The sequence below is a fragment of the Acinetobacter sp. ANC 7912 genome (genome assembly GCF_039862785.1).
Classification (GTDB): domain Bacteria; phylum Pseudomonadota; class Gammaproteobacteria; order Pseudomonadales; family Moraxellaceae; genus Acinetobacter; species Acinetobacter thermotolerans.
In genome coordinates this window covers 2,302,090-2,359,760 of record NZ_CP156795.1, presented here as the reverse complement: position 1 = coordinate 2,359,760, position 57,671 = coordinate 2,302,090, and the positions used below count along the sequence as shown (strand labels likewise).

The 57,671-nt window shown below is 44.8% G+C and carries 54 protein-coding genes and 8 tRNA genes (2 of these 62 only partly in view); 38 read left to right on the top strand and 24 right to left on the bottom strand.

Features of this window, described 5'->3' with window-relative positions; translation table 11 throughout:
- The 11 genes from ABEF84_RS11720 to ABEF84_RS11670 all read left to right on the top strand — a co-directional run.
- Positions 1 to 99 carry the final stretch of a YbaN family protein gene (locus tag ABEF84_RS11720; RefSeq protein ID WP_034583304.1) on the top strand. Its footprint begins 300 nt before the window's first position, so 99 of the gene's 399 nt are visible here — the last part of the coding sequence; its start codon lies beyond the left edge, outside the window; the stop codon is at positions 97 to 99.
- A gap of 3 nt (positions 100 to 102) precedes the next feature.
- Positions 103 to 609, top strand: coding sequence for a cell wall-recycling L,D-carboxypeptidase ElsL (elsL, locus tag ABEF84_RS11715; RefSeq protein WP_034583302.1), 507 nt, complete (start codon positions 103 to 105; stop codon positions 607 to 609).
- Positions 610 to 1,109: 500 nt separating this feature from the next.
- Positions 1,110 to 1,185, top strand: a tRNA-Val gene (locus ABEF84_RS11710).
- A gap of 30 nt (positions 1,186 to 1,215) precedes the next feature.
- A tRNA-Asp gene (locus tag ABEF84_RS11705) sits at positions 1,216 to 1,292 on the top strand.
- A gap of 49 nt (positions 1,293 to 1,341) precedes the next feature.
- Positions 1,342 to 1,418, top strand: a tRNA-Asp gene (locus tag ABEF84_RS11700).
- 21 nt (positions 1,419 to 1,439) lie between these two features.
- Positions 1,440 to 1,515: transfer RNA gene (locus ABEF84_RS11695), tRNA-Val, on the top strand.
- Between the two features lie 13 nt (positions 1,516 to 1,528).
- Positions 1,529 to 1,605 (top strand) — tRNA-Asp (locus ABEF84_RS11690).
- Positions 1,606 to 1,636: 31 nt separating this feature from the next.
- Positions 1,637 to 1,712 (top strand) — tRNA-Val (locus ABEF84_RS11685).
- A gap of 23 nt (positions 1,713 to 1,735) precedes the next feature.
- Positions 1,736 to 1,812: transfer RNA gene (locus tag ABEF84_RS11680), tRNA-Asp, on the top strand.
- A gap of 86 nt (positions 1,813 to 1,898) precedes the next feature.
- A tRNA-Val gene (locus ABEF84_RS11675) sits at positions 1,899 to 1,974 on the top strand.
- A 73-nt stretch (positions 1,975 to 2,047) separates the two neighbouring features.
- Positions 2,048 to 2,509, top strand: coding sequence for a DUF2750 domain-containing protein (locus tag ABEF84_RS11670; protein WP_034583299.1), 462 nt, complete (start codon positions 2,048 to 2,050; stop codon positions 2,507 to 2,509).
- A 17-nt stretch (positions 2,510 to 2,526) separates the two neighbouring features.
- Here ABEF84_RS11670 and ABEF84_RS11665 read toward each other — a convergent pair whose 3' ends face one another.
- The 4 genes from ABEF84_RS11665 to yccS form a co-directional block, all read right to left on the bottom strand.
- Entirely contained in the window at positions 2,527 to 3,309 is a 783-nt protein-coding gene (locus tag ABEF84_RS11665) for a YdcF family protein (RefSeq protein ID WP_347454768.1), read from the bottom strand.
- 104 nt (positions 3,310 to 3,413) lie between these two features.
- Positions 3,414 to 6,134: a sulfite reductase flavoprotein subunit alpha gene (locus ABEF84_RS11660; protein ID WP_347453010.1), complete on the bottom strand. Its 2,721-nt coding sequence runs from the start codon at positions 6,132 to 6,134 to the stop codon at positions 3,414 to 3,416.
- 179 nt (positions 6,135 to 6,313) lie between these two features.
- Entirely contained in the window at positions 6,314 to 6,874 is a 561-nt protein-coding gene (locus ABEF84_RS11655) for an SdpI family protein (RefSeq protein ID WP_034583292.1), read from the bottom strand.
- A gap of 85 nt (positions 6,875 to 6,959) precedes the next feature.
- Positions 6,960 to 9,134: a YccS family putative transporter gene (gene yccS, locus ABEF84_RS11650; protein ID WP_034583290.1), complete on the bottom strand. Its 2,175-nt coding sequence runs from the start codon at positions 9,132 to 9,134 to the stop codon at positions 6,960 to 6,962.
- A 151-nt stretch (positions 9,135 to 9,285) separates the two neighbouring features.
- On the opposite strand from yccS, the gene ABEF84_RS11645 reads away from it, so the two are divergent.
- A complete protein-coding gene (locus tag ABEF84_RS11645; protein WP_034583287.1) occupies positions 9,286 to 10,494 on the top strand; it encodes a multidrug effflux MFS transporter in 1,209 nt (402 codons plus the stop codon).
- A 38-nt stretch (positions 10,495 to 10,532) separates the two neighbouring features.
- Here the strand turns inward: ABEF84_RS11645 and ABEF84_RS11640 are convergent, their stop codons facing one another.
- Positions 10,533 to 11,243, bottom strand: a complete 711-nt coding sequence (locus ABEF84_RS11640; protein WP_034583284.1) for a nitroreductase — start codon at positions 11,241 to 11,243, stop codon at positions 10,533 to 10,535.
- An 876-nt stretch (positions 11,244 to 12,119) separates the two neighbouring features.
- Between ABEF84_RS11640 and gltS the strand changes: the two genes are divergently transcribed.
- Together gltS and ABEF84_RS11630 are read left to right on the top strand one after the other, a co-directional pair.
- Entirely contained in the window at positions 12,120 to 13,358 is a 1,239-nt protein-coding gene (gltS, locus tag ABEF84_RS11635) for a sodium/glutamate symporter (RefSeq protein ID WP_034583280.1), read from the top strand.
- 54 nt (positions 13,359 to 13,412) lie between these two features.
- Entirely contained in the window at positions 13,413 to 14,894 is a 1,482-nt protein-coding gene (locus tag ABEF84_RS11630; protein WP_034583277.1) for a sodium:alanine symporter family protein, read from the top strand.
- A gap of 62 nt (positions 14,895 to 14,956) precedes the next feature.
- Here ABEF84_RS11630 and chrA read toward each other — a convergent pair whose 3' ends face one another.
- Complete coding sequence (gene chrA, locus ABEF84_RS11625; RefSeq protein ID WP_347454173.1) at positions 14,957 to 16,165, bottom strand: chromate efflux transporter; 1,209 nt, start codon at positions 16,163 to 16,165, stop codon at positions 14,957 to 14,959.
- Positions 16,166 to 16,285: 120 nt separating this feature from the next.
- On the opposite strand from chrA, the gene ABEF84_RS11620 reads away from it, so the two are divergent.
- The 7 genes from ABEF84_RS11620 (at position 16,286) to ABEF84_RS11590 (ending at position 22,183) form a co-directional block, all read left to right on the top strand.
- Positions 16,286 to 17,287 (top strand): patatin-like phospholipase family protein, encoded by a 1,002-nt coding sequence (locus ABEF84_RS11620; protein ID WP_347453009.1) that lies wholly within the window; start codon positions 16,286 to 16,288, stop codon positions 17,285 to 17,287.
- 348 nt (positions 17,288 to 17,635) lie between these two features.
- The gene (locus tag ABEF84_RS11615) at positions 17,636 to 17,812 is read left to right on the top strand and encodes a hypothetical protein (RefSeq protein WP_171077654.1); all 177 of its coding nucleotides are present in this window, start codon (positions 17,636 to 17,638) and stop codon (positions 17,810 to 17,812) included.
- Positions 17,813 to 18,100: 288 nt separating this feature from the next.
- On the top strand, positions 18,101 to 18,622 hold the full coding sequence (locus ABEF84_RS11610) for an acyl-CoA thioesterase (RefSeq protein ID WP_347453008.1): 522 nt from the start codon (positions 18,101 to 18,103) through the stop codon (positions 18,620 to 18,622).
- Positions 18,623 to 18,747: 125 nt separating this feature from the next.
- Positions 18,748 to 19,317 (top strand): TetR/AcrR family transcriptional regulator, encoded by a 570-nt coding sequence (locus tag ABEF84_RS11605; RefSeq protein WP_034583270.1) that lies wholly within the window; start codon positions 18,748 to 18,750, stop codon positions 19,315 to 19,317.
- A 26-nt stretch (positions 19,318 to 19,343) separates the two neighbouring features.
- A complete protein-coding gene (locus ABEF84_RS11600) occupies positions 19,344 to 20,531 on the top strand; it encodes an MFS transporter (protein WP_347454769.1) in 1,188 nt (395 codons plus the stop codon).
- Between the two features lie 11 nt (positions 20,532 to 20,542).
- Positions 20,543 to 21,436, top strand: coding sequence for a LysR substrate-binding domain-containing protein (locus ABEF84_RS11595; RefSeq protein ID WP_034583265.1), 894 nt, complete (start codon positions 20,543 to 20,545; stop codon positions 21,434 to 21,436).
- A 132-nt stretch (positions 21,437 to 21,568) separates the two neighbouring features.
- Positions 21,569 to 22,183, top strand: a complete 615-nt coding sequence (locus ABEF84_RS11590) for a glutathione S-transferase family protein (protein ID WP_034583366.1) — start codon at positions 21,569 to 21,571, stop codon at positions 22,181 to 22,183.
- A 52-nt stretch (positions 22,184 to 22,235) separates the two neighbouring features.
- Here ABEF84_RS11590 and ABEF84_RS11585 read toward each other — a convergent pair whose 3' ends face one another.
- From ABEF84_RS11585 to ABEF84_RS11575, 3 genes are all read right to left on the bottom strand, one after another.
- The gene (locus ABEF84_RS11585) at positions 22,236 to 23,840 is read right to left on the bottom strand and encodes a bifunctional 3-(3-hydroxy-phenyl)propionate/3-hydroxycinnamic acid hydroxylase (RefSeq protein WP_034583262.1); all 1,605 of its coding nucleotides are present in this window, start codon (positions 23,838 to 23,840) and stop codon (positions 22,236 to 22,238) included.
- Positions 23,841 to 24,206: 366 nt separating this feature from the next.
- Positions 24,207 to 24,446 (bottom strand): hypothetical protein, encoded by a 240-nt coding sequence (locus tag ABEF84_RS11580; protein WP_034583259.1) that lies wholly within the window; start codon positions 24,444 to 24,446, stop codon positions 24,207 to 24,209.
- 231 nt (positions 24,447 to 24,677) lie between these two features.
- Positions 24,678 to 25,553: an IS982-like element ISAba825 family transposase gene (locus ABEF84_RS11575; RefSeq protein WP_000102417.1), complete on the bottom strand. Its 876-nt coding sequence runs from the start codon at positions 25,551 to 25,553 to the stop codon at positions 24,678 to 24,680.
- A gap of 271 nt (positions 25,554 to 25,824) precedes the next feature.
- Between ABEF84_RS11575 and ABEF84_RS11570 the strand changes: the two genes are divergently transcribed.
- The 4 genes from ABEF84_RS11570 to ABEF84_RS11555 all read left to right on the top strand — a co-directional run bounded on the left by ABEF84_RS11570 (position 25,825) and on the right by ABEF84_RS11555 (position 28,597).
- Positions 25,825 to 26,847 carry a GTP-binding protein gene (locus ABEF84_RS11570; protein WP_347454770.1) on the top strand — a complete coding sequence of 341 codons (1,023 nt, stop codon included), beginning with the start codon at positions 25,825 to 25,827 and terminating at the stop codon, positions 26,845 to 26,847.
- An 80-nt stretch (positions 26,848 to 26,927) separates the two neighbouring features.
- Positions 26,928 to 27,458 carry a YaeQ family protein gene (locus ABEF84_RS11565; RefSeq protein WP_034583254.1) on the top strand — a complete coding sequence of 177 codons (531 nt, stop codon included), beginning with the start codon at positions 26,928 to 26,930 and terminating at the stop codon, positions 27,456 to 27,458.
- A gap of 88 nt (positions 27,459 to 27,546) precedes the next feature.
- Positions 27,547 to 28,170, top strand: coding sequence for an MgtC/SapB family protein (locus tag ABEF84_RS11560; protein WP_034583253.1), 624 nt, complete (start codon positions 27,547 to 27,549; stop codon positions 28,168 to 28,170).
- Positions 28,171 to 28,258: 88 nt separating this feature from the next.
- Positions 28,259 to 28,597: an FKBP-type peptidyl-prolyl cis-trans isomerase gene (locus ABEF84_RS11555; protein ID WP_034583251.1), complete on the top strand. Its 339-nt coding sequence runs from the start codon at positions 28,259 to 28,261 to the stop codon at positions 28,595 to 28,597.
- A gap of 197 nt (positions 28,598 to 28,794) precedes the next feature.
- Here the strand turns inward: ABEF84_RS11555 and ABEF84_RS11550 are convergent, their stop codons facing one another.
- Complete coding sequence (locus ABEF84_RS11550; RefSeq protein WP_034583364.1) at positions 28,795 to 29,247, bottom strand: GNAT family N-acetyltransferase; 453 nt, start codon at positions 29,245 to 29,247, stop codon at positions 28,795 to 28,797.
- A 416-nt stretch (positions 29,248 to 29,663) separates the two neighbouring features.
- On the opposite strand from ABEF84_RS11550, the gene ABEF84_RS11545 reads away from it, so the two are divergent.
- The 3 genes from ABEF84_RS11545 (at position 29,664) to ABEF84_RS11535 (ending at position 31,196) form a co-directional block, all read left to right on the top strand.
- Positions 29,664 to 30,149: a hypothetical protein gene (locus tag ABEF84_RS11545; RefSeq protein ID WP_034583249.1), complete on the top strand. Its 486-nt coding sequence runs from the start codon at positions 29,664 to 29,666 to the stop codon at positions 30,147 to 30,149.
- Positions 30,150 to 30,280: 131 nt separating this feature from the next.
- Positions 30,281 to 30,553 (top strand): hypothetical protein, encoded by a 273-nt coding sequence (locus tag ABEF84_RS11540; protein WP_347454771.1) that lies wholly within the window; start codon positions 30,281 to 30,283, stop codon positions 30,551 to 30,553.
- A 145-nt stretch (positions 30,554 to 30,698) separates the two neighbouring features.
- Positions 30,699 to 31,196, top strand: coding sequence for a DUF2505 family protein (locus ABEF84_RS11535; RefSeq protein WP_034583243.1), 498 nt, complete (start codon positions 30,699 to 30,701; stop codon positions 31,194 to 31,196).
- A 59-nt stretch (positions 31,197 to 31,255) separates the two neighbouring features.
- Here ABEF84_RS11535 and ABEF84_RS11530 read toward each other — a convergent pair whose 3' ends face one another.
- Positions 31,256 to 32,557, bottom strand: coding sequence for an MFS transporter (locus ABEF84_RS11530; protein ID WP_347454772.1), 1,302 nt, complete (start codon positions 32,555 to 32,557; stop codon positions 31,256 to 31,258).
- Positions 32,558 to 32,884: 327 nt separating this feature from the next.
- Between ABEF84_RS11530 and def the strand changes: the two genes are divergently transcribed.
- Positions 32,885 to 33,382: a peptide deformylase gene (gene def / locus ABEF84_RS11525; protein ID WP_347454773.1), complete on the top strand. Its 498-nt coding sequence runs from the start codon at positions 32,885 to 32,887 to the stop codon at positions 33,380 to 33,382.
- On the opposite strand, the gene ABEF84_RS11520 is transcribed toward def, so the two are convergent.
- The 7 genes from ABEF84_RS11520 to sdsA all read right to left on the bottom strand — a co-directional run bounded on the left by ABEF84_RS11520 (position 33,379) and on the right by sdsA (position 44,026).
- Positions 33,379 to 33,825 (bottom strand): heavy metal-binding domain-containing protein, encoded by a 447-nt coding sequence (locus ABEF84_RS11520; protein WP_347454774.1) that lies wholly within the window; start codon positions 33,823 to 33,825, stop codon positions 33,379 to 33,381. The two genes, def and ABEF84_RS11520, sit on opposite strands and share 4 nt — an antisense overlap.
- A gap of 3 nt (positions 33,826 to 33,828) precedes the next feature.
- A complete protein-coding gene (locus tag ABEF84_RS11515) occupies positions 33,829 to 34,185 on the bottom strand; it encodes a YbjQ family protein (RefSeq protein WP_034583590.1) in 357 nt (118 codons plus the stop codon).
- Between the two features lie 110 nt (positions 34,186 to 34,295).
- A complete protein-coding gene (gene adeK, locus ABEF84_RS11510; RefSeq protein WP_347454966.1) occupies positions 34,296 to 35,756 on the bottom strand; it encodes a multidrug efflux RND transporter AdeIJK outer membrane channel subunit AdeK in 1,461 nt (486 codons plus the stop codon).
- Positions 35,756 to 38,935, bottom strand: coding sequence for an efflux RND transporter permease subunit (locus ABEF84_RS11505; protein ID WP_347454776.1), 3,180 nt, complete (start codon positions 38,933 to 38,935; stop codon positions 35,756 to 35,758). The genes adeK and ABEF84_RS11505 overlap by 1 nt, the downstream gene beginning before the upstream one ends.
- Before the next feature lie 12 nt (positions 38,936 to 38,947).
- Positions 38,948 to 40,213 carry an efflux RND transporter periplasmic adaptor subunit gene (locus ABEF84_RS11500; RefSeq protein WP_034583583.1) on the bottom strand — a complete coding sequence of 422 codons (1,266 nt, stop codon included), beginning with the start codon at positions 40,211 to 40,213 and terminating at the stop codon, positions 38,948 to 38,950.
- Positions 40,214 to 40,990: 777 nt separating this feature from the next.
- Positions 40,991 to 43,033 carry a site-specific recombinase gene (locus ABEF84_RS11495; RefSeq protein ID WP_034583579.1) on the bottom strand — a complete coding sequence of 681 codons (2,043 nt, stop codon included), beginning with the start codon at positions 43,031 to 43,033 and terminating at the stop codon, positions 40,991 to 40,993.
- Positions 43,034 to 43,048: 15 nt separating this feature from the next.
- Positions 43,049 to 44,026 (bottom strand): All-trans-nonaprenyl-diphosphate synthase, encoded by a 978-nt coding sequence (gene sdsA / locus ABEF84_RS11490; RefSeq protein WP_034583576.1) that lies wholly within the window; start codon positions 44,024 to 44,026, stop codon positions 43,049 to 43,051.
- A gap of 456 nt (positions 44,027 to 44,482) precedes the next feature.
- On the opposite strand from sdsA, the gene rplU reads away from it, so the two are divergent.
- The 9 genes from rplU (at position 44,483) to ABEF84_RS11445 (ending at position 52,265) form a co-directional block, all read left to right on the top strand.
- Positions 44,483 to 44,794, top strand: coding sequence for a 50S ribosomal protein L21 (gene rplU, locus ABEF84_RS11485; RefSeq protein WP_034583574.1), 312 nt, complete (start codon positions 44,483 to 44,485; stop codon positions 44,792 to 44,794).
- 19 nt (positions 44,795 to 44,813) lie between these two features.
- Positions 44,814 to 45,068, top strand: coding sequence for a 50S ribosomal protein L27 (rpmA, locus tag ABEF84_RS11480; RefSeq protein ID WP_004760935.1), 255 nt, complete (start codon positions 44,814 to 44,816; stop codon positions 45,066 to 45,068).
- A gap of 241 nt (positions 45,069 to 45,309) precedes the next feature.
- Positions 45,310 to 46,002 carry an outer membrane lipoprotein chaperone LolA gene (gene lolA, locus ABEF84_RS11475; RefSeq protein WP_347454777.1) on the top strand — a complete coding sequence of 231 codons (693 nt, stop codon included), beginning with the start codon at positions 45,310 to 45,312 and terminating at the stop codon, positions 46,000 to 46,002.
- Between the two features lie 186 nt (positions 46,003 to 46,188).
- The gene (locus tag ABEF84_RS11470) at positions 46,189 to 46,956 is read left to right on the top strand and encodes an RsiV family protein (protein ID WP_347454778.1); all 768 of its coding nucleotides are present in this window, start codon (positions 46,189 to 46,191) and stop codon (positions 46,954 to 46,956) included.
- 100 nt (positions 46,957 to 47,056) lie between these two features.
- On the top strand, positions 47,057 to 48,328 hold the full coding sequence (gene serS, locus ABEF84_RS11465; protein WP_034584601.1) for a serine--tRNA ligase: 1,272 nt from the start codon (positions 47,057 to 47,059) through the stop codon (positions 48,326 to 48,328).
- 72 nt (positions 48,329 to 48,400) lie between these two features.
- A complete protein-coding gene (cysG, locus tag ABEF84_RS11460) occupies positions 48,401 to 49,774 on the top strand; it encodes a siroheme synthase CysG (protein WP_347454779.1) in 1,374 nt (457 codons plus the stop codon).
- Positions 49,775 to 49,808: 34 nt separating this feature from the next.
- On the top strand, positions 49,809 to 50,285 hold the full coding sequence (locus ABEF84_RS11455) for a tRNA (cytidine(34)-2'-O)-methyltransferase (protein ID WP_347454780.1): 477 nt from the start codon (positions 49,809 to 49,811) through the stop codon (positions 50,283 to 50,285).
- Positions 50,286 to 50,400: 115 nt separating this feature from the next.
- Positions 50,401 to 51,705 carry an IS4 family transposase gene (locus ABEF84_RS11450; RefSeq protein ID WP_347454781.1) on the top strand — a complete coding sequence of 435 codons (1,305 nt, stop codon included), beginning with the start codon at positions 50,401 to 50,403 and terminating at the stop codon, positions 51,703 to 51,705.
- Positions 51,706 to 51,827: 122 nt separating this feature from the next.
- Positions 51,828 to 52,265 (top strand): hypothetical protein, encoded by a 438-nt coding sequence (locus ABEF84_RS11445; RefSeq protein WP_347454782.1) that lies wholly within the window; start codon positions 51,828 to 51,830, stop codon positions 52,263 to 52,265.
- Positions 52,266 to 52,342: 77 nt separating this feature from the next.
- Here the strand turns inward: ABEF84_RS11445 and ABEF84_RS11440 are convergent, their stop codons facing one another.
- The 6 genes from ABEF84_RS11440 to rpoD all read right to left on the bottom strand — a co-directional run.
- The gene (locus ABEF84_RS11440; protein ID WP_034585832.1) at positions 52,343 to 53,731 is read right to left on the bottom strand and encodes an APC family permease; all 1,389 of its coding nucleotides are present in this window, start codon (positions 53,729 to 53,731) and stop codon (positions 52,343 to 52,345) included.
- Positions 53,732 to 54,000: 269 nt separating this feature from the next.
- Entirely contained in the window at positions 54,001 to 55,185 is a 1,185-nt protein-coding gene (locus ABEF84_RS11435) for an iron-containing alcohol dehydrogenase (protein ID WP_034585829.1), read from the bottom strand.
- A 1-nt stretch (position 55,186) separates the two neighbouring features.
- A complete protein-coding gene (locus ABEF84_RS11430; RefSeq protein ID WP_034585826.1) occupies positions 55,187 to 55,720 on the bottom strand; it encodes a hypothetical protein in 534 nt (177 codons plus the stop codon).
- Between the two features lie 72 nt (positions 55,721 to 55,792).
- A complete protein-coding gene (lipB, locus tag ABEF84_RS11425) occupies positions 55,793 to 56,452 on the bottom strand; it encodes a lipoyl(octanoyl) transferase LipB (RefSeq protein ID WP_034585824.1) in 660 nt (219 codons plus the stop codon).
- A gap of 164 nt (positions 56,453 to 56,616) precedes the next feature.
- Positions 56,617 to 56,904 carry a YbeD family protein gene (locus ABEF84_RS11420; protein ID WP_034585821.1) on the bottom strand — a complete coding sequence of 96 codons (288 nt, stop codon included), beginning with the start codon at positions 56,902 to 56,904 and terminating at the stop codon, positions 56,617 to 56,619.
- A 107-nt stretch (positions 56,905 to 57,011) separates the two neighbouring features.
- Positions 57,012 to 57,671 carry the final stretch of an RNA polymerase sigma factor RpoD gene (gene rpoD, locus ABEF84_RS11415; protein ID WP_034585819.1) on the bottom strand. The gene runs 1,227 nt beyond the window's last position, so only the last 660 of its 1,887 coding nucleotides appear in the window; its start codon lies off the right edge, out of view — the gene reads right to left on this strand; its stop codon occupies positions 57,012 to 57,014.

Below are 57,671 nucleotides of genomic sequence, written 5' to 3'. Positions count from 1 at the left end.
ACCGATGTCACCATGCTAATCGTGGCGATCTGGTTGTGGTGTCGTCCGGAACCTGTCATAGGCACTGAGCAGCAACACGTACCATCTGAAAGGGAATAATTGATGTCACAATGGAATCTGGAACAAGCGGATATTCTGGTTGATCTGGCTGCGCAACAACTTTATTTACCTCGCTTCGGTAAATCTTATCCGGTTTCGACTGGTAAAAATGGTATAGGCGAGCAGGAAAATAGCGGCAAGACCCCGCGTGGTTGGCATAAGGTTGCAGAAAAGATTGGTGCAGATACGCCATTAAATAGTGTTTTTATCGCACGTCAGGCGACAGGCGAAGTCTATTCGGAAGAACTGGCTCAACAGTTTCCTAACCGGGATTGGATTCTGACCCGGATTTTATGGCTGAGTGGTCTGGAGGAAGGTTTTAACTGTGGTGAAGGCTGCGACACCTACAAACGTTACATCTATATCCATGGTACGCCAGATACTGAGCCGATGGGGATTCCGGAGTCACACGGCTGTATTCGCATGCGGAATATAGACCTGGTTGAGCTGTTTGAACTGGTGGATGAAAATGCACTGGTCTATATTTCGGAACAGCCTTTAGCAAAATAATCATTCCTATATTCTATGCTTCAAAGCCACTTTATCATGAACAGGTGAGGGGGCTTTTTATTGCATTATTCACGTTTCAATCGGGGAAGGAACAATTACACCTTCTGCAATTGATCTTCAAAAAATGCGAAGTGTTCGATAAGTATTGAAGAAAATACAGCAATTCCCTCCATACATATCTTTCGTAAATGATTTTTTACATGATCACAACGTGCCCGTTGGCAAAGCTTTGTATACTATTTCGGCGAAATGGTCGCTCGAAGATCAGCTGGATTAATCCCTGTGCGATCTAAACGATCTGAAATACTGCAGCTATATGTCGAGATTTTAAAATTTTCGGTATGAACCTAAAAAATAAACAAAAAGTGTTGTTTTTTTGGGTGATCCACCTATTTTTTAATCACTCGCACTTAAAAAGTGGAAAACATTTGGAAAAGCGTTTGACACGCTGAGAAGATTCTCTATAATGCACCTCATCAAGCGATGAAGTCGATTTGAAAGGGCGCTTAGCTCAGTTGGTAGAGCGTCTGCCTTACAAGCAGAATGTCGGCGGTTCGATCCCGTCAGCGCCCACCAAACTTCTTTCAAAGTTGAGACACTTTCAGTGCAGCGGTAGTTCAGTTGGTTAGAATACCGGCCTGTCACGCCGGGGGTCGCGGGTTCGAGTCCCGTCCGCTGCGCCACTTAAAGTTCTCGATCCATCGTTTGCCACAATAGCGACATTGTGTAAGTGCAGCGGTAGTTCAGTTGGTTAGAATACCGGCCTGTCACGCCGGGGGTCGCGGGTTCGAGTCCCGTCCGCTGCGCCATTTACATGATAGACCTTTTGAGGGCGCTTAGCTCAGTTGGTAGAGCGTCTGCCTTACAAGCAGAATGTCGGCGGTTCGATCCCGTCAGCGCCCACCAGATTTTTTGTGATGCAGCGGTAGTTCAGTTGGTTAGAATACCGGCCTGTCACGCCGGGGGTCGCGGGTTCGAGTCCCGTCCGCTGCGCCATCCTAAGAATCAAAACAGTTTGACCCTTTAAGGGCGCTTAGCTCAGTTGGTAGAGCGTCTGCCTTACAAGCAGAATGTCGGCGGTTCGATCCCGTCAGCGCCCACCATATCTTCTCAAGATATACGCGATGCAGCGGTAGTTCAGTTGGTTAGAATACCGGCCTGTCACGCCGGGGGTCGCGGGTTCGAGTCCCGTCCGCTGCGCCATTTTTCATTCCCTGATGTGGAAAATGTGTCTTCAAAGCAAGTTTCTTTCTTGCGTCATAAAAACAACAGTGTTGTTTTATTCCTCAGGGCGCTTAGCTCAGTTGGTAGAGCGTCTGCCTTACAAGCAGAATGTCGGCGGTTCGATCCCGTCAGCGCCCACCATATTCCTTCTTGCCTTTAAACGCCTTTTTTCATAGAATTCATAGATTATAATAATTTATAAGATTTCATGGCTATGAGAAATCCATATCAGCGCAAGGCAGCCACTAAAACTCAAAATACCCCTTACGATCCTTCACAAGCCTATAAACAATTTATTGAAGCCATTGTGGCACAGGGCGGCATTTATGCCTTGTATCAGGATGGCTGGGCACTGTGTGCAACGCCGACTGGTCAAAAAGCATTTGCTACTTGGCAAAGTAAGGGGCTAGCCAAACTGGTCATTAAAGATAACTGGGCCAATTATGAAGTTCAGGAAATCAGCTTTAAGGACTTTATTGAAAAAGTCATTCCTTTCTTACGTGAAGAAAGTACCATTTTATCCTTAGATCTGACCCCAGAAGGGCAGAATATTCTGGTAGCGCCAGAGAAAATGCTGCTGGATATCAAAAATTATCTGTATCAGATTTATGTGCAGAAGCCGGAATTATTTAGAACTGGCGAGATTCCATTACCGCGCCATATCCGTATTCATTAATTAATTGATTTGGAAAATTAATATTCATTCAATAGCCAACCGCTGAGAAAGGCAAAATATTCACGTAGCCAGGCGTTATAGCGGATATACAGTGGAGTTTCTGCACTGATATTAATGACATTGCTATAGCCTTGATGCTGGGCAATGGCCCGAGCCCGGATGCTATGGAAATCACTGGTCACAATCGCAATTGGATCACTGAGCTGGATTTGATGCTGATCTAGAATCATTTTGGATTTTCGTAGATTCAGTTCGGTACTAGTACTTTGAGCTTCCAATGCAATTGGATTGTAAATTGTAGGATACGTTTTCTTGAAATAAGCCTGCATCACTTCAGCTTCAGTATATTTTTCCTGAAAACCTAAACCACCAGTCATAATGATCAATGGTTTTGGATGGTGTTGTGCATAATGAGCTGCAGCATCCAGACGTTTTTGTAAGATCGGTGAGGGCTTGCCATTTTCGATACCACTACCTAGGACCAGAATGGCTTTAGTGGGCTGTTGGATATTGTCGCTATTGATATTGCTGGCAATAAAACCAAAGAAAATTACAACACTAGCGACCCATGTTAAAAATCCAGCCCACATGAGTTTCCATAAATTACTGCGAAATCTGGTTTTTTGTTGCCATTGTTGAAAATGATAAAAGAATAGGGCATACAAGATCAGCATAATCCCGATCACAAGTGGCAGTAAAATGCCCAGATGAATCTTGTCATGTGCCAGCAGCCACATGCTATCGGCAATCAGTAATAGTCCAGTAAGGGTGCTAATCAGACGCTTATAAAAACCTGGCATGGAGCATTCTGTCATTTTTATTTAGGTTGATTGTAGATATTTCGGAAGAATAGACAAGAAAAAAAACCGGGCAACTTGGCCCGGTTTTTAATGCATTGAATAAATTAATATACGTCGCGACGATAACGACCCTCATGACGTAACTGATCGACAGTTGTTTCACCAAGAATTTCAATCAGGGCCTGATCGACATCGCTAGCCATGCCATTCAGACTACCACAGACATAAATCACGGCACCTTTGTCAAGCCAGGCTTTTAGTTCATCTGCAGCTTCACGCAGCTTATGATGTACATAGACTTTTTCAGCCTGATCACGTGAGAACGCCAAATCAAGACGTTTCAAAGTACCCATATTCAGCCAAGCTTCTAGGGGCTCATGGAAGAAGAAGTCATGTTCACGCTGGCGTTCACCAAAGATCAGCCAGTTGTCATTATAGTTCTGACGGTTACGGGCATGCAGCAGGCTCATCAGGCCAGCAATACCGGTGCCATTACCAATACAGATGATTGGGCGATTGTCAGCAATCAGATGGAAGGCATCATTGCTACGGATACGCAGCGCAACTGGAGCATTCAATGCTGCATACTCAGTCAGCCAGCCTGACCCTAAACCTAACTCACCTGCAGCATTACGTTGCTGACGCACGACCAGACGCAGGAACTGCTGGCTTGGAATGCTGGCAATCGAATATTCACGTGTTGGCAGGGCAGGTAACTGTTCCAGTAAATCATCCAGTCCATTAAATGGTTTTACTGTAACCGTCAGGTCGCGATTCCACAGCGCCTGTTCAATGGTTTGCTGAGTTCCTGGCACCAATTGACCAGCTTCAAGCTTCTGCTGTGCCAGGAAATTCTGGATTTGTTCTGCACTATTACCCGGCTGGATTTCAGCAATATCACCCGCTTGCCAATTGGCTTCATGCTGCGGCTTCAGTTCCAGATTAAAGGCAGGCGCCCCTTGGCTGCCCGGATTGAGCAGTCCTCGTTTCACTAAGGTCCATTGGTCAAAGGTTTTCTCAATGCCCATGCCTTGCAGATCAAGATGGGTCACATCGGCTAATGCCATATTCCATTGCTGGATATCCGCATTATTGGCATTGTCTACTTCAATGATCTTAAACAGACGTTTGGCACCATTATTTTTTAGCCATTCATCGATACGATGCCCAAAGTGACAGAAGGTTTCCGGATATTCCTTGGAACCCAAAGCCAATACCGCATAGCTCAGATGTTTCAGGTCAGCCTTTTTAGACAGAATTTTCTTCTCAAACGAAGAAGCCAGATCCGGTGCTTCACCGGTACCATAGGTGCTCGCGACAAACAGCACCTGTTCCGCCTGTTGCAGGTCTGTCAGCGTCAGTTGCTGTACTGGTTTTACTGTAGCAGGTTGGCGTGCCTGTTGCAGGGCAGTGGCTGTACGCCAAGCCAGCTGTTCAGAAACACCAGTTTGAGTGGCATAAGCAATCAGCCACGGTTTGGCATTTGGATCCAGATCAACGGCTGCAGTGCCTTGACGGGCTGCAAGCGTCAGTTTTTTCTGTTTACGACGTTTCAGATACAGTAACCAGCCTGTGACAAAGAACAGCGGCATGGTCAGGGACGCGAGCATGACCAGGAACTGGTAAACCGGACCAAAGAAGCTGCCACGGTGTACCGGTAACATGCTGCTCATGATTTTTTCATTCAGTTTCTTGTCTTCATACAGTTCCACTGAAGTGAAGGCTGCATTTTGATAGTTATAGGTTGCATTATTACGCGCACGTTCATGCTGAACTTTAACATCGGTAAAGCTTAGCTTCAGTTCACCATCGGCCTTTTTCGGCAGGTTAAAGGTGACCGATGAATATTTGTCATTAAATTCATTCTGGAAACCGCTCCAGCTTTTATTCAATGCTGTAAGTAATACGGCTTCATCTACACTTGGTTCACGACCTTCACCACGGTTTCCGCGTTGACCTTCTTCGCCACGCGGCCCACGTTCACCTTCACCTCGACTTTCACGGCGCTCACCACGCATATCGCCACGTGCCTGCTCGGCTTCAGCGCGTGGACCACGTTGGCCTTCACCACGATGCTGTTCACCGCGTGCTTCGCCACGGCCTTGACCTTCACCGCCACGACCACCCGGGCCTTGCTGCATTTCTGGTTTTGGTCGTTCTACGCCCATGACTTTATACATGCCACTGCGCCACCAGTCATAAGACCAGGTCAGACCGGTACATGCCAGAATCAGGTAGAAAATTGCCACCCAGGTGCCGGCAACGGCATGCAGATCCCAGATAAAGTTACGGCCTTTAAGTTGGGGCTTAAACGCCAACCATTGCTTGATGGAATGGCGTTTTGGCCAGCGCAGGTACAAACCGGACAGCACAAAGAAAATCAGCATCAGCGCACAGGCACCGGTCAGCTGCTTGCCGACTGGCCCCAGGGTCAGGTTGCGGTGTAACTGCTCCACAAATTTGAAGAATTTACGTCCCTTGATTTCTGGGAGGACTTCCGCAGTGTATGGGTTGACCAGCATGTTGTAGCCACGACGTTCACCTTCCTTGGCGATATTGACGGTACTGGAGCCTGTCGGACTGGCATCAATACTGATACTGTTGATCTGCAGTGCAGGATCCTGTTGCTTAAAGTGCTGATACAGTTCGGCCGGCGTCAGTTTCGGTCCCGGTTGTGCCTGTACGGTATAGCTGTCGCTATTGATCCATTTCAGGATAGGTTGTTCGTAGGAATAGATCGCACCTGTTACTCCCATCAGGGACAGGATCAGACCGGCAGTAATCCCAAGAAACCAGTGGATCTGGAAAAAGGTTTTTTTAAACATGGTCGTTATGTGGTCGAGGGGTTAATTAAAAAATGCGTTGATTATAGGGGGAGATTGTACAGGAAAAATGAATTTTGTAGATAATATTTATTCTCATTATCATTTGTGGCTCATACCATATTTAGAATATAAAAAAACCTCCATGCCGAAGCAGGAGGTTTTTGAGTAGAAGGTTTGGCTTAAAGCTCTTTAGGCGCGCCTACTTCTTCACGTAGATGCTTGCGAATGGTTTCGAAGGAGAAGTTCTTGCTGTCCATCCGTTTAGGCAGGATATAGGCACCTTGCTGGCCTTTGACCTTAAAGTTCAGCAACAGGAATTCTGGAGCATTGTACCATTCGTAAATGTCTTTCCAGCCAATCGCACCGACACCTTCTTGCAGGCCCATTTTCTGGCGCATTACGATACCGTGAGGTTGTACACCCAGGCGAATGCCTTTGATTTCCTGAACCGGAAATTCATTCATCTTGCGTTTGACATACCATTCCAGTCCAAACTTGCGGATCAGGAAGTATAGAACCACACAGACAATCGCAATCCAGCAGAATACGGTGGAGTAGTTTTTTAGCAGGATAATACCCAGGATAGAAAGGGCTAAAACGACTCCCATAATAGCCCAAGCTTTGGTGCCGATTTTATTGGTGCTACGCCAGATCAGCAGCTGCGCATGGCGCTGCTCTTCTTCTGAAATTTCATAGTTCACAGGCTGTAGGGTATAGGCGTATAAATTTTTCGCGGTCATAGTGAAATTTACAAATTTAAAACTGCAAAAAGTTTAGCATTATTTGTACCAAATCAGTGAGTATATTGTTCCAAAATCAGTCAAATTATAAGGAAGCCAATTCGGTGGCATCTTCATCGCGTTCATGACTCAAACTTTGCTTTAACTGACTGAGTTGATTCAAGATACTGAACATCAGAGACAGCTGCTGCAAAATGATCAGCGATTTGTGATCTTCCTCTTGCTGGTGCGACAAACGCTGGCGGATATTCTGGATCATGTTTTGTGCACTGAGATCAGGCACTTCATCCGCCAATAATGCACCACGAATGTCCTCCAGAGCTTGGTCGAACAGATTCAGGATTTCCTGATCTTCAATCTTGTCGCGATGGGCCCCAAGCGCAGCAATATAACTGAGCAGGGTATGGTTGAGGCATAAAAATTCAAAAGCTTGACTTTTTAGTACCGGATCGACATCGGGTTCGGTTGCCAGAGTTGAAATCAGGGAGGCGACTTCGGCATCGGTATTATGCGCTGCACGGCGCACCACGCGATAACGCAGGCCATTATTACGACCAGATTTATACTGTTCAATGACTTCGGTGAGGTAATCGATTTGTGCACCTAGCGAACGTTGAATGTTGCGTGGCAGCCGACGGAATTTCCAGTCCGGGAAGATGAAGCTCACCCCAAACCAGGCCACGGCACAGCCAATCAGCGTATCAATCATCCGTGGCATGGCAGCGGCAAAGCCCATACCATCCAGGTTAAAGTTGATTAGCGCCAGAATGGTAATAAAGGCGGTGGCCTGTGCATACTGTTTACTGCGCAGATCGAAGAATAGCACACCACTGAGAATCAGCAGCAATAACTGGCCTTCTACGGATGGGATGAAATACAGAATCGCATAACCGAGCAAGATTCCGACTAAAGTCCCGACAATCCGCAGACGCAAACGACGCTTGGTGGCATTAAAGTTTGGCTGGCTGACGAACAGGGCAGTCAGCAGAATCCAGTAACCGTACTGGATATGGGTCAGTTGCACAAAAATATAGGAAATCAGTAACACGATTGACAGGCGCACTGCATGACGGAACAGTACCGATTCTGGAGTTAAATGTTGCTTGAAGCGGATCTTGATATCTTCCCAGCCTTTCAGGTCATCATCTTTGAGCTGGTTTTCCGCCTGTTTGGCTTTGTCGAACTTGATATGCCGTTCAGTTTCCAGGTTGCGCAGCTGCGCATCAATCGATTTCAGGTTTTGGTACAGAGAAAACAGTGCACTGATCCAGACTTCATCGTATTGCTGCTCCTGGCGTAGTTTATCCAGCGAATGACGCAAGTTCTTAAAGGCATGTTTAAAGCGCTTGTTATGCTGGTAAGTCTTACGCTGTAGAATACTTTCACTCAGATCCTTACAGGCCTTGCCCTGAATCGACAGAATGCGCTGGAAGCGGAATAGGATATCGCTATGTTCAAAAATCTTGGCCAGTTTCTGGTAATCAATATGCGCTGAATCCGCCCGTTCATGAATGTCCTGGGCAATAAAATAATATTGCAGGCTACGACGAGTATCGCGCTGGCCACGGTCACCTTTCAAACGGGTCAGCAGCGTGGTTTTCATGTCATTGAAAATTGAGACCAGCTTGCCATTTTCCAGGGACAGTTCAATCATGCTGTGCTGGTAGCTGCTTGGGGTCATGTCGACATCAAACAGGTTCGATTTGGCATAAAGAAAATCACCAAGAGAAGAATAGCATTTGGCCAGATTGTCCTGAGCCAGACGGGCCGGGAACAGCAGAAAGCTGATGGTGGACAGTAGCCCATACCACATGGCACCAATCACCAGCAGGCCGGCCTGGGTGTACCAGCCATCAAACAGCTCAACCCCTAGCATTGAATAAACTGAGATCACCAGACAGCCATAGGAAATGGTAGCGTAACGCCGTCCTAGCGAACCGAGCAGGATCAGGCCGATACAGGACACGATCAGTGCCAACGCAAACAGTACCGGATAAGGAAACAGCAGGTAAACTGCAGCGGCGGTGACAAAGAAACCGATATAGGTATAGAACAGGTTCAGAATCCGCACCGAGAAGCGGTCATCAATATCACTTAAGCCCGCGGCCACTACACCCAAGGTTAGGGGAATGGTCATCAGCTGCTGACCCATCAGATAGGGCACAAAAGCCGTGCCCGCAAAGGCGATGACCATACGCAGGTTATACATAAAAGTCGTATTACTGGTGATTCGGGCGAGACGAGAGAGCCAGGGTTTCAAGATTCGTCCTTCTATACCGTTTTCTTTAGTCAGAAACTCAATAAGGTGATGAAAATATCGCAATAAAAAATAAATATAATTGCGTTACAAATCATACTATGCCCTGTGTAAACTTGTCTGCACACTGCGCATTTAAATTCTAAATATCTTTATGACGACAACCACGGCCAATAAAAATTACGCCATGTCCTGGATTATTCTGCTGGCATCCCTAACGGCACTCGGTCCACTTTCCATTGATATGTATCTGTCTGCCTTGCCGCAAATGGCACGTGACTTTGGGACGACCACGCAACAGGTAGCGAACAGTCTGCCCGCTTATTTCCTTGGACTGGCTATAGGTCAGCTGGTTTATGGCCCGGTAAGTGACCGCATCGGACGTAAGCCACCGCTTTATTTTGGCCTGAGTCTGTATGTAGTTGCAGGTTTGCTGTGTGCGCTGGCACCCAATGAATGGAGCCTGATTGTTGCTCGGGTATTACAAGCATTAGGTGGCTGTGTCGGAGTGGTCATCGCCCGGGCAGCGATACGTGACCGTCTGGATATGAATTCGGCAGCACAGGCCTTTGCCAGCATGATGATCGTCAGTACCATTGCCCCGATTATCGCGCCGAGTCTGGGTGCCTGGGTGTTGGTGCTGTTTGAATGGCATATGATCTTTGTACTGCTGATGCTATTTGGTCTGGTGATTCTGGCTTGTGTGCATTTCTTCTTTAAGGAAACACTGGAACCGGAACGCCGCCTGCAGTTGAGTTTTAAGCAAGTGCTCAGTCTTTATCAGACCATTTTTGAAGATGAAAGTTTCCGCAAGCCGATGATCGCTGGTTGTTTTTCCAGTGCGGTGCTGTTCTGCTATATCACTTCATCTTCGGCGATTCTGATGGATCATTTTCATCTGTCTGAACAGCAGTTTGCCTATATCTTTGGTGGTAATGCCATCGGTATCATGCTGTTCTCTACAATGAACAAACGGCTGGCACATCGTTTTAATATCCTGAGTCGTTTAAGAATCGGAACCACGCTACAGCTAACTGGGGTAATTGGCTTGCTGGTTCTAGGTGTGCTGGGTGCTGAGTCACTGCTACTTGTTATTCTGGGAATGTTTATGGTGGTGGCATCGATAGGTTTTACCGGACCGAACGCGATGGCGATTGCCATGTCGGAGCAAGGGGCTCGTGCCGGAACAGCGAGTGCGATTATGGGCAGTATGCAGTTTGCCTGCGGGTTGCTCGGTGGGTTACTGCTGAACTTTATGTTGTGGAATGCCTTGCTAAATATGGCACTGGTGATGCTGATCTTTGTGGGTGTGGCAGCAAATACCATTTACCGACTGCAGCTGCCGCCACTCAAAGTAGATTAATTGGGTGACGGTATTTATTCTGGATTTACAAGAAAGCTTTACTCATCTACAAAAATTGTAAATTCCTCGACTGGAACACGTGGGGTAATAAAAGTATTCACAATATGTTCCGGATCGGCATAACCGAGTGCCATGCCACAGACCAGTTCTTCTTCAGCTGGTGCGCCAATGACATCCAGGACGATGCTATGAAAATGGTTCCAGGCGGCCTGTGGGCAGGTATCCAGTCCACGAGCTTTAGCGGCGATCATGACATTCTGCATCATCATGGAAATATCCATTTTTGAGCCAATGCCGAGATCCTTATGCACGGTAAAGAATAGTCCGACTGGCGCATCAAACAGCTGGAAGTTACGCATTTGCTGACGTGCCATTTTCTCTTTTTCACCTTTCTGGATATTCAGCAAACCATATAAGCCCCAGCCATTTTCCCGGCGACGGTCAATATAAGGTGAGAACCACTGCTGCGGATAATAGGAAAAAGTTTCCTTATATTGTTCAGCCAGGGCTGGATTCTGGTAAATCTCCATCTGCGCCTGACAGACACGCTGCACCAGCTCATCACGTTTTGTGCCGGTGACCACATACACTTTCCAGGGCTGGGTATTGGTTCCGGACGGTGCCCGGCTGGCAACACGTAAAATTTCTTTAATAGTTTCTGGTTCCACCGGAGTATCCAGAAAGGCACGAACCGAATGGCGGGAACTAATGGTCTGGTCGACTGCAGCGATAATGGTGGCTTGATCCATGATAAAAAGCGCTTCCTGAGTAATTATTTGAATATAAATTGAACGATTGATTTGGGTTTATATAAAGATACGTTTCATGTTTGTCCTGTTATAAAAGCTTTTGGGTGGCGGGTAAAGTAAAAGCACAAGATTGAGAAACTGAATTTTGCAGCAGATTTTGAAGAGAGTAGTAATTTTTACGACTTAATAACTAAGCTTTTAGCTATTTAAAATAATTTTTATTTATAAATCTAATGGTTGATTTGAACAAAATGTTCAGGTGCTTCAATGATGAAATTGTGGCGAACTACAATAATCCTAATAAAATTAATCGAAGCTTCAATGATTCTCGATGATTTATACGGTATCTATAAGGAATTGTTAAAAAATTTAAAAGAGGCTTGCGGATTAAAAAAAAAGCAAATGATAAATATTTTTCATGAAAGGTTAAACAATTGTTAATAAAAAACAATGATACGGACAATCAAGACACAGCATAATGTCCGACTTTTCATCTAAATGTTCATTTGCTGTATGAATAGTGGACAGATTCGATATAGATCGAGCTGTCATTTTAAACCTGTTCAGCGAAGAAAACTTGGAAATATCCAGTTTTGTAATGGATCCATGCAGCGAGCGGAACTTCTTTTAACGATGAAGGATGTGCTCGACAAAATGGATCCCCATTTTCAAAACAACTTTAAAAGGATAACGATCGGGTCGAATGCAGGTATTGCATTGACGAATTTGAATCAGGTGCTGAATTGTTTTGTTCTTCTAAAAGCTGTTGTCTTTCAGACTTTCTGAGTAGAGAGTGAGGAAAGCGGAACGGCTCAACCCAGCCATAAAATTACTTTTAGAACAACAAAAATTCAGAATCATCTTAGGCAAATCATTATGGATTTTACTTTTGACGCATTTTATACCTTGATTGCCGCAGTAATCGTATTGCTGCTCGGGCGATACCTGGTGAATAAAATCGATTTTTTAAAACGCTATAACATTCCTGAGCCGGTGGCGGGTGGTCTGGTTGCTGCGATTATTTCCCTGTTTGTACATAATCTGTGGGGTTATAGCATTACCACCAGCGCGGAACTACAAACCAGTTTCATGCTGGTGTTCTTTGCCTCAATTGGTTTGAGTGCCAACTTTGCCAAGTTACGTGAAGGCGGGATCGGGCTAGTGATCTTTCTGGTGGCAATTTCCCTGTTCATCATAGTGCAGGACATTGTCGGTATTTCCCTGGCCACAGTACTCGGAATTGATCCACTGATTGGTTTGATTGCCGGTTCAGTTACCCTGACGGGTGGTCATGGGACTGCGGGTGCCTGGGGTACCATTCTGGAAAATGAACATGGGATTGAGGGAGCATTGGTCATCGGTATGGCGAGTGCGACCTTTGGTCTGATTATTGGTGGTTTGATTGGTGGTCCATTGGCGAAACTGCTGATTAACCGTTATGCACTGGCAACACCACGTACTGATGCACAGGTGGAAAAGCGTGACAATACACCACTGGATATCAGTTCTACCGAATATATCCCGTTTGAATATCCACACCGTGTCCGTCTGATTACGGCTGATAATGCGATTACCACACTGGGTTTATTTGCAGCCTGTCTGGCCTTTGCCGAGTTTATGACTGGTTATAGCAAGGGTACTGCGTTTGAACTGCCAACCTTTGTCTGGGCTTTAGCCGGCGGTGTGATTCTGCGGAACATCATTGAAGGCGTATTCCGGGTACAGATTTTTGACCGTGCCATTGACGTGTTTGGTAACGCATCGCTGTCACTTTATCTGGCGATGGCATTGTTATCCCTGAAATTATGGCAACTGGTTGACCTTGCAGGCCCATTGATGGTGATCCTCGGTGCACAGACCATTACCATGGCTTTATATGCTGCCTTCGTGACGTTTCGTGTTATGGGCCGAAACTATGATGCTGCTGTACTGGCAGCCGGTCATTGTGGTTTTGGTATGGGAGCAACACCAACGGCTGTTGCCAACATGCAGGCGATTACCAATATGTATGGCGCATCGCATAAGGCCTTCCTGATTGTGCCGCTGTGTGGTGCATTCTTCGTCGATCTGATCAATGCAACGGTGATTCAGGTCATCCTGAAATTCGTCGTATAAGGAACTTATACGAAACATTAAGAATAAAACTAGGGCGGATAGAGAGGATAAATCATGAACGAACAGCTCAATGAAACCCTGCTAGGCTGGGTCAATGCCTTAAATGGTCCGCTTTGGGATTTCCTGGTGGTCTTTCTGGTCTCGGTGGGGGTGCTGTATACCCTGGTGACCGGTGCGGTGCAGGTTCGCCTGTTCTCGCAAAGCGTGAAAGTGATGAAAGTTAGCCGTACCGGCGGTGATGACAAGCATGGACATGGTATTACCCCGTTCCAGGCCTTTGTGACTGGACTGGCCAGCCGTGTCGGTGTCGGTAATGTTGCTGGTGTGGCAATTGCGATTGCGATCGGTGGCCCGGGTGCGGTGTTCTGGATGTGGTTTACTGCATTCCTCGGCATGAGTTCGGCTTTTGTGGAATCCTCGCTGGCGCAGCTGTTTAAGGTACGTGATACCCAGAACAAGCAGTTCCGTGGTGGTCCAGCGTATTACATTACCCAAGGTCTGAAACAGAAATGGCTAGGCATTGTCTTCGCCGTCGCCCTGATTCTGACTTATGGCTTTGTGTTTAATGCTGTACAGGCCAATGCGATTATTGGTGCCACTTCACATGCCTGGGGCTGGGATCAAGCCAATCTGACCCTGCCTTTAGGTGGCTTTGGTTTGGAGATTTCCTGGTTAGGCTTAGTACTCGTGTTGATTACAGCCAGTATTATCTTTGGTGGGATCAAGCGGATTGCCAAAGTGGCAGAACGTGTAGTGCCGATCATGGCGTTACTTTACTTAATCGTCGCTTTATATATTGCCATCATTAACTACGATGTATTGCCGACTATTTTCCAGTTGATCTTCACCAAGGCTTTTGCTTTTGAAGCAGCCGCGGGTGGTTTCTTTGGTGCCATGATTTCCATGGCCATGATGATGGGCATCAAGCGTGGCTTATTCTCGAATGAAGCGGGGATGGGCTCGGCGCCGAATGCTGCAGCAGCCTCAGATGTGAAGCATCCAGTAAACCAAGGGCTGGTACAAATGTTAGGTGTCTTTGTGGATACCTTTGTGGTGTGTTCATGTACCGCGATTGTGATTCTGGTCTCTGGTCTGTATGAAAATGCTGGCTTTGAAGGGGTTACTCTGACCCAGATGGCGCTAGAAAGTCAGATTGGTTCTTGGGGCGATGACTTCCTGGCCTTGATTCTATTCCTGTTTGCCTATTCTTCGATTATCGGGAACTACGCTTATGCGGAAGGTAATGTGCAGTTCATTAACAACCAGCCGAAAATGATGTTGATCTTCCGTCTGCTGGTGCTGTTTATGGTGTACTTCGGTTCGATTGCTAGTGTGCCGCTGATCTGGAACATGGCCGATCTGTTCATGGGCATTATGGCCAGTATCAACCTGATCGCTATTCTGTTACTGATGCCTTTTGTACTGATGTTACTGAAAGATTATACCGGTCAGCTGAAACAGGGCATCAAGGAACCTGTGTTTAAGCTGGATCATCATCCGAAGTTTAAGGACAAGGTTAAATCTGATATCTGGTAAGACCTTAAATCAAAAGCCTCGATTCGTTCGGGGCTTTTTATTTTCAATTATTAGTAGCTAAATCAGAAAAAGCTAAGATAACTAGTGTATAGCGCAAACCCTGCAATCAGGCTAAACCATAGCGGAATTTTGGAGCGTAGTAGAACAATCATGAGAATGACAAAAGTAATATCTTCCCATCGGGTTAGATAGCTATGCCCCAGTTCAAACACCAGATAGAGCAACAGCCCAACCACAGCGGCATTAATACCCATCACCGCTTGACGGATTAGAGCCTGCTGCATTAACCAGGACCAGTAAGGCAGGGTAGCAAACATTAAAAAGAAAGATGGCAGGAAAATGGCAACGGTCGCCAGCAAGGCATTTAGCCAGAGCTGATCGGTCCAGTCCAGTAAAGTGCCGATATAAGTGGCAAAATTAAATAGTGGCCCCGGCATCAGCTGGGCAAAAGCATAGCCCAAGTCAAAGGCCTGTGCACTGACCATGCCGCTACTGACAAAATCCTGACGGAGTAAAGGCAAAATCACATGACCACCACCAAAGACTAGTGAACCAGTTTGATAAAAATCGGTAAAGAAATGCAGTTTGCTCCAGCCCAATGCATGTACGAGTGCCGGGACTACAATAAAAGGCAATACAAAGGCGATTCCCCAACAGATTGCTTGCTTTTTTTGAACTTTGGGATGTGGCAAATCTGTGGTGACACTTTGTCCTGAAGTGACAGTAACTTTATTGCTATATTTGGAGATGGCAATACTGAGCAAGCCTGCCAATACAATGGCCAGAATCTGGTTAAAACTTAGGGGTACTAAAGTTAGAAACAGGGCAGAAGCTACCATCAATGCAAACTGCCACCCAGATTTACAGAAGCTACGCAGCATCTGCCAGAAGGCCCAACTCACCACTGCAAAGACAATCAGCTGAATGACATGAAAGCTATGCGAATTCAATACATAAAAATAGCGTTGACCTAATACCGCAACTAAAGCCATTAAAATCGCGGAAGGGAGGGTAAAACCCAGCCAGGCCATGAGAGCACCCAGATAGCCACGCTGCATATAGCCTAAGCCTATACCAACCTGACTGCTGCTGGGACCGGGAAGTAATTGCGCGAGCGCGATCAGTTGTTGGTACTGGATATCATTGATCCAGTGCAGTTGTTGAACCATTTTGCGATGAAAAAATACCAAATGCGCCGCCGGCCCACCAAAGGAGGTACATCCGAGCTGGAGAAAAGTCAGAAAAATCTGCAAAAGTGAGGGTGGCTGCATGTGGGGTATAATTCGGATCAAAACGTCACTCAGACTGTAGAGTAATTTTACGAAATTCAACAGTTAATTTAAGATGGTGTTTATACACTATGCTGCAATTGATATGAGGATATGTGCTATATGCAGAAGGTCAGCTTAAGTTTGATTATGCTGGGATTACTGGGCCTGGCTGGCTGTCAGACCGTGCCGGATCAACGCACTATGGCAGTCCGTTCTGTCAGTTCTCCTCAACAGGCATTGCACATGCCGGCACAGGCACGCCCAAATAATATTGATTTCCAGAAGATCAAGGAAGCTGAAAATCGTCCGGTGGTGGCATTGGTACTGGGCAGTGGTGGCGCACGTGGTTATGCGCATATCGGGGCGATTGAAGTACTCGAAGAAGCTGGTATCAAACCGGATCTGATTGTCGGGACTAGCGCAGGGAGTATCGTCGGTTCGATTTATGCCAGTGGCAAACCTGCGATTGAACTGCGTAATATTGCCCTGACCATGAAAGCCAATGATGTACGTGATTTCAGACTGGATCGTAAAGGCTTCTTTGACGGGAAAAAAGTCGAAAACTATGTCAATCTGCAGGTGGATAATGTGCCCTTACAGGACATGAAAATACCGATGTTTGTGGTGGCGACCGACTTAAAAGAAGGCAAAAAAGTCGTGTTTAACTATGGCAATACTGGTCAGGCTGTACGTGCTTCAGTTGCTATACCAAGTATGTTTATTCCCGCGCAAATTGAAGGTAAGGAATATGTCGATGGTGGTCTGGTCAGTCCAGTGCCGGTGGATGTAGCACGTGAGCTTGGGGCGGATATCGTCATCGCTGTCGATATTCTGGCGCAGCCGATTCATACCGAAACCACCAATGTCTGGGGCCTGTTCAACCAGAATATTAATATCATGCAGAAACGTCTGGCCAATGAAGAACTTAAGCATGCGGATGTGGTGATTCAGCCGGATCTGCGTGAAAAAGGTCATATTTTTGATGTGCGTGGTCGAGCTATGACGATGGAAGCTGGGATTCAGGCGGCCCGGGCCAAATTGCATAACATTGCCCACGTATACCAGCAGCATAACTATGGTTATGGCAATCAGATTCATCAGCTCTTGGCTCAGGAAAAATAACAGCGCAGCCAAATTTGTATCAGAAAACCTCATCTGCAGCGTTCCTGTTGATGAGGTTTTTTATATTCATGACTTAAAACTAATACTAAATAAAGATAAGTATTGGCTATCTTTTGGAGCTATAAGTTAAGCGTTATTGGCTATAAATAAAAAGTTTTTATAAGAGTTGGTATTTATTTAATATATTGAAAATTAATAATATTTATTGAGTTTTAAATTTCGTTATTTATATTTTAAAAATTTTAAAAAGATATTTACATACTTAGGTTGATCAAATGTTTTAAATCTAAATAACTCATGTAAAATGTCGCCAAGTCGGCTAATGAACATGAAGCATAGGGTGGGTAGATGAATACACTAGAAGTCGGACAACGTGTCCAGCTGGCACAATTTGATCAATACGAGTTTAAGGTGACTGAAATTCATCAGGACAATACCTATACCGTTGAAACCCAGTTGGGTGGCGAACAGGTACTGACTTATCAGAATGTGGCAAGAGAAATGCTAAAACTCATTACTGAGTAAGTACTTATTTAAAATCAGACCCGGTTTTATTTTAAAGATAGGGTCTGATTGATTATTTAATCAGCTGTGCAATTTAATTAAGAAAACAATATTCTATAAATCTGTATTTCATTTAATCCTGTTCCAGCAGAGCTTCTCAGGATTCGTACTATATTATTTTCTGTATGAAATTATTTTAGATATAAGTAATTATGATGTAATTTTTGCCGAATTGAACATTTTCTTGCCGGTAAAATCGCTATAATAATGCGCTATATCATTGTCATTCAAAAAAGTTCAGAGAAAGCGATGGCCCCATTAGACCAACTTGCAGCAATTTCAGATGACCAGTCAGAGTTAACGATGACCGTTCTTATGACACCAGACATGGCAAATTTTTCAGGAAATGTGCATGGTGGTACCATTCTGAAACTGCTGGATCAGGTAGCGTATGCCTGTGCGAGCCGTTACTCAGGTAGTTATGTCGTCACACTATCCGTAGATAAAGTCACTTTTAAAGAACCGATTCATGTAGGTGAGCTGGTTACTTTCCTGGCAAGTGTGAACCACGTGGGTCGTACTTCGATGGAAATTGGCATTCGCGTTGAGGCACAGAATATTCAGAAGCGTACCGTGCGTCATACCAACAGCTGTTACTTCACCATGGTTGCTGTCGATGAAAATGGCAAGCCGAAAGAAATTCCACCACTGAATCTGGACAATGACTGGAAACGTTGCCGTTTTGAAGCTGCAGAACAGCGTAAAATTGCCCGTTTGCAGGAAAATCATCATCCTTCTTGCAGCATCTACAAGAAAACAGCACATAACTAAGATTTCTTAGATTTAAAAGGCCTCCCATAATGGAGGCCTTTTTTATTTAATATCCATTTTTGGACTGGTGATTACGGTATAAATCACCTAAAATGAAACGATACGTATCGTTTCGAATTTAAACCATGACGCAGGATGAAAAAACCTCACGGCGCCAGGACTGCATTTTTCAGGCTGTAATAGAAGCGCTCAGTGAATATGAGTATTACCAGCTGACCATTGAAGATATTGCGGCAAGGGCCGGGGTAGGCAAGTCCACCATTTACCGTTGGTGGAAGCACAAGTCTGAGCTGGTGCTGGATACTTTCCGGGCGCATACCGCTTCGATTTTTGATCTGGATTTAGCCAAAACCCTGGAAGATAACCTGATTCAGCAGCTGACCCGTCTGGCACAGGCATTGAACCATCCGGTAGGACGGGCATTACTGGTGGTGATGGCCAATCATCGTGAACTGGCTGGAAACTTCTTTCATGATTTTCTGTTGCCACGCCGTGAACAGATGCATGCCTTGCTGCAGCAGTCGATTGAACGGGGAGAAATCCGTAGCGATTATCCTTTTGACCTGATGCTGGACACGCTCTACGGCCCGATCCATTACAAGATTATTTTCTTTAACCGTATGCCGGATGATGCCTATATCCGTGCCTTGGTTTCACTTGTCCTTCAGCCTGTACGTATGCAGGCATCACATTGAATTTGTTCTGCAAATAGTAGGTTTGTATGTCTGCCATGACACAAAATTTATGGAATCGCTCATTTATCCTGTGCGTACTGAATAACCTGTTTTTATTTACCTATTATTTTGCCCAGATCGCGATTTTGCCGATCTATATCACCAATGAACTGGGTGGAACAGTGAAGCAAGCCGGTCTGGCACTGACGCTATTTCTGGTCTCTTCCATTGCAATCCGTCCGTTTACCGGTCTGATTATTGAAAAAATCGGGCAAAAAGTGGCGATGCGTGGTGCAGGCTTGCTGTTTGCCTTATTCGCGTTTAGTTATCTGCTGATTGATAGCATGAGCTCACTGTTGATCGTACGTTTTCTGCATGGCATCTGGTTTAGTATCCTGACTACCGTCACAGTGCCGGTGGCCAATGACTTTATTCCAAATGAACGCAAGGGCGAGGGCATGGGCTATTTTGTCATGTCGACCAATCTGGGGGTGGTGTTTGGGCCGCTGATTGCCTTAACCACTATTCAGTTCACCAGCTTCCAGATTTTGTTTGGCATTCTGGCCGTGCTGATCAGTTTAGGTTTGATTTTTAGTCTGATTCTGAATATTCGTGATTTGCCAAAACCACATCAAGTAGAGACAAAATCTTCTTTAACTTTGCAAGATATTGTCGAAACCAAGGTGCTGGCAGTGAGCTTTATTGCCTTGCTCACCGCATTTGCTTATTCCAGCATTACCAGCTTTATTACCGTATATGCCGAGGCCAAAGATTTATTGGCTTACGTCAGCCTGTTCTTTATCGTGTTTGCGGTATCCATGCTGGTGGTGCGCCCATGGGTGGGTAAATTCTATGACCGCAAAGGCCCGGATGCGGTGATCTATCCATCTTTCCTGTTCTTTGCTATTGGTCTGGTGATGATCACGTTTGTGGATGATCAGTGGATGCTGTGGCTGTCAGCCATCTTTATTGGGATTGGTTACGGATCATTATTCCCATGTCTGCAGACACTGGCAATTCAGTCAGTGGAAAAACAGCGTATGGGCCATGCGATTTCCACATTCTTTACTTTATTTGACCTAGGCTTAGCAGTGGGTTCCGTGGTGATGGGCATCCTGATTGCATATTGGGGCTATGAAACCACCTACATCATTTGTGCCATCATTGTGATGCTAACCTTATTGATTTATCGACAGACTGTGGCGAAGAAAAGAGCAAAAAAAGCTTCTGTATAGGATTAAAAATTATGGAACTGAGACATTTACGATATTTCTGTACGGTCGCAAGCGAGCTGAACTTTACCCGTGCTGCAGAAAAGCTGAATACTGTTCAACCTTCACTCAGTCAGCAGATCAAGGATCTGGAACGTGAAGTCGGGGTGAAACTGCTGGAACGCTCCAACCGTAGGGTCGAACTGACCGAAGCAGGTAAAGTCTTTTTAAAAGAAGCGCTGCTCAGTCTGGAACATGCCGAGCGTGGCATACATCTCGCACGTCAGGTTGCTGAGGTGGAGAAAAAACAGCTGGATATTGGTTTTGTCCCGGTAGCTGAAATGAAAATTTTCCCGTATATCATGCCGAATATCCGGGCGCATTTTCCGGACCTGAAAGCGCTGTTTCATAGCCTGACCGATGCGGAACAGTTTTCCTGGCTGCGTCAAGGTATGCTGGACATTGCCTTTACACGTTATCCGGATCCTTCGGAAGAATTTGAGTCGATCAAGATTTTTGATGAGCCGTTGACCCTGATTGTGCCGCGTGATTCCAAGGTGGTGAATGGGCCGGCACTCAGTATCAAGAGCTTCGAAGGTCGTGACTTTGTGATCAGTGATGAACAGGCATCACCACAACTGTATTCGGTCATTCATGATTTTCTGAAAAAATCTGGGATTCGCGTGAATGTGGTACAGCATTCCACCAATATCCTGTTGAATGTCAATCTGGTCGGCATGGGCGTAGGCTGGAGTCTGGTGCCGTCTTATGTGATTCCATTGCTCGGTGAAAATATTGTGGTCAAGAAAACCATTGAACCATTACCGATGATTGGCCTGTATGCCAGCTACCGTAAAGATCAGAAACATCAGGTGATTAACCTGATTCTGAAAGTCCTTAAAGAAAAATTCTGTCCGGATTTATTTTAATCCGGGCACTGGGCAGGGAAGTCCAATCATAAAATAAAAATAGTGAAATGATTAGTAGCACATCTTAACGCGACCAATTCACAAATCGCGCTATAGTCAGAGAGTGGCAATTACAAAAGGTTCACTCTTATGATGACCTTATATAACAATCCACAATCCCGTGGCCTGACTTTATTTCCGCTGATTCAAGAACTCGGTATTGAAGACCAAATTCAGCAGGTTGAAATGGCTTATCCAGACATGCATCAGCCAAATTATGAACAGATCAATCCGATGGGCAAGGTGCCCTGTCTGGTCGATCGGGGCATTGTGATTTCAGAAATGGCAGCGATCTATATTTATCTGGCGGATAAATTCCGGGACAAAGGTCTAGCACCTGATCTGGATGATCCGAAACGTGGTGCTTATCTGAAATGGATTTTGTTCTGTCATGGGCCTTTGACCGAATATATTGATATCAGCAATCTGCAAATTCCAGCGGAGCGTATTGAACAGCAACGCCGTAGCCTGAGCTTTGGCAATGAAGCATCTGTACATCGTTTTCTGAAACAGGGGATACTGCAAGCTAGTCCTTATTTGCTTGGTGAACAATGTACCGCAGCTGACCTGTATGTGGCCTATTGCCTGATCTTTGCTATCAACGCGAAAATCCTGCCGGATTATGCGGAATTCACGCCTTTTTTACAGACTTTGGCCAAGCGAGATTCACTGAAAGATATTGCATGGTTTCAGCCTTATCGGACTTAATTTTCAACAATTAAAAAACCACGCTCTAGCGTGGTTTTTTAATAACATTGAATTACTTCGCGTGTAGTTTACGAAATAGTGCCTGGCTAGTGCTATCGATTGATTGTGGAATCGCCAGCGAAGCCACAAAACGGTCTGGACGCAGAATTGTAATAGATTCTTTTGTTTGACCGAACCAAGTGCGGATTTCAGTGCCGATATCACCGATGGTAATCACATCGTCATATTTCTTACGTTGTGGATTATCCAGTTGCACCGCAGGAATCACCTGGATGAATTTTACGCCCAGTTTCTTCCATTGCTGGATCGACTGTTCGCTAAGACCCCATTTCGGATCGACGCCCCAAGCGATGATTGCGAAATCATTACCAATCACTTCATCAAGCAGTACAGTTTCGCCAGATTCCAGTTTTACTTGTGGCTGGATAAACATCTTGCCAACTGGAGAAGTCTTTTCAGCACTTGGCAGTAGGGCGCCATCGTTGTACTTCGGCATTGGCTTAAAGCGCATTTCCAGCAGATACTGCTTGATTGGCTTGATGTAGTTCAGCACAGATGAGATACCGTCACGCACGATACCATGCCATTTTTTCGGTGGAGCCAGGACGTGGCCCGCCATTACAGACAAGTCGATCATCGCTTTGGCATGGTCTTTACGTTCAACCTGATAAGAATCCAGCAGTTCTGGACCGGCTTTACCTTGTACTACGAGTGCCATTTTCCAGGCTAGGTTAAAGGCATCGCGCATACCGCTGTTGTAGCCCTGACCTTGCCATACTGGCATGATGTGCGCGGCGTCACCTGCCAGCAGGATACGGTCGATACGGAATTTATCCGCAATACGCGCGTTATGCGTATAAACACGCTGACGGATCACTTCGATGCCATCGGTATTTGGCAGGACTTTCGATAGCAGTTTGGCAATATTTTCTGGTTTGCTTAGTTCTTCCTGTGTTTCGCCTGGCATCACCATAAACTCGAAACGGCGGATACCGTGTGGCAGCGCAGCCGATACATAAGGACGTACCGGGTCACAGCACAGGTAAATATGTGGGGTCGCCAACGGATCATTATCGATATCAATCACGATCCACTGGTTCGGTGCAGTTTTTCCTTCAAATGGAATATTTAGCGTACGGCGTACATAAGAATTACCTCCGTCACAGGCAATCAGGTACTGTGCACGGATGATCTCTGAATCACTGTCTTTGGTCTGAACGTTTAACGTCACACCGTCAGCATCTTGGCTGAAGTGTGTTAGATGGCGTGAGAACAGTACCTGAGTTTTCTTATATTGTTTTAAGCCCTGCAGCAGAACATTGTCGACCTGTGGCTGAATGAATGCATTACGGCGAGAGAAACCGAATTCACGGGTCATCGGTTGAATATCAGCGAAACAGCGACCTTTTGGTGTGAGGAAGCGCATAGCATGGTTAGGTGTCGTGTGCGGTAAAACCTGATCCACCAGACCTAAGGATTGAATGGTACGCAGCGATTCATCATCAATACCAATGGCACGAGGATAATCAATCAGACTGTCTAGCTGTTCCACTACAGTGACCTGAACGCCCTGTTTGCTCAAGTAGTTGGCAATGGTTAGGCCAACCGGACCAGCACCTAAAATGGCGACTTCTGTTGTGTAATTTGCATTGCTCATCGCAAGGTTCCCTTGAATCCATCCACGAATTGGATGCTATTTAGGGCTAAATCCTAAGTCTAAACAAGCTAGGCCATAGTCGGGACTATATAGCTAAAATACATGATAAGAAAAATAGTTAAATTTATAAGATTTTGATAAATAAATATTTAATTAAATTTTTCTGATAGTTTGCAATGATTCAATGATCATATTTGATTATGATGAAACGGAAATTTGAATAGAAAAATGGCTGCATGCAGATGTGCATACAGCCATTTTGATCATTCCCAAATGTCTCGCGAGATCTCTCTCTGGCGTTTGACATCTGAAAATGCGTGTACCCGGTTAAAAGGGTACCGGTTGATAAATCATCAGGTTGTAGAATTACTGTGCAGACTTAGTAGTGCTAGAAGTAGTTGGTTCTGCAGCAGTTTCAGAAGTCGGCTGCTCGGCAGTACCTGAAGCAACAGGTGCTTTGATCTCAGTCGTATCAGGCTGCTCCTGAGTGCTGACAATGACTTTTTCTTCCTCAGTAGTTGTGGTTTTGTCTGTTTTAGTAGCAGCGAAGCTGGTTGCTGTAGCTGCGGCAAAGGTAGAAGCAAGTAAAATTTGTGAGAAATTCATATTTGGCATCCTTATATATTTTCTTTAAGTACTAGTAGATTCTGTTGACCATCACATCAACAGAACAGGAGCCTATGCTAGGTGGTGAAAATCTGGGCTGCAATTGATTTCACAAAAGCTATAGCGGAACGCATACACATGTATACAAAAGCCAAAGTTATGTTTTCATTTGGTTAAGTTACTGAATAAAAGATTAAATAAATATTTAAAAATATTACGCCAATCTCAACTTTAAATAAGCTTTTCAAATTGAATCGGTGAATAACCACATTTTTTATTCATAACGACGCAGACCGTATGTGACAAAATCTTTCTGATAAAACGATGCGATAAGTGCCATAAATCTCTTGCCCTTACTTTTTGAATATTAAAGCGATCAGTTAATTGACCAATGACCGTTTCAATTTTCCTTCGTGCTCTCATAAGCAACCTCATTGATTCTTGAGATCTAGAGTCCGGCATATTCTTTCTTAAAGGAGTTTGTAGATCAACGTACTGAAATTTATAGTATTCTTTCAAGCTGGGTCTTAAGTAACCTTTATCTGCACCTAGTAACCCATGAATATTTTCTGTGATTTCTGGTGCAACATCACGCTCATCTACATTTGCTGGAGCGAAAGTATAGCCAGTAATCATACCCTCCAAATTAATTACAAGATGCCCTTTAAAACCATAGTATTTCTCTTGTTGTGCAGCACAATAACTAAAACCTGCATGTTCTTTGAAATTCTTGTGTCTTTTTGCTCGACTATAACGACAAACAGGTATAGGAAATCCATCAATAAAATGAATATGATCCTGACCATAATGTGCAGTTAATTGGGCTGTGATTTTTTGATGAACTTGCCATAAGTTTGCACAATGCTTACAAAAGTTAGGATATGAACCTAAATGAGGGAACCAACTTAAGTAATTGTTTTTAAAAAACATCCATATGCTTTTATCCGTATCCATTTTGAGACACTCACCAACAATTTGCATTGTGATAATTTCAATATCGGTTAAAGCAGGTGGAAAACCACGTTTTCTTAATGGTTCAGAGACTATAGTTGGGTAAATTTCCTCTATGATTAAATAGACAATGATGATAAATTCTTCAGTGGACATAACTGTAATTTTATTTTCATAGACGGATTTAAAATGAGGTTATGTCCTTTTTATTTCAATGACTTAAAAAGTTGAGATTGGCGTAAATATTTCAAAAATGAATAAAAAATAAGCAGTTGTAAGCGTTTAACTATCATTCATTTAAGAAATCCACCATAAAAACTAAAACCCAATTAATTTAAAAGTGGCTTTTTCTATTCACTTCGGTAATAAAAATGCTCTGGGTTATAATAGGTGCATTCCTGAATTTTTTGTCTCCTGTGAGTTCTTCTTGAAACTGATTCCTTCGGCTTCTGCCTTACCTGTGCATATTATTTCTGGCTTTTTAGGTGCGGGAAAAACCACTTTGCTTAAACATTTGCTTAGCCAAAAGCCGGAAGGTGAAACCTGGGCAGTATTAATGAATGAGTTTGGTCAGATTGGCGTGGATCAGGAACTGTTACCACAGGATCAGGGCTATGCCGTGAAGGAGTTGCTGGGTGGTTGTCTGTGCTGTAGCAGTCAGTTACCGATGCAGATTGCCTTGTCCAGACTATTGTCCGAAGCCAAACCGGATCGGCTGTTTATCGAGCCGACAGGATTAGGTCATCCAGCCCAGTTATTGGAACAACTCACAGAACCACATTGGCAGCCACATTTAAAAATGCAGGCATTAGTCACTGTGATTGATGGTTCACGTCTGCATGACAGAGAATGGACTACACAGAATCTATATGCCGATCAGTTAAAAGCAGCCCATATTGTGGTGGTATCACATACCGACCTGATGACGGATGCCGATCAGCAAAGCCTGAAAGAATTGCAACAGGAATATCAGGTCTATCAGCAGACTTGGCTTATGAGTTCACAGGGGCAGGTCGATATTGAGCAGCTGCAACAGGACTATGTGGGTTCAGCACGGCAGATTCAGCCTTTATTGTTACAACAACGTCAGCAACGTGTAGGTGAGCAACCCGCGAAAATCCAGCAGCTGCCTTATCATTATGTGGAATCGGCGCAAGGCTATGCGGTTGCAGGCTGGAAATTGCCAAAACGCTGGCAGTTTGATTTTTATAAGCTGCTCGATCTGCTATGTGAGCAGCACAACTGGCTGAGGATTAAAGGGATTTTTAACACCAATCAGGGTTGGAAAAGTTTTAACTTCAATCCGGAGCAGTTTAACTACCAGACCGCAGACGAAGGTATTGATAACCGCATCGAGATAATTTATCCAGCTGAACAGCGGGACTGGCTGGCATTTGAAATAGTCTTAATGAATTGCCGAATCGATGCTGCAGCTAAAACTTCGCCATAAATGATGGATATTGGGCTTAATCAGTTCAGCAAAAATCATTCAAATCTTATATGCTAGGCGCCAAATTTGAGGATTGATTTATGGCGCTTAAAGCAACAATTTATAAGGCTGATCTGAACATTGCCGATATGGATATCCATCGTTATGAGGATCATCAGCTGACTATGGCTCTGCACCCCTCTGAAACCATTGAACGTTTGATGGTGCGTATTCTGGCATTTGCCCGTTATGCTGGCGAAGCGCTGGAATTTACCAAAGACCTGTTTGAAACTGATGAGCCCGCGCTGTGGGAAAAAGATCTGACCGGCCAACTGATTCAGTGGATTGAAGTCGGTTGTCCGGATGAAGACAAGGTGAAAAAGGCCAGTGCACGTTGTAAAAAGGTCGCAGTAGTGGCTTATGGTACGTCAGTCGATGAATGGTACAAACGCAGTAGCAAGCTGAAAACCTTATCCAATGTGGAAGTCTGGAAAATCTCTCCGGCCACTACTGAAGCAGTGCAACAGTTATGTGAACGTACCATGCAGTTGCAACTCAACATCATGGATGGTGAATGGACCTTGATCGGTGACAAGGGGCAGGCTGTGATTGAGTGGGAACGTTTACAATAAAAATCTTCAGGTTGTAGGTCTAGGCTTGCAGCCTGCTTTAAAAATTGCGTATACCTAACATATAAGAATAAATTACGGGAAAAGGTATATGCATCCGGATATCTATCGTTTGCTGATTGCTCTCGCGATTGGTGCCATTATTGGTGCAGAGCGTGAATACCGGAGCAAATCTGCGGGCTTAAGAACCATGATTATGGTCAGCCTCAGTTCCTGTCTGTTTACCATCATGTCTTTAAAAATCGGCATCGATAGTCCTGACCGGATTGCTGCCAATATTCTGACCGGTCTTGGTTTTGTCGGTGCCGGGGTGATCTTTAAAGATGAAAACCGGATTTCCGGGATTACTACTGCTACCACCATCTGGATGACCGCTGCACTGGGTATGGCTGTAGGGGCAGGGTATGAACTGCTCAGTATGTTCGCGACCTTGATCGTGCTCATCGTGCTGATTTTTCTGGTTTATGTCCAGGATGGAATCGAAAACCTAAGCCAGGCGCGGGCGTATAGGATTATTTGCCCCTATCAGCGCAAAACCCTGGATCATTATGAATATCTGTTTAAGACCTATGACATGAAGGTGATACGCAGTGTGCAGCATAAGACCGAGCATCGCATCAGTGGGCGCTGGATTTTAATCGGGACGGCAGAAAATCATAAAAAGCTGACCAATTATTTATTAAATGATCCCAATATTCAGGAACTCAGCTTTTAAACGCCTGTTTACTTTAAACTCGTAAGCACGCAAGCAAATGCGGTTATACTAAGCCATGAAAATTTGGTGCTCAGTTTAGGTAAAAACCATGGTGAAAGAATTAGAAATTATCGATTTAAAAGTTGGTGAAGGTAAAGAAGCAGTAAAAGGTGCGCTGATTACTACCCACTACACAGGCTGGTTGGAAGACGGGACCAAATTTGACTCATCGTTAGATCGTGGTCAGTACTTTGAAACAGTGATCGGCACTGGCCGCGTAATTAAAGGCTGGGATCAGGGCATTATGGGTATGAAAGTGGGCGGTAAACGTAAACTGATCGTACCTGCTCACTTGGCTTATGGCGAACGTAAAATGGGGAATATTATCCCGGCGAATTCAAACCTGATTTTTGAAATCGAACTCTATGATGTGAAAACACGTGATTAAGTCATTCTAAGTTTTTGAATTGATCAGAACTAGTTCAATAAAAGCAGGATGGTTTTTTGTTATCCTGCTTTTTAATTGTCATTTATCACCCATAAGTAATGGTTTGATTAGCCTAGTTACGCGGAGAAAATCGAAGAAAGGAATTATCCAAAACTATGATTGCAACAACTGGATTGGATAATATTTCTTAATAAAAATCAGCTATGAGACAGGGTTTTATACAGATGTAAAGTTGATGTATTGAGTGAACTGTTAATCGGCATCTGGAATCCAAGTTTGGTGTAAAAAGGCAGCGCAGTTTGAGTACTTTCAATTTCTAAATGACTAATATTTTTATGAGCAATCGCGTCTAGCATATGATTAAACAGCTGTGTACCATAGCCTAAACGCTGCATACTGCTGACCACATAATGCATGCGGATTTCGCCCTGATCGCTGACCATTAAAAATCCCACCACTTTGTCATGCACGGTACAGACCCAGCAGTCGTTATACAGCATTTCCACAATCAAGCTGGCATGCGTAAAGGCTTCCAGCCAGGTCTGGATACGGCTTTCCTCACGCTGGTGATCTAGGACACACGACTGAATACTGTCATGGATCACCTGCAAGATTTGCGGAATATCCTGAACTTTTCCTTCACGAATCATCATCTATAGTAAAAATAAACTTAATAATCTGGATTTTTTATTTAGCAATAGGTGAACAATGAATAAAAGACCGAGATTGTATTGTTATGACCGGTTTTTTGCTCATCTATAGTGATTCTGCGGTACTTCTGTAAAACCTTTGTGAGACTTTTCCAGATTGTCAGACAGGCAGGATTGTGAAGAAAGGCTTGATCATTTATATATGGACTCATTAGACGTCCCATTTTTAAATAAAAAACCAAAGCTGAATCGGGTAGCTTGTAGCAATCATTTAAGAATAACTTGAAATATCTTGAAATGACTTAAATTGGTTGTTTATTCACCACTATGTTAAGGTTTGTAAATGGATCAGTGAATATTCATTTGTCTTTCAGTTGATTTACAATAAAAATAACTCAGGATAAGAGGCCCAGATTATGGTCAAATTATTGCTTTTTATCTGTTTTTTAATTGCTATTTATGCCGCGTGGATCGTGTTCTTTAAAATGGATAAGGCTCGAGATCAGCTGCAGCATTGGCATAAAAAATTCAAATCTCAGCAGGATGCGTTTGAGCAGGCAAATCCTGAACAGCGTCAGCCACGGGAAATTTTGGTGGATGCCTATGAACTGCAGCTGTTTGATGACGTGGCACAACTGTTTTTCAAGGCGCCGGTACAATTGATGGATCGTCAGCAGGCTGAACAGCTACAACAGAAATGGCTGAGTAAAATGCCGATGCAAACCAATACCCTAATCCGGAAAATGGATTTGGGTGAGTGGTCGATTTATTGGAATTTTTACGATCAGTCGCTGGAATATTATGTCGGGCGTTACGGCATTTTCTATACCCATGTCGACCGTCATGGGCAGGAACATAAACGTGAATACCGTTTAGATGTGAAACAGGCGGATTGCGCTTAAGTCAGTTCCTCTATTTGATTTGATCAATCACTTACTCTTAACTTTTATAAATTTGATCCGAACTTTCCCTTGATCTGGATAGATCGCTAAACTAGCTGGAGATTTGTGATGATCAATAAAGGGTGAAGATCATGTTAATTGACTTCCGTCAGGCACAGCTGGAACGTTTTATTCAGTTAGCACGTCAAATCGAAATTCATTCTGAGCACTATCTGCAGTTCGATTCCGTTTCTGACTTTTATAAATCTTCCTGGCTGGATGATTTTCCGCAGGGCACCGAGTGGTATGCCTCAGGGTTGGATGATGGTGCGGAACAGTTTGAAGCCATTATTTGCTATGCTACTGCTAAGCTGATCATTAGTAAGGGAATTCAAACCGAAGTCCATTTAAAAATAGTGGATTGACTCTTTCGCCTAGAAATCTTTATAAACAGAATAATGACATGGGGCCGAGAAATCAGTTTAATGCTGCTTGTATAATCACATTTCTTATTGATCTTGGCTTATTTACTAAGCCGAAAGTAAACGCCAACAATAAAAGGAAAAAAGAATGGCACATCAATTTACTGTCAACGCAAACATCCAAGGTGTATCCATTGATGAGTTCAAGCGTCTAGCCAATGACATCAACATGCATGAAGCAGTCTGTCGCCGTATTCCGGCACAGAATATGGAAATCTTGGTTTCTGAAAAGCAGGGTGAAATCTATACCCTAAAACGTGCTTATAACCTGGATGTGAATATTCCAGAGATTGCCAAGAAAATGCTGAAAGATGCGTTCCGTTTGCATCGGACTGATATCAGTAATCTCGACCAACTGACTTCTACTGTAGAACTCGGAGCTAATCTGCCGATTGAAGCAAAGTGCCAGCGTGTAGTGAAAGGAGATGATCGTCAGATCGAGTTTCAGCTGGACTGGACGGTGAAAGTGAAAGTACCTCTCATTGGCGGCATGCTGGAAAAACATGCGGAAGGAGAAATCCGTAAATTCAGCCAGATCGAAATTGGCATTATTGAAGATGAAATCCGTAAAAGCCTGACTGCTTAACTTCTAATTTGTATTGATCTTCCAAAACAAAAGAGCCCGATTTGGGCTCTTTTCTATTTTTATTCTGTAACCACCTTGACTGGTTCAGGGACTTTTTCAAATTTGCTGGTATAGACAAATGCGGTAAACAGGGTCACCAGGCAGACTGTCCAGACATAGTACATTGCGCCGATATTACTATATAGACTGAGCCATTGTACCAGCGGTAAGGTAATCCCGCCGGCAATGGCATAGGCAAGATTGTAAGAGAAAGAAATACCAGTAAAACGGATCTGAGCCGGGAACATTTTCACCATGCTGTAAGATACCATCCCCACAGTGCCAGAACTTAAGCCCAGCAGCATATACAGCATAAATACAGTCGATGGCGCCACATGTCCCAAGCTGTTATAGAAAATCGCCGCCATGGCTGCCACCACGATTGAACCAAACAGAATGACACGGCCTGCACCAAAGCGGTCAGCCAAAATGCCAGCCAGGATACAGCCAGTCATTTGCATCATGATGGCCGCACTTTGCATCTTGAAAGCATCGGCACGTTCAAAGCCAAAAGCACCCACCAGCAGGTTTGGCATCGCTAGAATCAGTACCACGACACAGCCGGTTAGGAACCAGGTAAACAGCATGCCAATTGCGACACCGGTTTTATGCTGAGCCAGTACCTGTTTTACCGGCAGGTCTTTGGCTAGTTCTTTTTTCGCCTGCATGGCCTTAAACACTGGGGTTTCTTTCAGGTAACTACGTAGATATAGTGCGACAAAACCGAAAATCCCGCCCAATATAAACGGAATACGCCATGCCCATTCCTTGATTTCAGTTTCGGAGAATTGCAGGGAAATAAATAGTGACATCAGCGAACCCAGCAGAATACCCAGTGACAGACCTGCGGTGAGTACACCATTGGCAATCCCGATCCGACGTTCCGGGACATGCTCAGAAACAAAAGTCCAGGCGGCCGGAATTTCACCACCAATCGCAATGCCTTGAACCACACGCATCAATAACAATAAAAGCGGTGCGGCATAGCCAATGCTTTCAAAGGTCGGCATGACACCGATCATCAGGGTCGGTAAAGCCATCAACAAGATTGACAGGCTGAACAGGCGCTTACGTCCAATCAGGTCACCAAAATGGGCCATCACTACACCACCGAGTGGACGGAAGAAATAACCGGCAGCGAAAATCCCGTAGGTATTCAGCATCGCCCAAAAGGGACTTAAGCCACTTGGGAAAAATAGTTCTGAAATCAGTTTGGCGTAAAACACATAGATGACGAAATCATAAAATTCTAGTGCACCACCGAGTGAAGAAAGTCCAAGTGTACGTTTGTCTGCCCGTGTTAGGCGTGGATGTCCATCCATGCTGAAAAACCTTATCTATAGAGTTGGTATATGATTGATTTTAAAAGAAGCGAGTTTTGTTGAATAATCAAACATTCTTGTATAGAACTCAACAAAAAGTTATATCAAACAGTTAATTTTAAATAGATGAAAATGAAATTAAGTTTTAGGCATTTCTTATGCCTTGTAAATCCATAAAGCTAAAACCAATTTGTATTCGTTTATACAGAAAATTTTTTTAAAAACTGGATTACACATTCAGAGATATTTAAAAGCAATTTTCTGCTTTGGAACAGCAGCGAACTGAATTATAAAGAAGCATGATCTGAATTGAATATAAGAGGAACAGTGATGACGATTCTAAGCGTCGCCAAACAGGGAGAAGCGATTCTGGGGTTAGTGGCAGCACCAGTAGCAGAGACTGAATTTGGCAGTGACTGGTTGTATCAGCTGAACAATGCCTTGATGGAAACCATGCTGGATCGTCAGGGTGTCGGCATTGCTGCACCACAAGTGTATATTTCCAAACGTCTGATCATCGTTGCTTCACGTCCAAACCTGCGTTATCCAGATGCACCGTATATGGAACCAATCACGATGGTCAATCCGGAAATTTTGCGTGTTTCAGACAGTCAGGTTTTAGGTGAAGAAGGTTGTCTTAGTGTGCCGGATCAACGAGGAAAAGTCGCTCGAGCGCAAGATATTTGGGTACGTTATTACACTTTGGAAGGTGAGTCAGTGGATGCTGAATTTAACAGCTTTGCTGCACGTATTGTTCAGCATGAGATTGATCATCTGAATGGGATTTTATTTAACCAGCGGCTTTCAGATTCAAATACGGATTAAATATCTTTAGGTTGTTTGATCGCAGTCCCATAGGCAAACACTTCCACCATCCCGCCTTGCATGCCCAATTCAGTGGTACTGAGGCGTACGCCCATAATATGGGCCGCACCAACTTTTGCTGCTTCTTTCTTTAAGCGTACGATGGCTTCCCGTCGTGCACGTTCTACTACGCTTTCGTATGTAGTTAGGCGACCGCCCAGAATATTTTGAATCGAGGCGATTACATATTTAAAGTAATCATGCGAAATCACCACATTAGAACTGACCAGTTGGCCTTCAAAAATTGAAGTCGCCATCCGGTTGGATTCCAGGGTGATAAAGGCCAGCTTCGCTTCCCATGCATCCAGCTCTTTAAGGTGCTTCTGTTCATAGTAGCGGCCAAAACTAAAACCCACCCCGAACAGGATGGCAAAAACTACAATCTGAAAAATCAGATCATTCATGACTTAAGCTGCCGGTGGAAAAGGATCAGGGAGCTTCGGTATATTTGGTTCGACCACTACTGCAGTGCCATAAACAAACAGTTCCGAAGCACCTTGAGCAATATTTGAAGTGGAAAAACGAATGCCAACAATCGCATTAGCACCCATCTGCCGTGCCTTTTCAATCATGCGGTTCATGGCTTCCTGACGTGATTCTTCCAAGAGTTCGGTATAAGCCGTCAGCTCACCACCGACAATATTCTTCAGGCCCGCCAGCAGATCGCGACCAACATGCTTGCTGCGTACGGTACTGCCATAAACCACATCGATCTGCCGAGTAATGATGTGTCCCGGTACGGATTCCAGATTACTGAGTAACATGAGCCCAACAGTCAAAAATGATGATGCTATGAAGATAGGAAACTGCTGATCAAAAAGCAATAAAAAAGCCCACCGAAGTGAGCTTTTTTAATATCAGTAAAAACCGAATCTTACTGCTGATTAGACTGTTTACGTTCAGCAGTCGAAGGTGGATATTGCACCACATCAGAAGTGTTGGCTTTCAGGCCGCCACCCAATGATTTATACAGTTCCACCTGGTTATTCAGATTGGCTTGTTCCAGCAATAACAGGCCTTGCTCGGCAGAGTAGGCCGTACGCTGTGCATCCAGTACAGTCAGGTAACTGTCGATCCCGGCACGGAAGCGGGCATTCGACAGACGGTAAGTGGTATTGGTTGCATCGACTAAACGGCGTTGCGCTGCCAAACGGTCACCAATGTTTTGGCGAACAGCAAGTGCATCATTCACTTCACGGAAAGCAGTCTGAATCGATTTTTCATAATCAGACAGCGCGATTTGCTGGTCGGTTTCTGAAATCTTGATGTTGGCTTTACGTGTACCCCAGTCAAAGATTGGAATATCTAGGCTAGGGCCTACAGACCATACAAAGTTACCTGATTTGAACAAGTCGCTTAGGTCAGTTGAGGCATAACCCGCAGAACCAGTCAGACTGATGGTTGGGAATAAACGTGCACGTGCAGCACCGATATTGGCACCTGCAGCAGACAGTTGATATTCCGCAGTACGGATGTCGGGGCGATTGGTTAACAGATCACTCGGTAAACCTGAACCCAACGCAGTGCTGTTGGTAATACGAGTCACACGAGTGGTCGGTAACAGATTCGTTGGAACAGCTTGACCGACTAACAGGTTCAACAGGTTCTGAGCCTGAGCCACCTGAGTCTTGTAGTTCGCCACATCGTTACGTGCAGTTTCTACAGAAATTTGTGCCTGACGAACAGGAACTTCACTGTCGATACCTACATCGAAACGTTTTTTGTTGAGGTTATAAGATTCAAGCTGGGTCTGCAGGGTTTGATTCGCAAGTTTCAGGTTGGCATTGGCAAAGGAGTAGTTTAACCATGCCTGAGCCACTTGACTGATCAGGGAAATTTGGGTTGCATCACGCGCGCTTTGCGTTGCCAGATAAGTATCCAGTGCATTGTCTTTTAGACTGCGCACACGGCCCCAGAAGTCCAGCTCATACGCCGTAACACCCAGACCAACGTTATAAGTGGTAGTTGCACCACGGCCTTGGGTGCTCATGGTGTCCTGACGTAAGACGCTACCGCTGGCACCAATGGTTGGTAAACGGTCATTTTCAGAAATCTGATACGCCTGTTGTGCACGCTGGATATTTAGTGCTGCTGTACGCAAATCACGGTTATTGGCTAAAGCCAGATCAATCACCTGAACCAGACGTTGATCAGCAAAAAAATCTTTATAACCTTGCTCAGCAACTGAGGTACCTGAGGCAGAACCGATATAGCTTTGCGGAATGTCAGCTTGTGCTACGGGCTCTGGGCCACGCATGCTTTGACAAGCTGTCAAAGCAAGCGCAAGTGCAGAAACCGCAATGCCACGACCTGAAACAGACCATACTTTATGCATCACGAGGTTTGCTCCTGTTTATTTTGTTGTTTTGGTTTGTACTTGAAGATCGTTCTAATCCAGACGTAGAACACTGGAATGAAGAAGATACCTAAAAGTGTTGAGCTGATTACGCCACCCAGTACACCATAACCAACCGAGTGTTGGCTACCTGCACCTGCACCTGAAGACAGTGCCAATGGCAGTACACCAAAACCGAAGGCCAGGGTAGTCATGACGATTGGACGCAAACGCATTTTCGCAGCATGCATGGTCGCTTCAAACAGTTCTTCACCCTGTTCCTGAAGCTCTTTAGCAAATTCTACGATCAGGATCGCGTTCTTCGCAGCCAAACCAATCACGGCAATAATTGCCACCTGGAAGTAAATGTTATTGGACAGGTTCGGGTCACCTTTGATCACCAGACCTAAGAAAGTCAGGGTCAACGCACCCACGATACCCAGCGGAACTACCATCAGTACAGAGAATGGAATTGACCAGCTTTCATACAATGCAGCCAGACACAGGAACACGATCAGCAGTGAAAGAGCATACAGGAATGGCGCTTGGGCACCAGACTCACGTTCTTCCAGAGAAAGACCAGTCCATTCATAGTCAAAGCCTTGCAAGCCCATAGATGGCAGTTTGGCAATGATTTCTTCCATGGCTTTCATGGCATCACCCGAGCTGACACCTGGTGCCGGAGTACCCTGAATGTTCATGGATGATACGCCATTATAACGTTCAAGACGTGGTGAACCATAGCTCCATTCGCCAGTAGCGAAGGTTGAGAATGGAATCATTTGGCCTTGATTGTTACGTACATACCACTTGTTCAGGTCTTCCGGCATCATACGTGCATCGGCTTCGCCCTGTACATAAACTTTTTTCACACGACCACGATCCAGGAAGTCGTTCACATAAGAACCGCCCCAGGCAATGCTCATGGTGCTGTTTATTTCAGAGATGCTGACACCCGCTGCACCGGCTTGAGCCTGATCGACAATGATCTTGTACTGTGGTGTATCTTCCTGACCGTTTGGACGTACACCCATCAGGCGTTTGTCCTGAGCAGCCATCCCCAGTACCGCATTACGCGCAGCAAGAAGTTGTGCATGACCTGCACCGCTTGCATCTTTCAACTGCATGTTGAAACCGGCAGAAACGCCCAGTTCAGGCATCGCAGGCAACTGCAGCGGCATGATGTAAGTGGCATCTTTTACGATCATGTTCAGCGCCATACCACGACCGATAATGGCACCAATCTGTTGTTCAGGGGTAGTACGTTCGTCCCAGTCTTTCAGCTTAATAAACGCCAGACCAGCATTTTGACCGACACCAGTGAACGAAAAGCCGGCGACACTGAACACGGATTCCACGCTTTCTTTTTCCTTGTTCAGGAAGAAGTTATTCATGGCATCAATGGTTTTTTCAGTACGGTCCAAGCTGGCATTTGGTGGTAGTTGGACCAAGGTCATGACCACACCCTGGTCTTCATCCGGCAAGAATGAAGAAGGCAGGCGAGCAAACAGCAGTGCAATCACACCAATCACTACCGCATAAATCACACCAGACACGATCTTATGGTGGGTCATGAAGTTGACGCCACCTTGGTACTTGGTGGAAATGCGTTCGAAACTATGGTTAAACCAGCGGAAGAAACGTGCCGCAGGGCTGTTGCTTTCTGGTTGGTTACGATCATGCTGTTTCAGAATGGTCGCACACAGGGCAGGGGTAAAGGTCAAGGCCACGATCAATGACAGTACCATCGCCGTTACCAGCGTGATCGAAAACTGACGATAAATCACCCCGGTTGTACCACCGAAGAACGCCATTGGTACGAATACCGCAGACAGAACTGAGGTAATACCCACCAGTGCACCAGAGATCTGTTTCATCGACTTTTCAGTTGCCGTCACAGGATCGAGATGTTCTTCACTCATGACACGTTCAACGTTCTCGACCACAACAATCGCATCATCCACCAGCAGACCAATGGCCAATACCATCGCGAACATGGTCAGGGTGTTGATTGAGAAACCGAAAATGTTAATGATCGCAAAGGTACCGAGTACCACCACTGGCACCGCCATGGTTGGAATCAAAGTTGCACGCCAGTTTTGCAGGAACAGGAACATCACCAGGAATACCAGGATTACTGCTTCTACAAGCGTGTGTACTACAGATTCAATAGACAGTTTAATGAATGGTGTAGTATCGAATGCCAGTTCATCTTTCATGCCTTGAGGGTAGTTTTTACGCAGTTCTTTTAAACGGTCTTCTACCGCAGCTGCGGTATCCAGCGCATTGGCACCAGTTGCCAGACGGATTGCAACACCACCGGCAGGTTTGCCTTGGAATTTAGACACGAACTGATAGTTATCGGCACCGAGTTCAATACGGGCTACATCACCCAGACGTACCTGAGCACCACTGCTGGTATTTCTCAGGAAGATATTTTTGAACTGTTCAGGAGTTTGCAGCAGGCTTTGCGCATTGACAGTCGCATTCAGCACCTGGCCTTCAACCTGTGGTGCACCACCTAACTGACCCACCGCGACCTGCGCGTTCTGGGTGCGGATCGCTTGGGCCACATCACTTGGAGTGACTTGCAGGCTGGCCATTTTGGCAGGATCCAGCCAGATACGCATTGCATACGAACCACCGAAGACCTGAACTTCACCCACACCCGGAACACGGCTGAGCGGTTCGGAAATGTTGGAATTGACATAGTCTTTGATGTCGTTTGCAGTCAGGCTCTCATCAGGAGAGTAGAAGGCAACAACTTGCAGGAAGCTGGCACCTGATTTAGTAACGCGGACACCCTGACGTTGTACATCTTCAGGTAACAGTGCAGTTGCAGATTGCAGTTTGTTTTGTACTTGAACCTGAGCGATGTTCGGATCGATCCCTTGTTCGAAGTTCAGGGCAATTGATGCCTGACCGTTACCGGCACTGTTGGATGAAATATAACGCAGACCATCCAGGCCATTCATTTGCTGTTCGATGATCTGGGTCACTGTATTTTCAACAGTTTCAGCAGATGCACCTGGATAGGTCGCAGAAATCGTAACCGTCGGTGGTGCAATGGTCGGATACTGAGCAATCGGCATTTTGCTAATCGTCAAAATACCCGCCAGCATGATGACCAGTGCAATCACCCATGCAAAGATCGGACGATGGATAAAGAATTGAGCCATTCACCTTACTCCTTATGATTTAGCAGCAGGTTTTGGTTCAGCTTGTTTTGCATCGTTCGCTTTTGATGCTGCGCCAGCTTGAGGAGCAGCTTGCTGTGCGGCACCTTGTGGTGCTGCAGCCTGAGGCTGATATGGTTTTGCGACCACTGGTTGTTCAGGTTTAACTTTGGCAATACCATCCACAATCACTTTGTCGCCCGGGTTGAGACCAGCAGTCACAATCCAGTTTTGACCTTGTGTACCCACAGTGGTGACGTTACGGCTTTCAACTTGGCCTTTGGCATTCACCAACATAGCAACAGCCTGACCAGTAGGAGTACGGGTCAATGCAGCCTGAGGAATCAGGTAAGCATTTGGAATTTCACCCTGAACGATTTGTGCAGTGGCAAACATGCCAGGCAATAACAGGTGATCTTTGTTCGGGAATACCGCACGTAAAGTCACTGTACCAGTTTCCGGATTCACGCTGGCATCCGAGAATGCCAGACGGCCTTCAACCGGGTAAACACTGCCATCTTCCAGTTTCAGTTTGACACGCGTGTTGTTGGAGCTGTTCAGGTCACCCTTGCTCAACTGTTGACGCAGACGTAGCAATTCGGCACTAGACTGGTTGATATCGACGTAGATTGGATCCAGACGCTGAATTGTCACCAATGGCTCAGCTTGGTTTGCAGTCACTAACGCACCCGCAGTAATCGAAGAGCGGTTGGTTTGACCCGAAATTGGCGCACGTACAGTTGAATAGCCTAAGTTAATTTCAGCATTACGCAGAATCGCACGGTTCGCGTTCAGGTCAGCTTCTGCCAGTTTCACCTGAGCCACGATATCGTCATATTCCTGTTTAGAAATTGCATTGGTACCTACCAGCTGACGGTAACGGCCTTCTTTGACACGTAACACGCCAAGGTTGGCTTCAGCACGGGCAATTGCAGCGCGGGCATTGTCCACGGTTGCACGGTTGGTGCTGGAATCGATTTCATAAAGTGCCTGACCTTCACGGACATAGCTGCCTTCATTAAATAAACGTTTCAGCACTACACCCGTTGCCTGTGGGCGTACTTCTGAAATCTCAAATGCTGTTGTGCGACCTGAGAGTTCTACAGACTGCTCGACATTTTGTGGTTGTGCAACCAGCACACCCACTTCAGTCGGTGGCATTTGCTGTTGAGCGCCAGCTTGCTGGCCCTCCTTTGGATCTTTGCTACAACCAACAAGTGCAATACTTGTTGCCAATGCGCAAGCAGTCAGGGCAGGTGCCCAAAGCTTTGCAGACATCATTGTTCCACCTCGATGAGATTTTTATCTAAATTTTTTATTTGCTTACGCTTTGTATTTAATGTGAATTAAATACTAAAACGAAACCGAAATAAAACTTATATTCCTACCGGATCACTATTCAATAAGGAAAGATCACGCTACTCCGGACTATCCACACGTTTTTTCCAGTCAGTCAAAAAATATGACTCATGTCTTGTTGGCTGATGAATGGGCTGTGCGACTAGAGGTAGGTCACAAAGACACGGAAAGCACAGCCACCCGAACTTCCTCCATAGAAAAAGTTCGGGTCACTGTGCTCAGGCAATCAGCAGCTGAGATAACCCTGTGAGGGTGATTCCTTCAAGAATTCCGACACATATAAAATTTTCTTTGCCTACTTTTTATACCAAAGCTGGTCAATACACCAGAGCATGGCTAAGAAAAGTAATACAAATGGCATGCCACACCGTATGAATGAGTCTGCGATTTTTTGTTGTGTTTTTGAACAATTTTGCTTTCAGTACTGCTGAATGATTTATTTCATGAATTTTTATTCAAATGAATAAAACAGTGAAATAGAACGCTCAAACATGCTGAAAACCAAACAAAAAATCGACAAAAAGCAACAAGTGCAGCAAGCTTTAAATGCTTGTCCTTTCTAACCGCTATGATACCGGTTAACCGTCTGTTCTGAAGTGTACTTGTCAGTACACTTTTTTTCAAGTGTGTGGTTTTTAAACAAAATCCTTATTTTAAATAAGTATTTGTGTTTTTAAAATCCGAGAAATTATCACTGTTTTAGCCTTTGCTCGTCGTATGATTTTCGTCAATTTCAACCACTTGCTTTGGTGGCCAGAAGAAATCACTTGGACGAGTCAGGAAGTGGGTCATGACCAGTTTGGCCAATGGCTTCCACTGTTCAAAACGCACTCGACGGGCACGTAATGCTACAATAATGGTTAGGGTAAAACTTACAAATAAGTTGGTGAGACCAATGAAAAGCACGCCCAAGAAAGACACAATTATTAAACCAATATCTGGGCCATTGATATTCATCAGGCCTTGAATAAAATTGGCAGACGCAAAGGCAATATGGCGGATATCTAATGGTAGCCCCAGGATATAACCGATGGTACCCATACTGCCAAGCATCACCCCGAAAATAAAGTTACCGCCGAGCGCACCCAGATTTCGTTCCATATATTCGGCAAATTTATTTAGACGTTCCTGTCCCATCAATCTTTTCAGGCGAGTATGCGCTTTTAAACGTGGACCTACCTTACGGTACACCGCCATATTGTCAAAATAACCCGCGAGCAGTCCGGACAGGAACAAACATACTCCGGCAATGGCCGCATGTGGAATTGCCAGTGAAGTAAATGGATTCAAGTCATGTAGCGTCTTGGCTGCTTTGGCATGATTCATTAAGGGTTCATGCATTGCAGCATCCCAGAAAAATGCAATCACAGCTGCAACAGGAATCGCAATCGAGATATTGCCCAGAATTGCCACAAATTGGGTTCGGATGATATTCACAATCAGTGCCGCTAGTTCAGCAATCTGTGCCGTCTTGGACCCTTTACGCTGCTGTACAGTAGAAGCTAGTGCGGCTGCGGTCATCGCAGGCTGTTTGGTAGCAACAGTAAAGTGCAGCACATGAATCAGCATAAAACCGAGTGAATAGTTCATGCTGTAACTAAAGGCCTGCATCAATGGCGCCATAGTGACTCGTGCCATCAAGGTTTTCAGCGTGGCCATAATAGCAATCAGCACACCGGCACCGGCTGCGGCCTTATACATGGCCCAGAAGCCTTCCTTGTCGGTACTTACATAATGTTCACCGGTTTTGGAGGCATTTTCCGTTACCTGTAAGGCCAGTAATTCGCTATTGGTTGCCAGTAGCGAACGTACACTGCGTTCGCTATAGAGAGCTTCGGTAATATCGACCAGAAAATAACCCATAGACAGATAGCGTTGTTGGTCATCCTCCAGAATCATATTCAGTAGAATCTCGATTCGTTCCAGACACTGTTCTAGTAATGCCAGCATATAGGTCAGGCTGACACTTACTCCGATCCGTTTAGTGGAACGGCGGATTTTTGCAACGACATCATGGCATTGTTCTAGCATCACCATGGCTTGAGAAGCATCCGGTAAAGCAACTGAATCAGTCAGATCGGCATGATCAAAGCATTTCTTATATTGCTGAATGAAGTCATTGATCTCACGGTTCTGAATCAGAAACGGCGATTCATATTCCATCAGTTCAGGCTGGGCATTGATAAATTCAGGATGTAAGCCGATCCCACTGATCCGGTAGGACAGAATGGTGAGTGCTTTGATGACTTCGTCCTTGATCCGGGTCTTCTCCAGCTGATTGGAGTGGCCCTGATTGAGGACGCTAAAAAGCTGTTGCCAGTCCTGATCATTGAGGTAATCCAGCCAGTAACGATCACTGCGTTCATGAAAAATGCGGCGTACCAGTTCCTGCAGGCTTTTTTCATCCGGAATCAACGGCAGGATATGCGCGCCAATGCGCTGATTCAGTTGGTTCCAGAAACCGTCTAAGGATAGAATCCCGGTATCGGAGAACAGGCTGGTTTGCTTGTAGCGGTTAATTACCCGCAAAACAAAGGTTTGTAGGGTCGTCACCGCATTGGGTGTAATAAGAAGAGATTGTAGAAATGCTTGAAATTTTTCTTCGATTTCTTCCGTATCTTTGCTGTCTCGTGGCCGTATACGATTCACGAGTTCAATCAGCAGGTTTTCATCTAAGGCAGCTTGAGGTTGCTCAAGCTGCTGTTGCATGGTCTGGAATATATCGGAGAATTGAATATGCATAGGCAATGTTGAGATCTATTGGATTCGGTGCAATGCAAGTTTTGCCAGATTCACCAGTGCCTGACGGTATTCCGAGTCTGGCAGTGAATCCAGTGCAGCAATTGCGGCATCAGTTTCTTCAGTTGCACGCTGACGGCAGTAATCCAGAGCTCCTGATTCATTCACAATGCGAATCACCTGTTCGAGGTGATCAGTACCACCAGTGGCGATACTCTTACGCACAATTTCAAAATCATCACCTGAGGTATTTTTTAATGCAGCAATCAATGGCAAGGTAGGTTTGCCTTCCATCAAATCATCGCCGATGTTTTTACCCAACGTTTCTGCATCTGAAGTGTAGTCCAGAATATCGTCAATGATCTGGAAAGCATTGCCGAAATGACCAGCAAACTTGCGTAGCGGCTCACGGAATTCATGCTTATCTGAAAGAATCGCAGCACCTTCAGTCGCCAGTTCAAACAGGCGTGAAGTTTTACCGTGAATAATGTTCAGATAAGTGGCTTCAGTGGTTTCTGGCTGGTGCTGGGATTGCAGTTGCAACACTTCACCTTCGGCAATTTCACAGGTGCCTGTGGAGAAGTCTTTTAACAAGGTCATGTTGTTCAGATCAACCAATAGATCGAAAGCACGTGAGATCAGGAAGTCACCTACAAGTACCGCAGTCTGGTTGTTCCAGGTGGCATTAGCGGTTGGGCGGCCACGACGCAGGCCAGATTCATCCACGACATCATCATGTACCAGTGTTGCGGTATGCAGCATTTCAATAATTGCGGCCAGCTTGCGATGCTGGTCCAGATCTTCTGCACCACAGGCTTTTGCTGCCAGCAGGCACATGATCGGACGCATGCGTTTACCGCCAGCTTCGACCACGTGTTTGCTGACGGCCATCACCAAGGCAACTTTTGACGTGATTCCCTCATTAATAAATGTGTCCATCGCAGCAAAGTCATGTGCCACAGGAGCGAGAATATCTTGCTTAAAGTCGATGGTCATGTGAAAGGGAACCTCTATTCTGGTAAATCTCAAGTCCGTAGTTTAACAATTTATAACATCCGTGACAGATAAGAAACGCACAAACTTTGCTAAAAATCAGCTTTTTAAGATGAATAAAATCAATTAGACACTATTTGAATCACTGTCGTCGCGTACAGATTTACCTTGAATCTCCCCAAATCAGGGAGAAATTGGCTCAGTATACTAATCAAAACTTAGGCCTTAACTCAGTTGATTTTTGTTGCAAGAAATTTCATGAGTCTCTGATTTTTCTAAATTTAAGTATATAGTCAATCAGATGCAAAAACACGCAGGTCAGAATTTCAGTAAAATGGCTTGTTGTTTGTTCAAATATCCCTTAAAATCTTTGCCCTTGTATAACCCCCAGTGGCGTTCGTTTTAAGATCGATATATCCCTTTATCGGCACGACGACACGGGCATGTTTGGAGTACATTATGTACGCAGTAATCCAAAGCGGTGGTAAACAGCACCGTGTAGTTGAGGGCGAAACCCTTAAAGTTGAATTATTGAAAGCTGAAACTGGCTCAACTGTTACTTTTGATGACGTGTTGATGCTTGTTAACGGTGACAGCATTCAAATCGGTGCTCCAGTGGTAGCTGGCGCTAAAGTAACTGCAGAAGTAGTTAGCCATGGTCGTCACGACAAAATCCGCATCATCAAAATGCGTCGTCGTAAGCACTACCGTAAACAACAAGGTCACCGTCAATGGTTCACCGAGTTGAAAATTACTAGCATTTCAGGCTAATTACTAGGAGTAATGAGACATGGCAACTAAAAAAGCCGGTGGTTCGACTAAGAACGGTCGTGATTCGAATCCTAAGATGTTAGGTGTTAAAGTTTACGGTGGTCAAACTGTAACTGCAGGTAACATCATCGTTCGTCAACGTGGTACTGAATTCCACGCTGGTGCAAACGTAGGTATGGGCCGTGACCATACTTTATTTGCTACTGCTGACGGCGTAGTAAAATTCGAAGTGAAAGGCCAATTCGGTCGTCGCTACGTATCTGTTGAAGCATAATTCTACAGAAATAAAAAAACCCACAGTTTCTGTGGGTTTTTTTATGCCTGAAAATTGACAGTAGCAGCTTCAAAGTGTAGTGAAAAATGTATCTGCATCTTCATCATGATGAACAAAATCCGTGATTTTGCATTAATAACAATACAAAACTTCTTATTTTCTATCATCTTAGTTTTTGAAATTGGTTTAAGATGAGGCATCAGACAAATTGCGATGATGCAAATACAACAAAGGTGAGATTATGAATATGCTTCGTAAAACTGTATGTGCCATAACGATCGGTGCGGCGACACTGGCACCTGTCATGAGCACAACTGTATTTGCCGCAACTGCAGCGACGGAGCAACAAGCGACAAACAACCTGGTGAAACAGCTGAGCAATATCCATAGCCTGACTGCGAACTTTGAGCAGACCACCAAGGTGACCAATCCCAAAGCGACCCAGAAAAAAGGTTTAAGTGCCCAGCACATGAACCAGACCTTCCGTGGGGTAATGAAAGTTCAGCGTCCGGGCAAGTTCTACTGGGAAACTACTTCTCCAGCGAAACAGACCATTGCGACGACTGGTAAAACTGTGTGGATTTACGATCCAGACTTGCAACAAGCAGTACGTCAAAGCCTGGATGAACAGGTTGCCAACACCCCAGCATTGTTACTTTCTGGGAATACCAGCCAAATTATGCATGCTTACCGTGTGACTCAACCGAACAAAGGCAAGACTTATTACAAGCTTTATCCAAAAACTAAAGATGGTGCGTTTGAAAGCCTGACTATTAGTTTTGGTGCCAACAAAGCTCCAAGCCTGATGATTTTGGAAGACTCTCTAGGTCAAACCACCTATATCAACTTTAAAAATGTGAAGGTAAATCCAAGTATTCCAGCTTCGACGTTTAACTTCGCACCACCGAAAGGTACTGATATCATCGACCAATAATATTGGTTTAGATATATCCATGAGGCAGCCCAATCAGGCTGCCTTTTTTATGGTTAACTGATCGGAAAGTGCTCAGGAATACCAATGAAATCAGGTTTGTGACTATGCGGACGTGTCAATCCTGAGCTGAGCTTTGTATAGTAGACAACCTCTTGTGATTAAAATGCCAAACCCAAGGATTTCAGGATGAAGATGCAGCAATTGAAACCGGTACTGTGGATGAGCTTGATTACCATCAGCATGGGTGGATTGTTTGGATGTCAGCAACAGGAACAGCCACAGGCACAAACGGTAGTTGAGCAGAAGCAGGATACGATTCCATTGATCCAAGCCAAGAGGGTCGCAGTAGAAGGTGCGCGGACTTTATCCTGTGAAAAAGAAGGTTGTACCCGTTTTGATCTGCAAACTATACAAAGCAATGTCGCCTGGATTGATGATTATTTCCTTGAACGTCTGAAACGCGCTGAACCGGTAGCGTTTAAAGTACAGCAAACGAAAGCCACTGAGGATGAGGTGAACAGTGTAGAACAGCGTTCCATGACTGTGAGCTTGGTCGGGCAGCGTTATGATCTGGCAACCTTTGTTATTAAGACCTACAACTTCAAGACCGGTGCTGAGCATGGGCTATACCATACTGAATACGTTAATCTGGATTTAAACAAACAGAAGCGTATTGCTTTAGAAGATATTTTGCAGAAAGGTTCAGAACAGAAACTTTTAGATACCTTATATGATTCTAATCTGGTTTGGCTAAATGCACGGGGCATTAACAAGGAACAGCTGAAACTGAGCGATAATTTCTACTTTGGTGCGAATGGCTTGGTACTGGTTTATCCGCTGTATGAACTGGCCGATTACACGATGGGTATGCCAGAGCTGAAAATTTCCTATACTGACCTGGCGAAGCTGATCAAGCCAGAATATTTAACCGGATTGGTAGCAACAACCCCTTAAATATTGTGCTAATAAAGGCCAGCCACCCGATGGGTTACTGTATTTTTTAGCGTTAAGAGCTTACACTATAGCCAGTTTTTTTCTTATCTAAAGATTGGCTATGATCGACCCGAAATTACTCAGAAATAATATTGAGGCTGTAAATTTAGCCTTGGCAAAACGTGGTGTTCAACTGAATGTCGAAGAGTGGGCATCACTGGAAGCTCGCCGTAAGGAAATTCAGTCCAAAACTGAATCGCTGCAAGCTGAGCGTAATGCGGGTGCGAAACAGGTTGGCCAAATCAAGAAAGCCGGTGGCGATGCCTCTGAAATCATGGCACGCATGGCTGCGATTGGTGATGAAATCAAAGCTGCTGAAGCTGCACTGGCTGAACTGCAAGCTGAGCTTGAAGAGAAATCTTTATCTATTCCTAACCTGCCACATGAATCAGTACCAGCAGGTAAAGATGAAAATGACAACGTGGAAATCCTGAAATGGGGTACACCACGTACTTTTGACTTCGAAATCAAAGACCACACTGATCTTGGTGAAATGATGGGTGGTCTGGAATTTGAAACTGCGACTAAGTTAACTGGTTCCCGTTTTAGTGTCCTGAAAGGTCCATTGGCGCGTCTGCAACGTGCGATTACCCAGTTTATGCTGGACACCCATACTCTGAAAAATGGTTATACCGAAGCCTATGTGCCTTACTTGGTGAACGCTGATTCTCTACGTGGTACGGGTCAATTACCAAAATTTGAAGAAGACCTGTTCAAGTTGCAAGGTGAGAAAGAGTTTTACCTGATTCCGACTGCAGAAGTACCAGTGACTAACTTCGTTCGTGATGAAATCATTGATGCCGACCGTCTACCACTAAAATATGCTGCACATACGCCATGTTTCCGTAGTGAAGCCGGCTCTTATGGTCGTGACACACGTGGCCTGATCCGTCAGCACCAGTTCGATAAAGTAGAAATGGTTCAGATCGTGAAACCTGAAGATTCTATGCAGGCACTGGAAGAATTGACAGGTCATGCTGAAGGCATCTTGCAGGCTCTTGGCTTGCCATATCGTAAAATTGTGCTGTGTGGCGGTGATATGGGCTTTGGTGCATGCAAAACTTATGACCTTGAAGTTTGGGTACCTAGCCAAAATACCTATCGTGAAATTTCTTCATGTTCTAACATGTGGGACTTCCAGGCACGCCGTATGAAAGCGCGTTACCGTGTGGATCAGAAGAAAACTGAATTCGTGCATACCCTGAACGGTTCAGGTTTGGCTGTGGGTCGTACTTTATTAGCCGTGATGGAAAACTATCAACGTGCTGATGGCTCGATCGAAATTCCTGAAGTTTTACGTCCTTACATGGGCGGTGCAGAGTACATCGACTAAAAATTCGGTGTCTGCACCAAAATGTGCATGAAAATTGCTTAGACAGTCAGATCTTAAAATTTGAGGCTTTTCGTGGATATTTTCCCAATCTCGTTAAAGTTGCAGCAGCAACCTTGTCTGATTGTCGGTGGTGGACATATTGCTTACCGCAAGGCAGTTCTTCTGCAGAAAGCAGGTGCAATCATTTCCGTGGTAGCACCTGAGATCGAAGCGGGTCTGCTTGAGATTGTTCAGGCGACCGCCGGTCAATATGTTCAGACACCTTTCAATCCTGAAATTCCTTTACGTTTCTACCGTCTGGTGATTGCAGCAACCGATGATGCTGAAGTTAACCGTCAGGTCTTTGAAGCCTGTGAAGCTGAAAATGTACTAGTGAATAGTGTGGATGATCCACCGCATTGCCGTTTCATGGTTCCTGCAATTATTGACCGTTCACCACTGGTGATTTCAGTCGCCAGCAATGGCACGTCACCGGTGTTATCGCGTCAGATCCGTACCCAGCTAGAAGCGACTATTCCACATGGCATGGGCGCACTGGCTGCATTTTCCGGGAAATGGCGTAGTGCTGTAAAAGCAAAAATCAGTAACCCAGATGAACGCCGTATCTTCTGGGAAGACTTGTACGCTAGTCCGTTGAAAGAGCAGGCATTTAATGACAACCTGGCTGAAGCAGATCGTCTGATTGAACAGGCGCTGAACGAATGGCAAAAACCGAATGGTGAAGTCTATCTGGTGGGTGCGGGTCCAGGCGATCCAGAACTGCTCACACTGAAAGCCTTACGCCTGATGCAACAGTCGGATGTGGTGATCTATGACCGTCTGGTTTCTGATCCGATTATGGAACTCTGTCGTCGTGATGCTGAAAAAGTCTACGTCGGTAAAGCACGTTCCAATCATGCCGTACCACAAGAAGGCATTAATGCCTTGCTGGTGAAATATGCCAAAGCAGGCAAGCGCGTTTGCCGCCTGAAAGGTGGTGATCCGTTTATCTTTGGCCGTGGCGGTGAAGAGATCGAAGAGCTGTTTGCTGCCGGCGTGCCATTCCAGGTGGTACCGGGTATTACCGCAGCTTCTGGCTGTTCAGCCTATGCAGGCATTCCATTGACCCACCGCAACTATGCGCAAAGTGTCCGTTTCCTGACGGGCCATTTAAAAGAAGGTTCTCCTGAACTGCCTTGGAATGAGCTTGTCTATGAAAATCAGACGCTGGTACTGTATATGGGCTTGGTCGGACTGGAAAAAATCTGCCAGCAACTGATTGCCCATGGCCAGCGCCCAGATATGCCTGTGGCCTTGGTGTCCAAAGGCACCACACCAGAGCAAAAAGTGCTGGTCGGCACGCTCCAAGATATTGCATCCAAGGTATCTGAGCACCATATTCAAGCACCAACCTTGACCATCATTGGTGAAGTGGTGAATTTACGTGAAAAACTGCAGTGGTCCTAAACGGCCACTGAACTCCCCAAAGTAGAGAAATGCTGTGATCCATGTTGTTTTATATGAGCCGGAAATTCCATCCAATACAGGGAATATCATTCGCCTGTGTGCAAACACGGGAGCACAGTTACACCTGATCAAGCCACTGGGTTTTGAACTGGATGATAAAAAGTTGAAACGTGCCGGTCTGGATTATCATGAATATGCACGTATGCAGATCTGGGAAAATATCGAAGAATGTCTAGCAAATCTGGAAAGTCAAGGCATTACGCGTGATGCCGTGTATCCACTCACCACCAAAGGTTTTGAAACGCCGCATACTTCTGATCTAAATCGTCCAGTGGCCTTACTAATGGGTCCAGAAACCCGTGGTCTGCCAGAAAACGTGCGTATGCTGTTCCCGAAAGAACACTGGATTCGTTTACCGATGGCAGAAAATTCTCGTAGTCTAAATCTCTCCAATGCAACCGCTGTGATCGTGTATGAAGCATGGCGTCAGCAGGGCTTTAAACCACTTTAAGCAAACGAATTCCCCGGATTTCAAAAAGCTGCCTATGGGTTAATGCCAGTCAGTTAAGCAAATATTAGTAAAATGTAGTAAAAATGAGTGTATGTAAATACGCTCATTTTTTTTTATGACTTTATCTGAAAATTTAGATTGCACCCTTCAACATTCTTTACCTTCACTTAGCCATTTTAGTGAATTTATTGATTTCAACTGGATTGAGGAAAGTCTGAATCAAACAGGTAAGGCATCAATTAGAAGAAGGAAGTTACCCGCTGAACATGTGGTATGGCTTGTCATTGGACTCGCTTTATTTCGAAATCAACCTATCGGATATGTCGTAGAACAACTAAAACTTGTATTTGGTACAACAGAATATTGTGTTCCTAGCGCAGTAGTACAAGCACGACAACGTTTAGGATCAGAACCTTTAAATGCGCTATTTTCTTTACTTAGCCAAGCCTGGTTTGAAGAATCTCAGCAGCAATACTCAAACTTTCACGGTCTGAGTGTGTGCGCTGTTGATGGTGTTGTTTGGTCTATGCCTTATACAGATGAGAATTTTGCACACTTTGGTTCATCTAAAGGAAAAACTGCTGATGCTCCTTATCCACAAGTGAGAGCAACCTGCTTAGTAAATACCGCGACCCATGAAATTATAGATGCTCAAATAGGCAGTATGGATCAAGGTGAACTCACACTGGCAAGCCAATTATCTCCTTGTTCACACAGTATTACCCTATTTGATCGAGCCTATTTCTCTGCAGATTTTCTCATCGGGTGGCAAAAACGTGCAGAAGAAAGTCATTGGCTTATGCGTGCAAAAGATAATTTACGGTATGAGATTGTGGAGCGTAATTCGCAACATGACTTTCATATTAGAATGCCGATATCAACAAGAGCTAAAAAACTTAATCCAGCCTTAGGAGATTATTGGGAAGCACGTCTCATTGGGGTTGAGCAGGCAGGTAAGATTAGACGTTATATCACTTCACTAATAGATTCAAAGAGATATCCATTATTAGCTTTAGCAAAACTCTATGCCCAGCGTTGGGAAATAGAAATGTGTTACCGAGAAATCAAGAGTAACTTACAGGAAGGGAAGCATTTAAGGAGTAAACAACCTACCTTGATTTATCAAGAGTTATGGGGAGTCTTTATTGCCTATAATATTCTAAGAAGACAAATGAAATATATGGCTCAACGTGCAAAAGTCAGTCCTTTGAGAATGAGCTTTCATATTACCTCTATTGCTATCCTTAACCTATTGAAGTTTGATTCTTTGGCTTCCGCAGGCAATTTGCCTAAACATCTAGAAAGTTTAATGGAAAAATCTAAAAGGTATGTTTTACCGAAAAAAAGAAGTAGAAACTACCCACGAGTTGTGAAAGGGAAACCACAGAAATACCCAAAAAAATGCCAGTCAATCTCTTAACTGACTGGCATTAGCCTATGGGTGGCTTTTTTTATTTTATGTAACAAGACGACCCGTTTATTTTATCTTCTTGCCTAACTTCGCTATAACAAAGCTAAGTACTTTATAAAAAGGAAGATAAATTGAGAAAGGGATGGATGATCGCTAGCTGTGCTACATTGTTGGTGCTTAACTTGTCAAGTCGAGCGGAAGAACCACAGCAGACAGAACCTCAGCAGGAAGCTATAAAGCCGATGACTCAGGAAGAAATTCAGCAGGGATTAGCGGAAATGCAGCAACGCCTGAATGATCGGATTGAGGCATGGGGTAAAACCCTGACTAAAAATGATTTTGAACTAAGCTGGCGTGGCCGGATTCTCAAGCAGCCCAAGCGTCAGGAAGTCTGCAATATTTTCCAGGGTGTGGTGAATGAAACCTACCGTATGGCAGTACAAAACAAGGCTCGCTTAAGTCTGGAAGCGCAGGAGGTGCTCAAAGACCGTAATGTCTTTATTGAAAGACTCGGATATCACAATAATATCGTAGATACCCGGATGGGCTTTAATTGTCGTCTCCGTTAAAAAAAATCAGCATCGAACAAATTCCCAAAGAAAAAGGCGCACAAGGCGCCTTTTTGAAGTCTGAACAATTCAGGAAATTATTCAAACTCGTTATGTTGTGGAGCAGGGTGCTTAAAGCCCTTGGTTTTGTAACCCAAGTACAGGATACCGAACATTGCCCACCATAAACCGTATTTCAGTGCAGTTTCTTCAATTTCCAGCCACATCGCAAAGATACTGATGAAACCCAGAAGTGGAATCACCACAAAGCTGAAAATTTCTTTGGCAGTCTTGGTACGACCATCACGTAAAGCATAACGTGAAATTACTGACAGGTTTACGAAAGTAAATGCAGTCAAGGCACCGAAGCTGATCATTGAAATCACGATGTCCAGGTCCATGAAGCCAGCAGTCAAAGCCACTGCACCCACGATCAGGATGTTGTAGTTCGGTGTGAAGTTTTTCGGACTGATATGACCAAAGATCTTTTTGTTGATCACGCCATCACGACCCATTACATACATCAGACGAGATACACCTGCGTGTGCAGAGATACCTGATGCCATTACGGTAATGATTGCGAACGTCAGTACATAAGACTGGAATAGTGAGCCACCGACCAGTAACAGGATTTCTGGTTGCGTTTCAGCAATATTTTTGAAATATGTGCCAGGCGCAGATGGGAAATACAACTGCATGAAGTAGGTACTGATAATAAAGATTACACCCGCGATTAAAGCAGTCAAGAAAATCGCTTTAGGCAGAGTGTTTTCAGTGTCTTTAGTTTCTTCAGCCAGAGAACTCAGTGAGTCAAAACCAGTGAATGAGAAGCACAGTAAGGTTGCACCGGTAATCAGGGCGCCCACTGAAGTCAGTTCATTCCAGAATGGCTCTAAACTCCATAACTGATAACGCTGTTCTGGTGTAATCGGACCATCGGCATTAAAACCAGCTTGAAGCTTGGTATACACCATCCATGTGAAGATCGCGATCACCAGTAACTGTACGAATACGATCGTACTGTTAAAGTTCGCTACGAAGCGTGCACCACGCAGGTTTACTCCGGTCATGAAGGCGGTCAGCACGACAACCCATACCCAGTGATTGACATCCGGGAACAGTGCTTCCAGATAGATCACCGCCAGAATGATGTTAACCATTGGCGATAATAGATAATCTAGCCAAGATGACCAGCCCACCATGAAACCGATATTCGGGTGAATCGATTTTTGGGCATAGGTATATGCTGAACCCGAAGAAGGGTAGCGACGAATCATGTGACCATAACTGATCGAAGTAAACAAAATTGCAATTAGCGCAATGATGTAAGACGTAGGAACATGAAAATGACTTTCTTCTGATACTAGACCGAAAGTATCAAATAATGTCATTGGTTGAATATAAGCTAAACCAATAATAATGATGTGCCAGAGTCCTAGCGTTTTTTGCAGTTTAGCTGCCGATTGAGTCCCAGATAAATTTGTCAACGGCGTTATCCTCTTAATCGTTGATCAAGGATCAGTCATATTTAATAAGGATCGTTTGAGACGAACGATCCCCCCTACAAATTAAGCAAAAGCGCGCCAATCTACTCCAGAATGAAAACTTTTGCTAGCAATTTTTTTGAGATATTTACAGCATGAAATGTGCCAAAGTGATCATAATTTATCGGCATCCTTTCACGCATGATAAAAGCCTGATGTTCAAAAAAACATCAGGCCTGAATTTGCGGTTATATTCGCTTATTTTTCAAGAATTACCAAGCTTTTTTTAAGATCGATTTCAAATCTTCTAGAGTGGCTTCTTTCGGGTTGTAAATGATGGAACCATCATTCAATGCTTTCTCGGCAACTTCGTCTAATTGTGCTTTAGAAACCTTACCTGTTTCACTTAATGTACGAGGCAATTTCGTCAAGGCATAAATGCGGTCACGCATCGCCAGAATGCTGGCAATAGCTTTATCGGCACGTAAGTGACCTGGTGTTTGGGCATAGATGTCTGGACCTGCGAGTGGCAGCAGCAGATCGGCAATCTTCTCGCCATTCACTTCCTTGTTATATTCCAGGACATAAGGGAGGAACAGGTTCATACACAGACCATGTGGCAGGTGAGCGACTGCACCTAGCGCATGACCCAGGGAATGAACTAGACCGACCATTGAATTAGAGAAGGCAATGCCGGCCATAGTCGAAGCTTGAGCCAGTTCCAGACGACCTTGCGCATCGGTTGGGTTGTCCAGCACCTTAAATAGGTTCTCGCTGACTTTTTTTACTGCAGCTGTTGCATAAGCATCAGAAATCGGATTAGCGGCCATACAGGTATAGGCTTCTACCGCATGGGTCATCGCATCCATCGCCGTCATTGCAGTCAGGTGCGGTGGTAGGGTCTGGGTCATACGTGGATCCAGAATTGCGGCATGCGGCATCAGATAGTAGGATGCGAATGGCATTTTCACGTTCTTTTCTGTATCCGATACCACCGCAACCATGGTCACTTCAGAGCCTGTACCCGAAGTCGTTGGAATCACGAAAAACGGTTTCAGTGGCTTAGGCAGGTTGTGTGCACCTGAGTATTGCAGCAGGTCATCACCACCTTCGGAAACCAGAATATTGGTCGCTTTAGAGGTATCAATCACTGAACCACCGCCCACGGCAATAATCGCGTCACAATTGTTTTGGCGGTACAGTTGGGCGGCTTTACGTACCGTTTCCAGACTTGAGTCCGGTGGGACATCATCAAAAATCGCCGCAATTTCAGCTTCAGTCGATTCAAAAGCCGCTTCAATGGGTACCAGTAATTTGTTGGCACGTACGCCTTTGTCAGTAATGATCAGTGGACGTTTGGCACCTAAAGTCGCCAGTTCAAAAGGAATGTGTTCTAACGCGGCATGACCAGCAATGATTTTGACTGGACAGAAAAATTCATAATAAGGTTTTGCCATGTTATACACTCCGTTTCAGATAAGATTGAGCGACTTTTAAATAAATTGAGCCTGCTTCGGTTATTTTTTCTTTCAGGCTGAGATTGCTTGGATATTCTTTTACCGCCAGTTGTGCCAGCAGTTTTGGCAAAATCAGAGCTTCCATTTTGTTCAGGCAACGCACCAGGCGAATTGCATAGGAAATATCGCCATCGGCAATCATGCGGTCATTAGCAAACGCCTGTGAGGTACTTTCCTGGAAAGAAAATACCAAAAATGCATGATGCAGATGTTTAAAGGTGATGGTGAGGTCCGGTTTTCCATCCAAGGACTTCACCAATTCAAGCTGCTTGTCTTCAGTGACCCGGGCAATAAAGGCTGGGCCGTTCGGGAAGACTTTCATGGAAAGTGTGAAATTCGCCGGAAACTGGGCAACTTCCTGTTTGATTTCCTCATCGACCTGACTTGCCATGACCAAGCCACGGCCAATCACATCCATCATGAGTTTGACATAGGCTTGTTGCAAAGCAGGTTTAACGGATTTAGTTGCAATCACGTGATGATCCCTACCTGGAATTATTTATTTAGAGTAATTACTCTAATTTATTTATTATTGAAATGCAAAGGATTATCTTTGCTCGACAGTCACGTCCTTAAAGTAACCGCTGCTGGTTAAAGTTTCAATAATTTCAACACACAAGTCATCAAAATTCGGCGGGTTATCAATCAGGTCATGAATCCGCACCATTTCTAAACCTGCATAACCACAAGGGTTGATGGTATGGAAACCGGTTAGGTCACAGTTGATGTTCAGCGCCAAACCATGATAGCTGCGACCTTTACGGATTTTAAAGCCCAGTGAACCGATCTTGCGTTCACCGACATACACGCCCGGTGCATCCGGTTTGGCATAGGCTTCAATGCCATGATTTTTTAGGAGCTGGATCATCAGGTTTTCGGCATAAGAGACCAAGGTGCGGACATTCCAGCCTAAGCGGTTTAGGTCAAACATAAAGTAAGCCACCAGCTGGCCTGGGCCATGCCAAGTGACTTGACCACCACGATCGGTCTGAATCACCGGAATATTGGTTGGAATCAGGATATGTTCAGGTTTACCTGCTTGGCCTTGGGTCAGGACATCATGGTGCTGCAAAATCCACAATTCATCCGGGGTGTTTTCATCACGGTTTTCCGTGAAGCTTTTCATTTCCAGAAAACGGTCTTCGTAGGGAGTCAGGTCTTTATATTGACGGATCATTAGGGAAGGTTTTTGAACCGCAGCTGTCACAGTATGCGTCCTTAGAAAATTGAATAATACTGTAAAGAATTATAATGATTTCAGGCACAGATAGGGGAGTGATCTTGAGTAAATGTCATGATGGACAATTCAGGCATAAAAAAACACGCCCGAAAGCGTGTTTTTTAATTTGCCAAGGTTGGAGCAGAATAATCTTAAAGTGCAGTCTTGATTAGTGGGCAAGCTGCCAAGTCTGCATATACTGCATGCACTTGTTCCAGTTCCAGGAAGCGCAGTTGTGCAGTGATGGAGTGATATTTACCCGTACGTGATGGGGTAATAGTGACACTGTTGCCATCAAATTCAGGGAAGTGTTTGGTAAAAATATCCACCACAGCAGTCAGCAGTTCTTCACCTGCCAAGCCAATGAGTTTGATCGGGTAGTCCATTGGGAAAACCCAAAGATCTTCGCGGAGTTCACGAGAAGGTGTACGGTCTAACATGTAGTCCCCTTATTCGAAACGCCTGCATGGTGCAGGCGTTTGGGTGTATTGCAATACAAAATGGAGACAGTTGAAGAAATTTCAAGTCTCCAAGTTTGTATCAAAACTTAGTCATTTTCCAGGAATGAACGCAAGTGTTCAGAACGGGAAGGATGACGCAGCTTGCGCAGTGCTTTGGCTTCGATCTGACGGATACGTTCACGGGTTACATCGAACTGTTTGCCCACTTCTTCCAAAGTATGATCCGTTGGCATGTCGATACCGAAACGCATTTTCAGAACTTTCGCTTCACGTTCAGTCAGGTTTTCCAGTACTTCGCGAGTCGCTTCTTTTAAACCTTCTGAAGTTGCAGCATCCACTGGTGAAGTGATGTTGCTGTCTTCAATGAAGTCACCCAAATGCGAATCTTCATCATCACCGATTGGAGTTTCCATCGAAATCGGTTCTTTCGCGATTTTCAGTACTTTACGAACCTTCACTTCATCCATTTCCAGACGTTCGCCCAGTTCTTCCGGTGTTGGTTCACGACCCATTTCTTGAAGCAATTGACGAGATACACGGTTGATCTTGTTAATGGTTTCAATCATGTGTACTGGAATACGAATGGTACGTGCCTGGTCGGCAATCGAACGGGTAATCGCCTGACGAATCCACCATGTTGCATAGGTCGAGAATTTATAACCACGACGGTATTCAAACTTATCCACGGCTTTCATCAAACCGATGTTACCTTCTTGAATCAAGTCAAGGAATTGCAAACCACGGTT

What these genes read in the sequence shown, in the direction of transcription:
- elsL (WP_034583302.1), top strand. Translation starts at nt 103, where the DNA reads ATGTCACAATGGAATCTGGAACAAGCGGATATTCTGGTTGATCTGGCT.
- ABEF84_RS11670 (WP_034583299.1), top strand. Translation starts at nt 2,048, where the DNA reads ATGAGAAATCCATATCAGCGCAAGGCAGCCACTAAAACTCAAAATACC.
- ABEF84_RS11665 (WP_347454768.1), bottom strand. Translation starts at nt 3,309, where the DNA reads ATGCCAGGTTTTTATAAGCGTCTGATTAGCACCCTTACTGGACTATTA.
- ABEF84_RS11660 (WP_347453010.1), bottom strand. Translation starts at nt 6,134, where the DNA reads ATGTTTAAAAAAACCTTTTTCCAGATCCACTGGTTTCTTGGGATTACT.
- ABEF84_RS11655 (WP_034583292.1), bottom strand. Translation starts at nt 6,874, where the DNA reads ATGACCGCGAAAAATTTATACGCCTATACCCTACAGCCTGTGAACTAT.
- ABEF84_RS11645 (WP_034583287.1), top strand. Translation starts at nt 9,286, where the DNA reads ATGACGACAACCACGGCCAATAAAAATTACGCCATGTCCTGGATTATT.
- ABEF84_RS11640 (WP_034583284.1), bottom strand. Translation starts at nt 11,243, where the DNA reads ATGGATCAAGCCACCATTATCGCTGCAGTCGACCAGACCATTAGTTCC.
- gltS (WP_034583280.1), top strand. Translation starts at nt 12,120, where the DNA reads ATGGATTTTACTTTTGACGCATTTTATACCTTGATTGCCGCAGTAATC.
- ABEF84_RS11630 (WP_034583277.1), top strand. Translation starts at nt 13,413, where the DNA reads ATGAACGAACAGCTCAATGAAACCCTGCTAGGCTGGGTCAATGCCTTA.
- chrA (WP_347454173.1), bottom strand. Translation starts at nt 16,165, where the DNA reads ATGCAGCCACCCTCACTTTTGCAGATTTTTCTGACTTTTCTCCAGCTC.
- ABEF84_RS11620 (WP_347453009.1), top strand. Translation starts at nt 16,286, where the DNA reads ATGCAGAAGGTCAGCTTAAGTTTGATTATGCTGGGATTACTGGGCCTG.
- ABEF84_RS11615 (WP_171077654.1), top strand. Translation starts at nt 17,636, where the DNA reads ATGAATACACTAGAAGTCGGACAACGTGTCCAGCTGGCACAATTTGAT.
- ABEF84_RS11610 (WP_347453008.1), top strand. Translation starts at nt 18,101, where the DNA reads ATGGCCCCATTAGACCAACTTGCAGCAATTTCAGATGACCAGTCAGAG.
- ABEF84_RS11605 (WP_034583270.1), top strand. Translation starts at nt 18,748, where the DNA reads ATGACGCAGGATGAAAAAACCTCACGGCGCCAGGACTGCATTTTTCAG.
- ABEF84_RS11600 (WP_347454769.1), top strand. Translation starts at nt 19,344, where the DNA reads ATGTCTGCCATGACACAAAATTTATGGAATCGCTCATTTATCCTGTGC.
- ABEF84_RS11595 (WP_034583265.1), top strand. Translation starts at nt 20,543, where the DNA reads ATGGAACTGAGACATTTACGATATTTCTGTACGGTCGCAAGCGAGCTG.
- ABEF84_RS11590 (WP_034583366.1), top strand. Translation starts at nt 21,569, where the DNA reads ATGACCTTATATAACAATCCACAATCCCGTGGCCTGACTTTATTTCCG.
- ABEF84_RS11585 (WP_034583262.1), bottom strand. Translation starts at nt 23,840, where the DNA reads ATGAGCAATGCAAATTACACAACAGAAGTCGCCATTTTAGGTGCTGGT.
- ABEF84_RS11580 (WP_034583259.1), bottom strand. Translation starts at nt 24,446, where the DNA reads ATGAATTTCTCACAAATTTTACTTGCTTCTACCTTTGCCGCAGCTACA.
- ABEF84_RS11575 (WP_000102417.1), bottom strand. Translation starts at nt 25,553, where the DNA reads ATGTCCACTGAAGAATTTATCATCATTGTCTATTTAATCATAGAGGAA.
- ABEF84_RS11565 (WP_034583254.1), top strand. Translation starts at nt 26,928, where the DNA reads ATGGCGCTTAAAGCAACAATTTATAAGGCTGATCTGAACATTGCCGAT.
- ABEF84_RS11560 (WP_034583253.1), top strand. Translation starts at nt 27,547, where the DNA reads ATGCATCCGGATATCTATCGTTTGCTGATTGCTCTCGCGATTGGTGCC.
- ABEF84_RS11555 (WP_034583251.1), top strand. Translation starts at nt 28,259, where the DNA reads ATGGTGAAAGAATTAGAAATTATCGATTTAAAAGTTGGTGAAGGTAAA.
- ABEF84_RS11550 (WP_034583364.1), bottom strand. Translation starts at nt 29,247, where the DNA reads ATGATTCGTGAAGGAAAAGTTCAGGATATTCCGCAAATCTTGCAGGTG.
- ABEF84_RS11545 (WP_034583249.1), top strand. Translation starts at nt 29,664, where the DNA reads ATGGTCAAATTATTGCTTTTTATCTGTTTTTTAATTGCTATTTATGCC.
- ABEF84_RS11540 (WP_347454771.1), top strand. Translation starts at nt 30,281, where the DNA reads ATGTTAATTGACTTCCGTCAGGCACAGCTGGAACGTTTTATTCAGTTA.
- ABEF84_RS11535 (WP_034583243.1), top strand. Translation starts at nt 30,699, where the DNA reads ATGGCACATCAATTTACTGTCAACGCAAACATCCAAGGTGTATCCATT.
- ABEF84_RS11530 (WP_347454772.1), bottom strand. Translation starts at nt 32,557, where the DNA reads ATGGATGGACATCCACGCCTAACACGGGCAGACAAACGTACACTTGGA.
- ABEF84_RS11520 (WP_347454774.1), bottom strand. Translation starts at nt 33,825, where the DNA reads ATGAATGATCTGATTTTTCAGATTGTAGTTTTTGCCATCCTGTTCGGG.
- ABEF84_RS11515 (WP_034583590.1), bottom strand. Translation starts at nt 34,185, where the DNA reads ATGTTACTCAGTAATCTGGAATCCGTACCGGGACACATCATTACTCGG.
- adeK (WP_347454966.1), bottom strand. Translation starts at nt 35,756, where the DNA reads ATGCATAAAGTATGGTCTGTTTCAGGTCGTGGCATTGCGGTTTCTGCA.
- ABEF84_RS11505 (WP_347454776.1), bottom strand. Translation starts at nt 38,935, where the DNA reads ATGGCTCAATTCTTTATCCATCGTCCGATCTTTGCATGGGTGATTGCA.
- ABEF84_RS11500 (WP_034583583.1), bottom strand. Translation starts at nt 40,213, where the DNA reads ATGATGTCTGCAAAGCTTTGGGCACCTGCCCTGACTGCTTGCGCATTG.
- ABEF84_RS11495 (WP_034583579.1), bottom strand. Translation starts at nt 43,033, where the DNA reads ATGCATATTCAATTCTCCGATATATTCCAGACCATGCAACAGCAGCTT.
- sdsA (WP_034583576.1), bottom strand. Translation starts at nt 44,026, where the DNA reads ATGACCATCGACTTTAAGCAAGATATTCTCGCTCCTGTGGCACATGAC.
- rplU (WP_034583574.1), top strand. Translation starts at nt 44,483, where the DNA reads ATGTACGCAGTAATCCAAAGCGGTGGTAAACAGCACCGTGTAGTTGAG.
- rpmA (WP_004760935.1), top strand. Translation starts at nt 44,814, where the DNA reads ATGGCAACTAAAAAAGCCGGTGGTTCGACTAAGAACGGTCGTGATTCG.
- lolA (WP_347454777.1), top strand. Translation starts at nt 45,310, where the DNA reads ATGAATATGCTTCGTAAAACTGTATGTGCCATAACGATCGGTGCGGCG.
- ABEF84_RS11470 (WP_347454778.1), top strand. Translation starts at nt 46,189, where the DNA reads ATGAAGATGCAGCAATTGAAACCGGTACTGTGGATGAGCTTGATTACC.
- serS (WP_034584601.1), top strand. Translation starts at nt 47,057, where the DNA reads ATGATCGACCCGAAATTACTCAGAAATAATATTGAGGCTGTAAATTTA.
- ABEF84_RS11450 (WP_347454781.1), top strand. Translation starts at nt 50,401, where the DNA reads ATGACTTTATCTGAAAATTTAGATTGCACCCTTCAACATTCTTTACCT.
- ABEF84_RS11435 (WP_034585829.1), bottom strand. Translation starts at nt 55,185, where the DNA reads ATGGCAAAACCTTATTATGAATTTTTCTGTCCAGTCAAAATCATTGCT.
- ABEF84_RS11420 (WP_034585821.1), bottom strand. Translation starts at nt 56,904, where the DNA reads ATGTTAGACCGTACACCTTCTCGTGAACTCCGCGAAGATCTTTGGGTT.